Raw genomic sequence first — 57671 nt, 5'->3', positions numbered from 1 at the left:
ACCATCTGGGATCCAAGTTATAACTGGGTTGTCGTGTATAACAAAAAAATATATGAGAAGTTAAACCTAAAAGTACCGACTACGTATGCTGATTTTAAAGCGGTATCAGAGAAGATCAAGTCTGCAGGCACGACACCTATTTATGAACCCGTGTCCGATGGCTGGCATCATGTGCTTTGGTTTCCTGAGCTTGGGCCTAAATTCGAAGAAGCAAATCCTGGATTAACCGATAAGCTAAATAGTAATAAGGAGCAATTCGCAAACGTACCGATTATGGAGCAGGCACTTACGCAGCTCAATGAACTTGCAAAGTCGGGTTACATGGGAGATAACTACTTTTCAAATACATACGCCGATACAGAAAAGAACATGGCAAGCGGCAAATATGCGATGACGGTGTATAATCTTGGGTTGCCGGCGCAAATCGAAAAAGCGTTCCCAGAGGTTAAAGCGGATACATTTGGCTATTTCTTGATGCCGCTTGCTGACAATCAGATATTAAATGTGAATCCTGCTGCGCCAAGTAAATTTATATATTCAGGTTCCAAACATATTGATTTGGCAAAGAAATATTTCCAGTATCTGACGATGCCAGAAAACTTGCAATTCTTTTTGGATAACGAACCGAAGTTCTTAGCTTTGAATTTCAAAGACATTAAAAACCGTTATACAGCTGATCAAAAAGCATTCTTCGATACGTATGGCAAAAAACAAGGCACTGTGTATCAAACCTCCATTAGTTACCTAAATCCACAATGGATGGATATCGGAAAAGACATTTCAGCGATGTTTACAGGGAAGATGCAGCCGAAGGATATTTTGAAGAGCATTGACAAAAGAAGAAATGATGCTGCAAAAGCAGCCAAAGACCCTGCTTGGGCACAATAATTTTATACTAGTATAAATCAGAACAGCCCAGCGGATAGGATAATGACGCTTGCTGGGTTGTTACTGAAGATAATGTGGAGTGGAGCGTCCTACAATGAACAAAAGCATATATCCCTTTTATTTTTCAATTGGCGCATTGGTACTGTATCTGCTCTTCTTTGTAATTCCAGGATTTATGGGAATTTACTTTTCATTTACGGATTGGAATAGTTATAGCGAAGGAATTGAATTCATAGGACTTGATAATTTTCGAACGATTTTCTCAGGAAGTGAGAAATACCTATCCTATTTGAATCATACAGTTACGTTCACGATAGCAACAGCCATACTGAAAACGGGAATTGGGCTGTTTCTCGCGCTAATCTTAAATCAGGGGATTAAAGGTAAGAATTTTCATCGTGTGGTTATCTTTATGCCAGTTATCGTTCCTACATTAATTGTAGGATTAATTTTCAAGTCCGTAATGCATCCTGAAGTTGGATTGGTCAATGAGTTCCTAAGATCCATCGGTTTGGAATTTTTGGCTAAAAGTTGGCTGACGGATATCCATTTGGCCTTTAAATCCATTATTGCTGTCGATACCTGGAAAGGGGTCGGCTATATCATGGTCATTCTACTGGCAGGTCTTCAGGCTATTCCGGATATGTACTACGAGGCAGCGGAAATGGATGGCGCAAATTTTTGGAATAAATTCAAGCATATCATTGTTCCACTATTGATGCCGGCGCTTACAGTTACAACAGTTCTTAATTTTATCTATGGATTCAAAGTGTTTGATATTGTGTACGCGCTTACGAATGGAGGACCAGGCTACGAAACAGAAGTACTGTATACGGGCGTGTTTAAGGAATTCTCCCTCGGTCGTTACGGCGTAGGTACTGCCTTATCTACAGTTATGTTTCTCGTTATGATCGTGATTGGCTTTTGGGCAGTCAAATGGATGAGCAACGAAGATGAGGTGGGCAAATGAAGCTGAACATGGTGAAGAATGTTTTGAAAAATACGACTGCTTGGATCGTGAGCATTATCACGCTAGCGCCACTCCTGTTAATTGTGATTAATTCGTTAAAGGATAAAACGCAGGCCAGTTCAATGGGTTTTGATTTGCCTAAACAACTACATTTCGAAAACTTTCTGGTCGTCATTGAAAAAGGGAAATTACTTCGTTCACTTTGGAACAGTTTATTTTATACCGGAGCTTCTACAATTTTGTGTATTTTATTATCGGCTATGGCAGCCTACATCTATGCTAGAAATCGTTCAAGATTAAATCGTTTTTTTTACTTTTTCTTAATTCTAGGCATTGCCTTGCCCATCAATTATTTTACATTAACCAAGATGATGCAAATGACTCATTTGATGAATACGCAAATCGGAATTATTATTCTGTACGCAGTCGTGCAAATTCCATTTAGTGTATTTATTTTATATGGATTTGTAGGAACTGTTCCCAAAGAACTCGATGAATCCGGTATTATTGATGGTTGCGGCCCACTAAGGCTATTCTTCTCCATCATAATTCCCTTATTAATGCCTGCTGTAGTGACCACATTTATTCTAGCTTTCATTAATTCATGGAATGAATTCTTGCTTCCGCTCTACTTCCTCAATAATGCCAAACAGTGGCCTATGACATTATCTGTTTATAATTTCTTCGGCCAATATCAAATGGACTGGAATTTAGTGAGTGCTGATATTGTAATGACCTGTCTGCCTGCTGTTATTTTGTATTTATTAGGTCAGCGATACATTATTTCCGGTATGACATCTGGCTCTGTAAAAGGGTAGTGATTTCAAATTTCTTTGATAAGGAGAATCATGATGCAAATCATTCGACATCGTGTGGAGAAGGATCGTCTGTTGTTAGAAACGACAAACGGGCGAATCATGCTTGCCCCATATTCCAACAAGATCATTAGGATTCGATATACATTGGAAACTGAATTTAGTACACAAGAAAGTCTAATGATAACAGGTTTGCCTGATTCGAAAATTTCCTTCACCGTAGAAGATCTCCAAAGTCATCTATTATTTTCAACGAAAGAACTGACAATCCGAATCCTCAAGAAGACGGGAGCTTTTACTTATCTGGATGCATCAGGAGCCTTACTGACGAAAGAGCCGGATCGCAGAGGAAAAATGCTGGTTCCCATGGATGTTATGAAATCTGTATTCGATGAATCCGCCAATATTGAAGCTGGACAGGGAGCCGATGGCCTGCGTGTCCGAGCTGACAACGTGACAAAAGTGAGGGATCGAAAGGCATTTCATACAAAGCTTGCGTTTGAGTGGATGGAAGATGAGGCATTATACGGCTTGGGTTCACACGAAGAAGGCGTAATGAATTTGCGGGGAACGCATCAATACTTGTATCAACAAAATATGAAGGCGGTTGTTCCCGTCCTGGCATCTACGCGTGGATATGGCATTATAGTAGACAGCTATTCCATGATGACGTTTCGAGATGATGCTTTCGGTTCCTATATATGGACAGAAGTAGACGATGAAATGGATTATTATTTCATTCTTGGTCCGGAGATGGACAGTATTGTTCATGGGATCCGTGAATTAACTGGAAAAGCGCCGATGCTGCCCAAGTGGTCATTCGGTTATATCCAATCCAAGGAGCGTTATGCGTCACAAGAAGAATTGGTAGCCGTTGTTCGCGAGTATCGTCAGCGAGAACTGCCGCTTGATTGCATTGTGCTGGATTGGAAGTCCTGGACTGGGGAACTCTGGGGTCAGAAAACGCTTGATCCTCAGCGGTTTCCAGATCCGAAAGCTATGGTGGAAGAGCTTCACGGGATGAATACGCGATTGATGGTTTCTATCTGGCCCATTATGAATCCACAGAGCGATAACAATAAGGAAATGAATGAGAATGGGTGCTTGCTTGGAAATCAGGCAACTTATGACGCTTTTCAGGAGAAAGGCAGACAATTGTACTGGAAACAGGCGAACGAGGGCCTCTTTGCACACGGCATTGATGCTTGGTGGTGTGACTGCACTGAACCTTTCGAAGCCGACTGGAGTGGAGCTGTTAAGCTTGAGCCAGAACAACGGATGCTGATAAATACAGAAGAAGCCAAGCTTTATCTTGATCCCGAGTTCATTAATGCGTATTCCTTGCAGCATTCCAGAGGCATTTATGAAGGGCAACGCCGAACTACAGAGAGCAAACGGGTCGTAAACCTGACACGTTCAGCTTACGCAGGGCAGCATCGTTATGGAACGGTAACATGGTCGGGGGACATTGCGGCGAATTGGGAGACACTGCGAAAGCAAATTCCAGCTGGATTGAATTTCTGTGCAACGGGCTCCCCATATTGGACAGTGGATATTGGAGCATTCTTTGTTCAGAATAAGCCGGAACTATGGTTTTGGAACGGTGATTATCATTCAGGCATCCAGGATATGGGGTACCGGGAATTGTATGCTCGCTGGTTCCAGTATGGTTCGTTTCTTCCGATGTTTCGTTCTCATGGAACGGATACTCCTAGGGAGGTATGGCAATTTGGTGAGCCAGGTGAGCCTGTCTATGATGCCATTGTTATATGCCTCCGTCTTCGATATGAATTAATGCCATACATCTATTCCGTATCTGCCCACGTTCATCACTATGATTATACGTTAATGCGAGCGTTATCATTTGACTTCAGGCACGATCCGAATACATATAACATTGGAGATCAATTCATGTTTGGCCCAGCTTTCTTAGTAAATCCAGTCACCGAGCCTATGTATTACAATGCGGGTTCAGAATTGCTTGAAGGTGTGAAGAAAACCAGAGATGTTTATCTGCCAACAGGAACAGCGTGGTACGATTTCTGGACGAATCGCATCTTTGAGGGTGGGCAAACGATAGAAGCTGAGGCACCATTAGACCGTATCCCACTGTATGTAAAGGCAGGATCTATTGTGCCTCGGGGCGGGAGTATTCAGTTTGCTGAAGAACGTCCGAATAATAACATACACATCTGTATCTACTCCGGGCAAAATAGTTCTTTCGTTTACTATGAAGACGAAGGAGACAATTACAATTATGAAAGGGGTGTTTTTGCCCTAATTCCTATGGTGTGGGATGAGCATAATCGAACTTTCATTATCAAAGAGCGGGAAGGCTCTTATCCCGGGATGAGAGTAAATCAGTCATTTAACCTAACATTTCTGGGTGTTAATGATGGTGGTGGATCTCTCAAAGAGGCAGAGAAGACAACGCAAATTCACTACACAGGAAACTACATCGAAATCAAGCTAGAAGACTTGTAAGATTCCCCGTTCCCCTATAACCCATCAATGTTCCTACAAAATTCCTTCTGGCCGTATGATTGTCTCTGTACGAAAGAGTCGTGAAAAACTACAATGAACTCAGAAATGATATCGCTTACATATCGCTGTTAAGCTCGGAATGGAAGGGGGTGATTTGAACAAAACTCCTACTGTCTTGCTAACCAGAACAGTTTATAAATTGCAAATCCAAGGAGGTTTTATGAAAGTGAGAAGGAGAGCATTCGTTTGGCTTATGACTTTGGTAATGATCTTATCCATGATACCATATGCAGGATCGGTAGAAGCGGCTGCCAGTGCGCCAAGTGCAACGATTTATGTTGCTACAAATGGCAATGATAACACAGGTGACGGAACACAGGCAAAGCCATATAAAACGATTGCCAAAGCAAAAGCAGTAGTAAGAACTCTGCCTAAGACTGGCGGTGATATCGTCGTTCAAATTGCCGATGGCTTTTATCCGCTTGATGAAACTCTCGTTTTTGACAAGAATGATTCCGGAAGTGCAAGCAGCACAATTCGCTATGAGGCGGCGCCGGGTGCAAAGCCTGTAATCAGCGCGGGCGAAATGCTGCAAAAAGGCGTATGGACAGAAGCGGTTGGCCTTACTCAGACAGGCGGCTTAAAGGCGTATAAAACAACCCTTAACCGCAGCGATAAGCTGCGCGCACTCTATGTAAACGATAAGGGCGCCACCATGACGAAGAGCTCGGAGATAGCATCGGCCAACAGAACCGTCACGGGCACCCCCACAGCCAGCTTTACCGCTGCCAATAACCCTTGGGCGTGGCAGAATGGCACCAACATCCGGGCGGGTATCGTATTCGACGCCAGCGTAGGTCTGACGACAGCAACGAAAAACCCCCAAAACATCGAAGCCGAAAGCACGGGCGGCTCCACCGCCAGATGGGCGAGACCTTTTATCACTTTCGCGTCGATCGAAGAGGCGCCGGCAGCCAGCAGCAAGCCCGGCGGTATCATGTTCCGGTTCCAGATGCCGTATGGGTTCATTTCACAGTCTTTGGGTAATAACACGCAATACAATCCGGGTAATAATCAAGTAATCCGCAACGCTTTCGAGTTCTTCAACAAACGCGGAAATTTCTATTTCGACCAGGCGGAAAGCACGCTTTATTACATCCCGCTTGCAGGAGAGGATATTAATACCGCAGAGGTGGTCATTCCAAGACACGAGACGGTCCTCGACATAAGAGGGATCCCTGTAGGAGATCGGTTGAACCCTGTTGCGGGCTCCGATGATGGGCGTGTCAAAAACATAACCTTCAACGGGCTGAAGTTTGCTCATACCGACTACAAACTGACTGAACTGACGGGTACATATACACTAAGCGACGGATCCGGTCCGGTCACAACCAGTTCCCGAGGCTATGCATCTGTTCAGGGCTCTATTGTGAACAAAGTTTACTTCCCTAGCAGCATCAACTGGCATGAGACTTTCTACCGAGGGTATGACATACCGCCGGCAGCGGTAATGATCAATGCGGCGAGGAACATCAAAGTGCTGAACGGTGAGATTGGGCTTACCGGATTTAATGGCATCCATGTAGAAAACGATGCCAAGGATATTGAAATCTCAGGCAATTATATCGTAGATACGCTCGCTTCAGGCGTTGTAATTGGACATCCGCAGCATATCTATGAAAACGATGTGGCGGTTTCGCATGAATCCAGTGTTTCGCTCTCTGGCACGCCAATAAGGAACTGGGCGGGCGTTGGTAAGGAGAAATTTGCGGCGGGTACGGAAGCAGTGCCGGAGAATATTTATATTACAAATAACTTTTTGTTCAGGACCTGTTACGGATTCCCCGGCGCCAATGCACTGGCTTCTTTCTACACAACGAATATGCAAGTACTGCACAACTACATCTATGACACCACTTACGGCGCCATGAGCATCGGCTGGGGTTGGGATGAGTATGATGGCTTCGGCTTTACCTCCCAAGGTACCAACAAGACTGGCGGCCCGTACCAAGGTACGCATGAAACGAGTCTCGCGAGATCTCCAGTAATTTCCACGACCTCTAGGAATAACAAAATAAACTATAACCGGGTAGAAGAAATATGCACAGTAGTTAACGACTCCGGAGCCATTTATTCACTGGGCCGACAGGGGGATCCAGGTAATTTGCCGGGTGGCGGGACATGGGACACTGTCAATAATTTGACAAACAACCCTGTCACTGAAAAGAGTAGTAACTGGCATTCTGACAACTGGACGAATTTCACTGAGATGAACTACAACTTCCTTGACCCGAATCCAACTGGCAAACCCACGACCTCCAATAACTGGACGAACGGGTTTCATCCGGATGAAGGCAGCACGTTCATTAAGATGATAGGCAACGTCGTGCAGTCCAAGCTTTCCCATGCTGTTGGGCAGAGCCGTCTTTATGAGTTTAACAACTGGAAGCGCAAAAGCGATATGATTGCCGTCGATGGTTATGTGGATGGGAATAACGACCAGAATGGCGGCCCTAGGATTACTTACAACAATTACAAAAGCGAAGCCCGCATTTGGCCGGTTAAGGGCAACGAAATCGTTTTGAATTCCGGTCTTGCTAACGAATACACACATATGATCCCAAGAAGCCTCATTGCCGATACCGAGTTTGAGCTGGCTTCGAATGTCATCATGGGTAAAGGTGAAAAGCTGAACCGCAGGGGTCTGCTCCAAGCGCAAGACACGGTTTGGATCGCGCCCGCGAACACTACTGTCTTTAATGAAGGAACTACGATGACAAAAGCTGCCGGTGACGTAAAGTCAATCAACGCTCCGTCTTCCGCAGGCGAATACAAACTGTATATCAAATATGGAGACGGCAGAGCAACGGCCACTTCTAAGTATACGGTATATGTTGATGCAAGCGGTTCAGCAACTAATGTGGAAAATGGGAAGAGCTATGAAGTTTCAGCAGTAAGGCCGCTTAAACTGACTTTGAGTACGGATTACACCTTTACGCTTAACGGCAAGCCTGTGACGAATGGGTATGAAATCCGCACTGCAGGAAGCTGGACTTTGGTAGGCAGCACTTCGACGCCTGCCATAACCTTCAACTTCATCACCACAGTATCGGAGGCGAATAGGCTGCTCCCGGCTGACGTGTCAGTCGCCCCCGGCGGGAAAGTCAGGTTTGCATACGATTTGGAGGACGCTACTAAACAGATATGGATTTCTTCATCGAGCGACGGAAATTTCATTGAAAGCGACAAAGAAACAATGGCCTCCGGCAGCATGATAGAAATAACCGCGCCAAAGTTGGTCGGTCCATATATTATTTATGTACGTTCGAAAGAAGGCGATGTTCTCAGCCAGTCGCACGCTCGTGTCGTGGTGCGCGATATGACGCCTGCCGATATTCCTAGAGATGGTCTTGACTTATGGCTCAAGGCTGATGAAGGTGTGGAAAAAGATGGAAGCGGCAACGTAACTGGATGGACCAATATGGGAAGCGTCCCAGCGAAGCTTGTCCCAGCGAATGTCCCCGGCAGCGGCGGTGATAATCTTGGAACACCAACCGGCAATCCTACGCTGAAGAACGATGGATACGATTATGTAGATTTTGCAGCGATGTCAAGGCCGTTAAAAGCCGCAGGCTTTAAGAATTATAACGGCAGTACGCAGATGACGATTTACACACTTGTAAGACCAACAACCACAGCCAACAACTCTAGCGATCAAAGTGGTCTTGTTTATTTCGGATTAAACGAAGCTTACCAAACGTGGGCGGCCAACAGCGGTTGGAGCGGTATTAATCTGGGTGTAGGAACAAACCGAGTTAACGTCCGCTTTGGTAACACGGATGGCAACGTATCGGGTGGCGGGCAACAAATTGCAACAACCACCACGGACGGTCTAGTTAGTGTTCGGGCGCAGCTAAACGGAACTAATAGAGCCGTTTCTGTTAATAACAGTGTCATCGGCACTGGAACTAACGCTAAGGCGCTGTTAGGAAACAGCTCGGATCTGGGCGTAGGTTACACGATGGCGGCTGCAACCCCTTACCGCTTCCTGGGTAGGGTCTCGCAGGTTCTCATTTACAACAGAGTGCTTACAACTGACGAGATTACAAAAGTAGAAACATATTTTAACAATGTCAAAGCTGGCCGTGGTGGACCTGCGAATCCAATTGTTTCAGCAGTCGACAAAACCCTGCTGACCTCCTTGATTGAGTCCGTCAATAACAAGGAAGCTACCATTTATACAAGCAATTCATGGAACGTATTTGCTAGCGCATTAAGTGAGGCCAAGACTGCCGTCTCCAATGGTGATATCAGCCAGGCCACAGTGGATAATTCCTATTACGCGCTGCGTAATGCGACCAAAGCACTTCAACTGATACCGAGTGGAGTTACAACTGCCGTATACGGTACGCCTGTTCTCGGCGGGGCTGTACTCGATCCGCTCTGGGATACGACGGCCACGCTGCCAATCCTTAAGCATTTGACCATGGCGAACGGTCCGACGGATGGCTCTGCTAAAGTACTGTGGGACGATAATAACCTGTATGTTCTGGTGCGTGTAAAATCTCCTGAGCTGAACAACAGCAGCAGCAATGCGCATGAGCATGACTCCGTAGAGATCTTTGTGGATGAGAACAATAGCAAACAAACCTCCTACGGCACAGGTATGGGACAATACCGTATTAATTATCTGAATGCGAAAACCTTCAATCCAGGCAGTATCAGCGCGGGATTTGAGTCTTTTGCCAAAGTCGTGGATGGCGGTTATTACATTGAAACGAAGATCCCTTTTAAAGCTACACTGCCAACGGTTGATCGGGTAATTGGATTTGATTTGCAGATCAATGACGCGAAAGCAACGGGTGGCCGCCAGGACGTTATCATGTGGCACGACGTGACCGGACAGTCCTATGCTAACGGTTCACAATGGGGTGTGGTTACCCTTGTCGGCAAGCCGCCGGTAGTTTCCGGAGCAGCCGGAGCGACATCCATCACGACGAAAGCCGGCACGCTGCAAATGTTAGCGGGAGTACCTGTCGTATGGTCGGTAACCGCAGAAGATGGTTCGGAGACGAAAGCGGCGATCATCAGCGAGACGGGATTACTATCGGCCAAAAAGAATGGCGTCGTGAAAGTAACAGCGAAAGCCAGCGGGTCCAATTTGAGCAGCAGCGCGCTGATCACAATTAGCGGTCAAGAAGGCGCATTGTTGAGCGGAGCGACTTCCATCGCATCTGGGCAAACATTCAAATTGAACTTTGGTTTGAACAACGTGACGTCCAGCGTCTATGCAATCGATCTGACCGTTCAATACGACCCTGCGAAGGTGGAATATGTGTCAGGCATCTCGTTGGTCAACGGTTTCTCAATCGTGGTTGGTCATGAAGGGACTTCGGGCGGCGGTGAAGCCAACATCCGATTCCTTGCTGCAAGCGTGGGCCAGGCCATTTCCAATACGGACAATTTGTTGGGATTGAGCTTTAAGGCTAAAGAGGTTGGTGCGACTGTTGAACTTAACGCTATCACGGTCGATCATGTAATGATCTCGGACGGCGTTACCGAAACCCAGGTAGGCTCGGCCAGTCATAACGTGAAGATCGAGGTTATCAGCAAGACAGCTCTGAGCGCGGCAATTGGAGAGGCCAACAGCCGCTTGACAGGCGCGATAGAAGGTACGCTCCTCGGACAATATGCACCTGGTTCTAAAGCGCTGCTACAATCTAAACTGGCTTCCGCCAATGTCGCGCTGTCTAATTCAACCCTGTCTCAGGCAGGAATTCAAGAAGCAACAGCTCAGTTGACAGCAGCGACATCCGTATTCAACGGATCGTTAAAAACGTTGTCCGGATCAAGCGTGTTGACCATCGGGGATTTGGCGGTCATCGGAAAAAACTATGGGCAAAGCAACGTGGACATCAATTGGACGTTATACAAGGCGCTCGGCATTACTACGCCGCGTAAGATCGGCGTGCAAGATCTGGCGGCGGTTGCTTACCGCATCTTGGGAATCTCACAGTAATCGAGCTGGGTCCATCATTTAACGAATGGCTAAACGGTAGGGAGGAGGCGCTTTCGCGCCTTCCTCCCCCATCCATTTGGAAAGGAAGTTGAGGAATGAGACAAATGAAGAGGATGACTGCGCTGTTGCCTGTTTTTCACCGATCGAGAGACGTTCACAGTTATTACGCCGTGTTGAGAAAAATTCGACTCGCCTGCTTAAGTCTTTTGCTGGCAGGCTCGTTTCTGCTAAGCGTGTTTTCCTTGGCGACTGTGGTCGCCTACGCCGCTCCGACGTACACGCTTTCCGTTTCAAATAATCAGCCGATCACCGGCCGTGAAGTCAGAGTCCAGGTGATCGGTCAGGGTCTATCCGATGTGTACGCGACAGAGCTGCAAGCGACGTTCAACACCGAACATTTGCGATTCGTAAGCGCATCTAGTGCTCGATTCGGTTATGCCGTTACGCCTGTCGTAAACGGCAGCCAAATTGTATTGGCGTTTACGAAAGTCGGACCGATATCCGGAGAGACAGGGACAGTCGTGCTGGCGGAGATGGTTTTTGAGGCGACGGCCTTGGGAAGCGGAACGGTCGAGTTGAAAAAAATAATAACCGTGGACAGTGCAATGAACACTGTCGATTTCGACACGAACGTGATTGCGAGCTTGAGTGTGGTCGCGTCGAACAATTCGGGCCCGGGCAACCCCGGCAACCCCGGAGGGGGAGGTCCTTCTGTCTCGACTCCAGAACCAGAAGGCGTGGTTAAGGTGCCAAAAGACACAGGCGGCAAGGTCGAGAATCATGGAGCGGTAGTTAACTTGCCGGCAGGAGCAATTGGAAGTGACATCTCTGTGAGTATTAAAAAGTTGAGCAACACCTCACAGCTGAAGCTAGACCCAGGTTCGAAGCTAGCTGGAGATGTGTATGAGATTATCAAGGATGTAGCAGGACCTTTCCAAAAACCAGTCACGATCACTCTTCCGTTCAACACCAGTTTGTTGGATGATGAGCACGAGGTGGGACTGTACTGGTACAACGAAGTAACTAGCAAATGGGTTAAATTGGACGATATTAAGATCGACCTAGTGAAAGGCACCATTTCCGGCAGTGTGACGCACTTCACCAAGTTTGCCGTATTGGCGGTAGACAAGTCAGCATCGGTCAAACCTCCGGTCTTGACCGATATTAAAGGACATTGGGCGGAAGCGGATATCCAAAAACTTGTAAAAGCAGGTGTGATTGACGGTTACCAAGATGGCACATTCCAGCCTAATTCAACTGTAACAAGATCCGAGTTCGTATCCATAATCGTCAGAGCGTTCCACTTGACGGCAACAGGTGGAACTACATTCTCTGATACTGGCAGCCACTGGGCAAAGGATGCCATTGGAATAGCTTCCGCTTCAGGTATCGTGGACGGTTATGAAGATGGTACCTTCGGACCCAATGACAACATCACCCGGGAACAAATGGCCGTAATCCTTGCACGTGCCGCACAGTTGGCATCTGCCAACAGCGGCTTGGACTATAAGGATAGTGGAGATGTCTCCGCCTGGGCACAAGGGCCGCTTGCAGCTTTGACTGCTAAGGGTGTGCTGAACGGCTACGGAGACGGTACGCTGAAGCCGAAGGCTTTCAGCACCCGTGCAGAAGCGGTGGTTAGTATAATTCGGATTTTGGATGCTCAATAGGAACAATAGTGCTCGCGTTTAATGCCAAAATTTGCGCATGAATCATATGGCCTATCATGATGCGCTGACCGATCTCCCGAATTGCAGATTGTTCAAGGAACATCTAAACAAAGGGTTGGAGCAGGCAGAAAGGGGAGGACATCAACTAGCTGTTTTGTTTCTGGATCTAAATCGATTCAAATATATCAATGACTCCTTGGGGCATGCTTTCGGTGAATTCTTCACACCAGTCATGAGTATCCAATCTTCTGAACGGCTTATGATGGAACAGGAATTAACAATCAAACATGGTTCAGCTTGTGGCTGATATCTTGAAGGAAACAGGGCTTCATCCTGCCTACTTGGAACTTGATACGAAGGAGCAATTCGAGCTTCTTAAGAACGGAGGATGTAATGAAATGCAAGGATATGTCTTCAGCAAACTGCTTTACACAGAAGATATGACAGTGCGTCTAGCTAATACATTCAACGCAAGATAACTTAAATAAAAGAGCACCTACGACCACTTTTCATTTCGTGGGGAGGTGCTCTTTTGTTACCTAAGTTGGGTAGATACGAGAAGTTCAGGCAAGGGATGCCCAACAATCCAAGATGCCACTGTTTTGGAAAAGAGAGCTGGATTTTCTAAAGGCCAGTTATGCTTAGCTCTTCTAACGAAATAACTTTTGGAGCTGGGATATGCAGCGCACAGGTTAAGTAATGATTGTTGAATAGAAGCACCTTCATATTCGCCGGCCACTGCCAGCATAGGCGGAAGCTTGTGGTGCGAAGCGATGCGGGGCAGCTTAAATCCAAAATTTTCTTTTGAAATTCGTATAGATGAACTCCAATCCTGCATGATGATATCTTTCCGAACCTCTTCAAAATGTTTCATAGGTATGCCCCATTGCTTCATTTTAGCCCGAATGAGCCAGTCCTGATGTTTAATTGGCAATATGAATTTATGAAAGTAAGCCAGCCATTTTACCGATAGGGAGGGAGATGTACAGACACCACTGACAAGAACGCTATTTACTAATTCAGGTGCAATAACACTCAAATGAAGGGCAACTTGCCCTCCAAGATCGAGGCCAACGAGATGAGCGCGTCTCCCATGCGCCTTCTTACTAATGATTTCTGCCATGTGTTCAGCAACGTTAGGAATGGAGAAAATCCCTTTGTGAATACTTCCTCTGTGCTCAGGCAGATCTGGTATTATGCAATGGTATTTTGATAAATGATCGACATGAGGTCGCCACATCCAGCCGCCTAAACCACTTCCGTGTAGGAATAGGAGTGTTGTAGGATTCTGAGTTCCTGTTTCAAAATGATGTAAAAACATAGTCTAGATATTCCTCCTGAGGGCATTCGTTTGTTGGTTACGCTTAGAGACGTATATTACGCTTTTAAAAATGGCTTTGTAAAATGGAGCAAAGCTGATTTAGGTGCAAATATGAGTGAAACTAGCGTGAATTAGCCATTAAGCCTATAAAACACAACTCTTTAGAATCCGTTCATGGTAGTGAATCCAAACTTTTATGCTTTTTTATACAAAAGCTTTAGATTTTTTACGCATTTTTTATACGGTTCGGCGTTAGAATGTTTAAAGAAAGTGGTGGAGGTCATCATGCAAAGTGATTATTTGCTTATTGCTGTGCCAACCAAGGCAGGCGAGGAGTGAACCGAATTATTCAAGTGGACACGACAGAGTCCTATATATGTCATCACTCAAAGCGTTAATCTTAGATTAATATATAAAGGGCTCCGAGCGGATTATGTCATGTATTCTTTCTAATCTCAGCCCTTAAAGCAAATATAAACATAAGTTCTGTCTGAATGTATGAAGGGGTGTCATGTACAATGATGTAACGATGACCTTGAAATACTTGCCGAATTTTTCGATACTCTAAAGGTGGTTATAACAAGTTGGTTTAAGCATTTTTGTATGATTAGGATTTACGTTGTTTCGTGTCATTATTGGTGATTTTTCTATATGCTCTTTCAAGCTCTTTAATGTCTTATAAACCAGTTGATTCATTTAGACACCTTCTTTATTGTTTTAGTAGTTACTCCACCATCTAGTAAATTGAGGATGTTTATCAGCATATAGTGGGATCGAATTATTATACTGTTGTCGCCACCCCACTCAAGAGGTAGAATGTGATGAATTTCAATACCACTTTGCCAGTTTACGCGACCAAAGTTATAGTAAATAATAGAATTATTTCCTTATATTGCATTTAGTTTGCGAGTCCTGATTTAGTTTACCTCCGAATCCAGGGATTTAGGCGGTATCCACATTTCAGATGTTATTTTATGTATTTTTTATACGTATGCAGTAGAGTCTATACACTTTTTTATACAATTGAGAGTTACAATGATTCAGGAAAGAAAAATTATCATGAAAAGAGTTTTGTTGATCTTTCCGTAAGGCAGATGTGTTGTTAGGATAGTGAAGCTGATTCGCAAGGAACCACTCTCATTATTTGAGGGTGGTTTCTGTACATTGTACGTGTTGTATGGAACTTTCAAAAGGAGTGAAATTTCATTATGGTTATTATTTGTGTATTAACAGTAGCAATGTTGCTATATCTCGTCTATGTGCTGCTGCACATTGAACAATTGTAACAACGAAGTCTAGAAGAGATTTAGTTTATTGGAGGAATCTACAATCATGCGAAATCAAATGATAAGACCCATCATTTATAAAGCACTGCTTGAAGCCGTGTTGAAACTCAATCCGATTATCATGTTAAGAAGTCCTGTGATGTTTGTCGTAGAGGCAGGGGCCTTTTTGGTATTGTTAATGATTCTTTTTCCGGATACTTTTGGTGCTGATGGGAGGCACGCTTATAATTTTTTCATCTTCTTCATTTTGCTTTTTACAATTTTGTTTGCAAATTTTGCGGAAGCATTGGCGGAGGGGCGAGGAAAGGCGCACGCAGAACATTTAAAGAAAACTCAAACGGATACGAAAGCGAAGCGTATTCGAAGAAATGGAGAGGTGGAAATCGTCAACTCTACGGAATTACGACGAGGTGACGTGATCCTAATCGAAAAAGGAGATCTCGTACCAGGAGATGGCGAAATTATAGAGGGGGTGGCTGCCGTTGATGAATCGGCTATCACGGGAGAGTCTATCCCAGTTATAAAGCGGGCAAAGAGTGATTTTAGCTCAGTTACTGGGGGAACGACGGTCATAAGCGATTGGAGTAAAGTCAGTATTACAGCTGATCCAGGGGAAACATTTGTAGACCGAATGATTCTCTTGGTGGAGGGGGCCAAACGACAGAAATCGCCTAATGAAGTGGCATTGAACACCCTTCTGGTTGTGCTAACAATTATCTTTTTTATTGTTACGATCACAATGATTCCTATGGCTGGATATTTGGGAGTTGTCGTCGAAACCTCAACACTGGTCGCTTTACTCATATGTTTAATCCCTACGACGATCGGTGCTCTTCTGTCGGCTATTGGTATTGCTGGCATTGATCGCTTAACTCAGTTTAACGTCCTCGCGATGTCAGGAAAGGCGGTTGAAGCTGCTGGAGATGTCAGTACGATTATTTTGGATAAAACCGGCACAATTACATATGGCAATCGGAAGGCACATCGCTTTGTTCCTGTACAGGAGACACTGCTAACAGAGTTGATTCAGGCGGCGGTAGCAACATCAATTTACGATGAAACACCAGAAGGTCAATCGATTATGGAACTGGCTGCGAACATGAACTATACCTTGTGCGAGGATCACTATAGAGTAGGAAGAGTTATTCCATTTACAGCCGAAAGTCGAATGAGTGGTTTAATTCTGAGCGAAGAAACTTATTATAAGGGATCCGTAGATGCTATCGTCTCTCATATTGAACAACATGGAGGAATCCGATCTTCACAGGTAATCCTCATCAGTGAAGAAATTGCCAAGGAAGGCGGTACACCGCTAGCAGTTTGTAGGAACAACCAAGTGTTAGGGATTATTTATTTAAAGGATACGATTAAACCAGGATTAAGGGAGAAGTTTGAGGATTTGCGAAAAATGGGTATCAAAACGGTCATGTGTACAGGGGATAATCAGCTTACAGCCAAAACCATTGCACAAGAGGTTGGTGTTGATGACTATATTGCAGAATGTAAACCGGAGGATAAGATTCGCGTTGTGAAGGAAGAACAGGCTCAAGGCAAACTTGTCGCAATGACAGGAGATGGGACGAATGACGCGCCGGCGCTAGCGCAAGCTGATGTCGGGCTGGCTATGAACAGCGGTACCACTGCGGCTAAGGAAGCTGCGAATATGGTGGATTTGGACTCTGATCCGACGAAGCTGATTCAAGTAATCTTTATTGGCAAACAATTGTTAATCACGCGCGGTGCACTTACTACGTTTAGTATTGCCAATGATTTTGCTAAGTATTTTGCGATTATTCCAGCTATTCTGTCTACTGCAATTCCCCAAGTAGAAATATTGAATATCATGAGATTGCATTCACCGGAAACTGCAGTGTTATCATCGCTAATTTTTAATGCTTTTATTATTCCTATTTTAATTCCACTTGCAGTAAAGGGTGTAAAATATTCGCCAATGAGTGCAGAGAAGCTGTTGTTTCGTAATATTTGTTTGTTCGGTATCGGGGGGATTATAGTTCCATTTGTTGGGATCAAAATGATTGATATGTTTATGCAATTCTTTTATTAATTCCGCAGTATAGGTAAGTAATTGGGAGGCATAGCATGAGATATACAATTCAAATCAAGCTGATGATTAGTTTTTCATTGGCAGCCAGTCTGCTCGGTGTTAATGGACAAGTTTGGTACAATTTGGTACAAACTATTCGGCAGCAGGACATGGCAGCAGAAGTTTTTTCCTCTAGTGTAAATTCTGCTTTAGGAGTTACCGTGGCTTCATTTGCTTGCATTCTTGGAATTGGATTATGGACATCAAGTGTAATTTCACGTCCTGCTATCCGAATAGCTGAAAGAATGGAGAACATGGCTTCCGGTCATATTTTGGAAGAAGAAATCTCTTCACAGATTCGCCATCGGGATGAGTTAGGGGATGCGGCAAAAGCAATGAACCGTATGGCGCGTAATTTGCGCAGTTTGATTCGAAGAGTGTCAGTTTCCTCTCAACAAGTAACAACAAGAGTGGAAACATTGAACTTTACAGCCGAACAAAGCGTTAAGACAACCAAAGAGATTGGTGACTCTATGGATCAGGTAACGCTAGGTGCTGAGAGACAAGTTGACCGTGTCTCCATAACGATGAAAACCCTCGAAGAGATGAACAACGGTCTTCGACGTATTGCAGAGTTTTTCGAAACCGTCGATACATCCGCCCAAAATGCTGTGAAAGAAGCGGTCGCTGGCAATGCTGTAATATTTAAAAATAGGGCGCAAATCAAGTCTATTCAATCTGTATTTGACGACTCAGCTGAGAACGTCAGGAGCTTAAGTGAACATACGCAAGAAATTGGCAATTTTGTTCGAGTCATCACGACAATTTCAGAAACGACGCATTTACTTGCGCTCAATGCCTCCATTGAAGCTGCCCGTGCTGGTGAGCATGGACGAGGATTTTCGGTGGTTGCCAATGAAGTGAAAAAACTTGCCGTCGATTCCAAAAGGGCAGCAGATCACATCTCAAGCGTTGTGAAATCAATTCAAAATGAAACACTTCAAGCATTTCATACCATGCAGCAAAGCAGTAAAGAAGTAAGCACAGGGATGGAACTAATGTCAGAAGCCAGCATTGCGTTTAAACAAATATCCGAAGCGATAAATGAAGTAACTACACATAGTGGGCAAATTAGAGAAATTACCAATGATGCGTTCATCCGTGCTACACAAATCACCTCAGCTGTCGATGAGTTGGCTTCAATTGCTAAAGAGGCTGTGAGAAGTTCGCACTTGGTCGCATCTTCATCCCTTGATCAGACCGCATCCATGGAAGAAATATTTCAAGCCACGGAAGAACTGCAAAAGATGGGGCATGAGCTTAACGATTTGGTTAGAATGTTTAAAGTTTGATTGAAGATCATCATGACTCAATTTGGAACGTTTCGAGCTTTATATGGGGCCGTACTTATTTATTCGAACATTCTGGGGCCAATATTTCTTTCTAGGGTGGTTTCTCATGAATCAAAGGTTGAAGCATTTATTTCATTCAAAAGTGATCATTAGGGCCTTTTTGGAAAGCATACTGAAGCTAAATCCAAAATTATTGATCAAAAATCCTGTGCTTTTCGTGCTGGGAACAGCCAGCTTCATCATTTGTTTATTGATTGTGTTTCCGGTTTATTTCCATACAGAGGATCAGATCACTTATAACATTAACGTTTTCTTCGTTCTACTGTTTACGATTTTATTTGCAAATTTTGCTGAGGCACTGGCTGAGGGCAGAGGCAGAGTACACGCAGACAGCTTGATAAAAACAAGAAAGGAATTAAAGGCCAAGCGGTTATCGAATGATGGAAGCATAACGGTTGTTGCTGGAAGTGAACTACGTATAGGTGATCGTGTTCTAGTGGAAATGGGAGATTTGATTCCTGGTGACGGTAGGATTATAGAGGGCATTGCTGCTATCGATGAATCTTCTGTTAACGGGGAGTCAGCATTGGTCATTCGAGAAGCGAATAGCAAGAATAGTTCAGTAATTGGCGGGACCTTTGTCGCCAGCGATTGGATTCAAGTTGAGATAACCGTTAATCCCGGGCATACCTTCCTTGATCGAATGGTACAGATGGTGGAAAGTGCCACTCGACAGAAATCGCCGAATGAAATTGCGTTGACGACCCTGCTTGCCGTACTAACCCTCATATTTTTAATCGTCGTAATTACCTTATACCCATTGGCTGAATTTGTGGGGATTCATTTGGAGATATCCTCGTTAGTTGTACTTCTCGTATGCTTAATCCCAACAACGATTGGAGGATTGTTGTCTGCCATAGGAATTTCGGGAATTGACCGTGTCACACGGATCAACGTCTTAGCGAAATCAGGGAAAGCCGTTGAGACAGCAGGTGACATCAACACAGTCATTCTGGATAAGACCGGAACAATTACTTTCGGTAACCGAATGGCGGCGGCATTCTATCCCGTTAAAGGTGTATCACCGGAGCAGCTTGTGGATGCAGCTGTTCTCGCTTCCTTGTTTGATGAGACGCCGGAGGGACGATCTATTATTGAGCTTGGTAAACGGCATCATAACATAAGTGACCTCAAAGCTTATCAAGGGGAAGTGATTTCATTCACTGCAGAAGAGCGTATGAGTGGCTTAAACCTAAACGGCAGCTTTTTCCGAAAAGGGGCCGTTAGTGCTATTTGCAGCTACATCACTGTGAGGGGTGGGCATATTCCAGAAGAGCTAGGGGAACGAAGTGATTACATTGCTAGAAAAGGGGGAACACCTCTTGCCGTGAGCAAGGATAATCATATTCTAGGCATTATTTACTTGAAAGATACGATCAAGCCGGGCATTCGCGAACGCTTGTCATATCTGCATCAAATGGGAATTCGGACAATTATGTGCACGGGAGATAACCCCTTGACTGCAGCAACCATAGCACATGAAGTTGGGATTGATGCTTATTATGCAGAGAGCAAACCAGAGGACAAATTGCAATTAGTCCGGGCAGAGCAAAGCGAAGGCAAGCTTGTCGCTATGACAGGGGACGGGGTTAACGATGCGCCTGCGCTGGCTCAGGCTGATGTGGGCATCGCAATGAACAGCGGAACATCAGTGGCCAAAGAGGCAGCTAATATGGTCGATCTCGACTCAGATCCAATGAAAATCTTAGATGTGATTTCGATTGGTAAGCAGTTGCTTATCACGCGTGGAGCCGTTACAACATTCAGTATTGCAAACGATTTTTCAAAATATTTTGCCATACTGCCCGCAATGTTTGAGGCTAGTATGCCGCAGTTGCAAATTTTTAATATCATGCAATTGCAATCACCCACGACTGCTGTGCTTTCAGCTCTCATCTTTAATGCAGTCATTATTCCCCTCTTAATTCCGGTCGCATTGAGAGGGGTTACCTATAAACCTATGAGTGCTAATCAATTGCTTAGCAGAAATTTAGCTATATACGGTGTAGGAGGTCTGATTCTTCCTTTCCTAGGGATTAAAATTATTGATACTCTTCTAAATATTTTAAATTGAACATCTAAAGAACTGGGGTACATAAATATGGATAATCCTCTAGACATCAGAAAAAAAGCCGAAGGGAGAAAAATATCATTTCGCCTCGTATTGATCTATGTACTGCTCGCTTGCATGTTGCAAATTACTCTCAAGATGGGGCTTTCATATTTGCTATCAAGTGGAGTCTTGGCAATAACTTCCTATTTCGTTTATAACATGATTCAGCGCAGTATAGAAAAAGTTAATCAGATTGAGGCCACCCAGCTGGTACGTGAAGAACAGAAAATACGCTCTACTTTGGAAAGCATTCAAGACGGTTATTATGAAATAGATATGACAGGTAAATTCTTGTTTTACAATCATTCCTTATTGGAACTTCTCGGGGGAAAATCGGAAAGTGATCTACACGACTGTCAAATTACTGACTTCATGAGTGCAGGGGATGCCAAGAAATTGGAACAAACGTATCAATGGGTGGCTCACTCCGGAACAGCTGTCAAATGTGTGGAATGGGAGGTTATTCGAGAGGATGGCATAAGCAAGCGAGTGGAGGGTTCGATTGTCCTTATCTTAGATGGGGAGGAAACGTCCGCTACAGGTTTTAGAGGTATTATTCGAGACATTACAGATCGTATAGATTCTGAGAGAATGTTGGAGGAAAGCAGATTCCGCTATAAATCTTTAGTAGATCATAATCCAGATCTAGTTTGTTCTTTTGAATTGGAGGGTGTAGTTACAGCGATAAATCCAGCAACTGAGAAAATAACAGGTTATTCGGCTAATCAATTAGTTGGAACCACATGTGCACATCTGTTGAGTGGGATTCAGAGATTTATTTATTTAAGACCCTTCTTGCTTGCGAAAAAAGGAAGATCCTCAAGTTTTGAGATTTCAATTTCACATAAACGCGGATATATGGTTGATCTGCAAATTCGATTCGTTCCAATTATCGTCGACAGTCAAGTGGTCGGTGTTTTTGCTATTGGCAAAGATATTACAGAGCATAAACAAGCAGAGGAAACGATTAACCATATGGCATATCATGACGCGCTAACTGATCTCCCCAACCGCCGGTTATTCACGGATCATTTGACCAGAGGCTTAGAGCAGGCGGAGCGAGGTGGACATAAACTTGCTGTGTTGTTCCTCGATCTGAATCGATTCAAATATATTAATGACTCGCTAGGTCATGCTTTTGGCGATACCTTGCTGCAAAAAATTGCAGAACGTCTCTTAAGTTGTGTTGGTCAGCATGGCACGATAGCTCGCATGGGTGGGGATGAGTTTACAATTTTATTGCCTGTTCTCCAACAAGAAAGTTTTATCCTATTAATTGTGAATAATATCATAGAAGCTATTAATCGTCCTATTCGCATTGAAGGCCACGAATGTTCAGTTACTACTAGTATCGGAATTAGCCTTTTTCCTAATGATGGACAAGATGCCCAAACGTTAATGATGAATGCGGATGCGGCCATGTACAGGGCGAAGGAAAGTCATCGCAATCAGTACGAGTTCTTTACGCCTATCATGAGCGCTCAGGCTTCTGAGAGGCTTACTGTTGAGCTGGAACTGCGTAAAGCATTAGAACGTAATGAACTACTCTTAATGTACCAGCCTCAGCTGGAGTTTAAAACCGGTAGGGTTACAGGGGTGGAAGCGCTTGTCAGGTGGTTGCACCCGAAACGTGGTATGGTATCGCCGGCAGACTTTATTCCGCTTGCGGAGGAAACAGGTATCATTATTCCTCTAGGAGAATGGGTTTTACGGACGGCTTGTCTACAAAATAAAGCATGGCAAAATTCAGGGTTTGCACCTATGAGGATAGCCGTAAATCTCTCTGCATATCAATTCAAACAAGCAAATATTGTGCAGGTTGTAGCTGATATTTTGAAGGAAACTAAGCTCGATCCGGTCTATCTGGAGTTAGAAATCACTGAGAGTGTTGCCATGCAAAATGCAGAACAAGTCATTGTAACACTTGAAGGTTTGAAGAGTCTTGGTATACAAGTATCCATAGATGACTTCGGTACAGGCTATTCTTCGCTTAGCTATCTACGTAACTTTCCAATTGATCGACTGAAAATTGATCGTTCTTTTATCAATGACATTACTTCTGTACAGGGGGAATCTACAATTGCAGCGTCCATTATTGCAATGGCTCAAAGCTTAAAGCTTGAGGTCATTGCCGAAGGTGTGGAGACTGAAGTGCAGTTTGAATTCCTAAAAAGTAAAGGTTGCACTGAAATGCAAGGCTATTTCTTTAGTAAGCCGCTCCTTATGGAAGATATGACAGGGCGTCTAGTGAGTATGCGCGAATCTTAACGGCGCATGCAGGCCAGAGTAGGCTTAATGTGACCTTGTCACAGATTTTACCTCAACTATTAGATATTATCATTATTATGATAATAATTAAGGAGTTGAAATGGTTGATTCAGTCTGAACATGTATCGCGTATCAGATCATTATTCCCCAGCATGGCAGACTTTAATGAAGAGGATTGGAACCAAGAAGGATTACAAGTTGTACAGATGGAACCCAGGGATATCATTGAGGAAGGACAGTTTTTGGAGTTTGTAGTTTTGATTTTGGATGGCTCCGTTAGAATGTATAAAATAAGCACAACAGGTCGTGAAATCACTCTGTACAGAATCCATAGGGGGGAATGTTGTCCTTTAATGATTTCAAGTATTTTGGGCCACTCTGGACATGAAGCCTTGGCCTGCTTTGAAACAGTCGGTTTGGCGTTGAATATTCCTGTTAGAATTTTTCAAAGTTGGATCGATCGATATCCACTTTTTCGAGAGTTCATCTTTAAGGAATTCATCAAAAGAACTCTCGACTTGGCCTATTTACTAGATAGTATTAATTTTAAATCGATTCGTGGAAGAGTTTCAGAATTTCTTATTCAACTTGCGGATCAGACTGGCAATTCAGATACTCTTTTTATTACTCATAATTGCTTGTCCATGGAATTGGGGACGGCCCGTGAGGTGATCAGCAGAATCTTAAAGGTGCTTGAGAAAAGGGGAATCATTAAACTTTCGAGGGGGAAGATTACGATTAGGGATCGTGGCGCACTCGAACGTTATATCGAGTAAAGTGTTATTTGAGCTTTAAAATTATGTGACTAGGTTACGGTCTATTTACTCTAGACTTGATAAAATTGAATCTAATTTATAAGTAAATATGTATTAATAACGAAGTAAAACAATTCGCTCTAAGAATAGGAAGGAACAGTTATGGTTGACTTTGAATGGTACAGAAGCTTTATCGCTATCTATACTCACAATTCGGTTTCTGAAGCAGCGAAGATCCGGGTTATGACTCAACCAGCGATGAGCCGACACCTCGCAAGTTTGGAAGCAGAAGTTGGTGAACAACTGTTCATTCGAACTGCAAGAAAGATGGTACCAACGGAACGTGGCAAGCAGTTGTATTCTCATCTTGTACCTCATATTGAAGCATTAGAGGAAAATACTATGGGTCTGCAAGTGCACCTATCTCCAATGATGGAGACAATTAAAATCGGAACAACACAGGAGCTGTTTACTGAAAATGTGATATCTTACTTCTCTCGAATGAATTTAAAAACAATTACATACTTTGGTGACGCTGAACAATCGTTCGAGCATCTGAAAGAGGATCGTGTGGATGTCATTTTAACAACAGAGAAGTTTATGACACCCGGTATTGAATATGTGAGGTTAATGGAAGAACATTTTGTCGTTGTTGCGCCTATTGATACAGTTGTGCCAGATTTAACACATTTGAAGGATATGGAGAGTTGGCTTTCGGAACAACGATGGATTAGCTATGGCCTTGATCTCCCTATTATCAGGAAGTATTGGAGTAATCATTTCAAAAAAAGGCCAATTATTAAGCCAGTACATGTCATACCTGACATGTACTTAATTTTAAGGGCGGTTGCTGAAGGAGCTGGGGTAAGCTTACTTCCGACTTATATGCTGAAACATCATACCGTGAATAAGCCGAGATGGAAATTAGTTTTCGAACATATGATTGTTCGGAACATATTGGTATTAGGGTTTAAATCAAAACACAAGCATTTATTTGTTATCAATGAGTTCATAGAGGGGATAACCAGGCTAAAAAAATAAAACATACCATGGCTTTTCTAGTCAACGATACCAACGTGCCAGGCCAGCTATAAAACTGTTTACTATAGGGGGAGATCAATGAAGTTTCCTTAATAGGTAGCACCGCATAGTCCAGTGTCAATTATCAAGCTCTAATATTAATCTGAACCTCGAATTAAATACATTAAGAAAATCTGACATATCGGTTCCTAATCGGTGTCAGATTTTTTCTATTAGGGCTAGAAATGTCTTGATTATATCTTTATATGTAACTAAACATAACATTAAATTAAGTGGGAATTTCACTTTTCGATAAGTAGAACACACACCTCTTTCACAGTTTCCAGTTTCTTTTTTACGAGTGTAAGAGTCAAAGGGGAAAGTATTTCTTCTAAAAAATCTTGAATAACAAGGGATTTGGTGAAATTTTTTAAAAAAATACAAACAAGAACAATGTATGAAAAAAAGCATAGCATATAAAAAATTATTGCATAATGCATTACTTTAAGTTTAGAACTATATTTTTTATAGTGGTTTAATGTTAGTATACTTAACATGACGATTTACTAGTCATAGTTAAGTAAAATGAAGGGAATGATTTGTGCACGTACTAGCAGCCTTATCTGTTTCACACATTTTGATTTAAAAATTTCGTAAAGGAAGTGACATCTTGTATTTGAACCGTAAAAAGACCTTAACGCTCCTTGCCTCTTTCCTTATTGCCTCTTCGATGGTCACCCCTGCATTTGCAGAGGGAACCCTTTCGGATCATGGCACTGGTGCCAGCACGAGCTCACCGCTGCCCAAATTAAAAAAGAGTCAATGGCCCTCCGACCCGACAGCTGAAATCAGCGTACAGGCCGCCACGCAACCAGATGTAAGTACAGCATCTGAATCTTCACGCGCTGCCGAAGCCGAGAAAGCTGCCGCATACGCGACGGATCGTATCATTGTCAAATATAAAGCTGACGTTTTAAATGTCTCTGCTTTTTCAAGCACGATCGCCGCACAAGTCGAAGAGGTCAAGGAACTCCCTGCTCTGAATACTAAAATACTCCATGTCAATCAGAACGCCAACCTTCTTCACGTGATTGATGAGCTCCAAAAAGATCCGAATGTTCTTTACGCAGAACCCGACTTCAAGATAACCATTCCACAGCTCGACAAAGAACCGATTTTCCAAACTGAACAATCAAAAGCGGCACTTCAATCTAATAATGTCGATACTGCCCAAGTCGCACCACCTAACGATCCGCTTTTTCCCGATCAATGGTATTTACAAAACACAGGTAAAACCATTTATATAGACAAGACACCATATGTCAGTAAGCCCGGAATTGATATTCAAGCATTGAAAGCATGGGAAATTACGCAAGGGAGCAAAGATGTTACCGTTGCGGTAATGGGAACAGGTATGGAGATCATCAATAAGGATTTATTCGAAAATATTTGGGAGAATCCAGATGAAGACCCATATAACGACGATGACGATGATGATAACGATTATATCAACGATATAAACGGTTGGGATTTTGCCAATAATGACAACACACTCTTCGATCCCAAGGATGGCTACAGTGACCACTATGGTACATACTACGGAAAACTAATTGCGGCATCGATAAACAATAACATCGGTTTGGCCGGTGTTGCCCCTAACGTTAAATTAATGCCGTTGAAAGTTTATAGTCCTACGAAGGGTTATCTCTCTGAAGCGATGGAAGCCATTCACTACGCCGAAGCCAAACACGTCAAAATTGCGTATGTGGGCTGGAGCTTGAGCGTATACAGCCAAGCGTTATACGAGGTCATTTCTAATTCTAAGATGCTCTTTGTTACCTACGCTGCCGCCAGTGGCGACTACTTTAATCCCAATGTAGATGGTAATCCTATTTATCCAAAAGCTTTTCTTACAGACAATGTTTTGAGTGTCTCCGCTGTAGATAACAAAGGTGAATTGGGAGAAATATCAGGATTTGGCAAGACATACGTAGATGTTAGCGCCCCGGGTTATTTCATGCCCTTTACACCCGCCGATACTCCAGTTGGCTATGCAGCTGAGATTCATAAATTCCCCGGGCTCGGTAACGAGGAATACAAAGCCATTGTTAACGCTATAGGCTTTGAGGTAGTGCCGATTGAGGATGAAGGTTTCGACCCTAAGCAACGGCAGGATATGTTTGATAAAGCGATCAAATTCTTGGAAGACCAGCATCCGAATAAAGATGCTAAGATACTCCTCGTTCAAGACAATAAGTTTTTCACAGATATCGCCCCACCCGATGGCGGTGGAGTAGGAGTTCCGGGAGGGCCTTATCTTGATCCGTCCGTAGATTTAGAGATCTATCAGGAGCTATTGGATAAGGCAGGCTATCCGGAAAGCAGTATCGAGTTGTACACAACAGAAGATGTTGCCGAGGACGGCCCTGATCTCAGCGTGATGCAAAGCCATGATATTGTTCTCTGGTTTACAGGAAGATCATTCGGTTCGCCATTGAAATTACTCACTGATAATGACCAAAGCAATTTAACGGCTTACCTGAACGGCGGTGGTCGCTTGATGATTTCTGGTCAGGACGCCCTTGATGGCATCTATAGGTCGCCATTTGTCACCGACACGTTGCATCTAGAGATCTATGGGGAAGGTACGATGAACGGAGATGTCATCGGACAGCCAACTACAGCCTATACTAACAGTGCTTACAAACTTTATTATTACAATATAGCTGTAGATAACATGGCGAGTAACGATGTTTCCATTACAAAAATCAATCTTGGACCGCCTTCAACGCGTTTTTATCAAAGAGGCGAGGACTATTCAGCTGCCCTTGCCGCAGGAACCGCTGCGCTCGTGCTGTCCGAATATCCATCTATGGATGCCGCTTCCCTTAGACACCGAATTATGAATAGCGGTACACCGCTGGACTCGTTAGCCAAGGCGAGTGTAAGCGGTAAAATGATCAACGCCTTCCGGGCTTTGACGAGCAGGGATATTCCTGGTACACCGCTGGACGATATAAGGGTCACCAAGAAGCTGAAAGCCGATAGCAAAGAATCCGATGATGTGTATGCCATTACATTAGGCGCTGGGGAAAGCATGACAGCTACCTTAACCGCTGACGCAGGAACTGACTTCGATCTGTACTTGTATGATACAACGGCAACCACGGTAACAAGCAATTATGGTCTCATTGCCAAATCGGAGAATGATGGCTCGGCAGAAAGTATCACCTACACGGCTAAAGTAGCGGGTACATATTACATCAATGTCAGCGCCTTTAAAGGAGCCGGCTCCTATACGCTCGAACTAGGTTACACCAATCAAGCGGGTGTCTTCCAGGATACACATAGCGGGCTTGCTTATAGCGGCAACTGGACAACAGCATCGACAAAGAACGGTACTTTCCGACAAATTGATGGTGTTGGAAGCGTAGAGTTTAGCTTCTGGGGCAATCAGATCGAATGGATTGGCACCAAAAACCCGGATCAAGGCATTGCAGATGTTTACATTGATGGCACTAAAGCTGCTTCTCCTTCTCTGTACAGCAAGACGACTTTGCATGAGCAGTCCTTGTTCAAGCAATCGTTTGCGAACGGACACCACACAATTAAAATCGCTTGGACGGGTAAATTCGATCCTTCCGTCAAAAAAGGAGCGCACGCTTACATCAATGTCGATGCCTTTAAAGCTGCAACCTTAATGCGCTCTAATGATGTAACCGCTACTTTCAAAGGACTCTGGGGTGCAGCATTTGGCGATAGTTACAGTCGTGGTGTGCAGCGGTTTACGGAAACAAAGGATAGCTCGGCTGTGTATACCATCTCTGGCTCTGTGGTCACTCTGCTTGCCAATACGGGCAACAACCGCGGAAAAGCGGATATATATCTGGATGAGGTGCGGATCTCGACCGTTGACTTGTACAGCCCGACTACGGCCTATCAAGTTCCTGTGTTCACGACCGCTCTGACCAAAGGCAAACATACCCTTAAAGTCGTTCATACTGGCGAAAAGAATAACAAATCAACAGGCACGCTCATCTCGATTGATGCGTTGCATTTCGTCCAATAAACATACTTCAGCAATTTATCCTGTTCGAAATGGGGAAAACGAACTTGAACCTATTTATTCATAAAAAAACGGCAGCGCTCCTGACCATCACGGCATTGCTCAGCGGTCTGCTGAGTCCCAGCATCTATGCTTCCGAGCCGACCGCGCCTGCCATTCCGGTCATGACTCAGGCCAAACTGCATGCTCTTATTCAAGAAGCACAAAACAAACAAAGCTCTGCTACGATATCAGCGCCGTCTATCATCGCAGATGATATAAATACTGCCTCTACAGACCTGATTAATGTCATTATTCAGCTTAGCAATCAACCTGTCGCTGTAGGTCGCTATGCAGCCAAAATGGGCTACCAGAAAGTGGCCGCCGAAGCGACCGAAGTCAACGTTCAAACCGAACAATCGATTTTCCTTAACCTTGCTTCGCAGCAAGGTATCACCCTCCAAGTCCATTATCAGTACGAAACGGTACTGAACGGTATGGAGGTTACCGTACGAGCAAATGACATACCTAAGCTCGCGCAGTTGCCAGGTGTGACATCCATCCATAAGAATCAGGACTATTACGCTATTCCTGTGCCGGCGGACGTGGAAACGCAAGGACTGGACAATCCGATCTTTGATATCAATCCGTTAAAGCAGATTGGGGCAGATATTGCGTGGGATAAAGGTTTCACTGGTGCAGGTGTAAAAGTCGGTGTTATTGATACAGGTGGCGATTATTTGCACCCTGATCTTAAAGATGCCATGGATCCCTTGAACAAGGGCTATGATGCTTACTATCAGGATGATGATCCTTACGAAGATAGCGATCTAGACGGGGCCACCGAACACGGAACACATGTTTCGGGCACGATCGTCGGCAGATTCGCGAATCCAACTTCCGAGTTCGTACAGAAAGGCGTTGCTTATGGCGCCAAACTTTATCTGTACAAAGTACTTGGCGGCAAACATGGTACTGGTTCATCCGCTCAAATCATCGCCGGTATTGAGAGAGCCGTAAAAGATAAGATGGATGTCATTAACTTGTCCTTAGGATCAGCCGCTTATAAGGATCCGAACTCACCCGATTCAATTGCGCTGAACAATGCCGTATTGGCAGGTGTTGTGGCTGTTGCTGCAAACGGAAATGATGGAGCAGGTATCCCTTATTATTACTCCATGGGATCCCCCGCTTCTGCGCATCTCGCTATTTCCGTGGCTGCCGCCACAAGTCCAAGCAGGCACTACAACTCCTCGCTTGAGAGCACGGTCTCCGTGTCGAGCGTAACTTATGCAACTTATCAATCGAATCCTCGATTGGTTAGCTGGAAAAAAGACGAAACACAATTCGCAAGCTTGCTAGGCGACCAATCCTTAGAGGCTGTTTTTGTTAACTTTGGTAGAGATCAAGATTATAATTTATATGAAGGCGATCTGAGCGGAAAAATTGCCCTTATTTCACGCGGTGTGAACGCAATAGAAGAAAAAGTGGTGAACGCTGCTAAATATAATGCCTCTGCAGCTATCATTTTTAATGGAAACGCAGCGTTCGATGCTCAGGGTGAGGTTATTGGTATCGATCTTTCGGAAGACATTCCTGGCAGAGATGGTCCCATCGGTACCCTTGCCGGGCTAGGTGAAGACCGTAAATATTTGCCCACGTTCGATATGTCAGGGAAGGAGGGCCGTGCCTTAGCCAGAGCATTACTCACAAATCCGGGCTCGACCCTGAAGATCTCATTTGGCAGCACGTTCAATCCGGTAGATCTGATTGGTGATACGATTGCCGAATTCAGTTCCCGAGGTCCGAACTCGGATAACAATTACGGAATTAAGCCCGACATCAGTGCTCCTGGGGTCAATATTATGTCGACCCTGCCTGCTTACGCTAAAGAATTCCCTTGGAAAAGCTACGATGAAGCCTACGGACGCATGAGCGGCACGAGTATGGCGGCTCCGCACATCACAGGACTTGTTGCACTCCTGTTGGAAAAATATAAAGATGTGGATAAGAACAACGATGGCATTGCAGACTGGTCTCCGATGGACTACCGTGCCGCATTAGCGAATACATCCGAAATGATAAGCGATTTAGGCGGAACACTTTATGATGTCTATTCGCAAGGTGCCGGTCGGGCTAACGTAGCCAACGCGCTGGCAACACCAGCACTGCTTGAAGCCATGGATCCGCTGACGATTCATAACTTTAAGTTGGAACCCATCACCATGGAAAGCAACGCAAGCAGCGTGAGCTTTGGATTAATTGATCCTAAATTGAACAAAGCCGTCGATAAACCGCTTCAAATAAAAAATATGTCTGACGAAGCCCTGACTTATGCCGCCTCCGTTGTCATGCATCCCCATGTGACGTCGGATCCGAACAAACCGATTCCGACACCTGACATAGGAAGAATTCAGATGTTGATCAATGGGCAAGACGCCAATTCTGATCAGACGATCGCCGTAGGCCCGAACGCACGTCAGAGCTTCACCCTCTCTGCTCTGGCTACAGCCGATGCACCGAATGGCGTTTACGAAGGACACGTGTTATTGAAAAGTGCTGACCCTGATCATCCAGAGCTGCACCTTCCTTTTGTTATTCACATTGGAGAAGGTTCAGATAATAATCAATTCGTTCTTCAAGACATGACTTTGTCTGATCAAACGATTAATGCAGATGAAAAAATTGATCTATCTGTAACGATTAATTCCGATACGCAGCAATATATGGTTTTCTATGCTTTAGGCTTAGAAGCAATAGGTCCAAATGATCCTGTGCCGACCGTTGGTGAGATTTACGACCTTGATCAAGAAACGGGCGAGTTCAAACCTATACCTCGTGGCAAGCTTACTTTCCACGAAATTGGTAACAGTGTCGGATATACGATGGATTATCAGTTAAATGTAAATACGGTCAAGCTCCCTGATGGGTTATATAATTTTGTGGTCGTTAGCTATTCAGACCTTCGCGACCCCAATAGTTTCTCTATTGCATACAAACCGTTTTATGTGAGCAGCGAGCCTACGACCGAAACGCCACCACCATCACCACCTGTCTCGGGCGGCGGTGGCGGTGGCGGCGCACTGCCAGAGGCACCTAAAACGAATTTGGAACTGATTGAATCTATCGTTCCACAAGGACAAGCAAGTGTTTCTGTTACGGCTTCCACCACGATGCAGGGCAAACAATTGACAGCAACTGTTGCGGATAGCGACATTCAGAAAGCGTTGGATGCTGCAAAATCGGCTACGACTTCCATCGTTGTCAACGCAGGCAGCACGGATTCGTCAGAAGCTCAACTTAAGCTGACGAACGCGCAAGTGCTGAAGCTTCAGCAGGCCGCTGAAGGCAGCACGGTTGTGTTCGCCTGGAATGGCGCAACGATTGCAACACCTGTTTCCGCATTCACGAGTGTTCCTGCTGGCGCAGACTATGTGGTGCAAATTACAAAAGACGCAAGCAGCACATCCACTTTTGCGAAGCAGTACCCAGACGCTTCTGTTGTAGGTACACCTTACGCGTTTGAAGCAAGTACGGTTATTGGCGGAACAGCAACACCGCTGAGCTTAACAGCGAAGCAAGTGTTCAAGCGTGCCTTTATCGTGGATCAAGAAGTAAACGAAAGCAAGACCGGCGCATTGTACATCGAGAACGGTCAAGTCTACCCAGTACCAGCTCTCTTCACAGCTGCAGGTGCAGGCAAAACCATCGTGTCGATCAGCCGCCCTGGCTTCTCCACCTATGCGGTGGCACAGCATCAAACAACCTTTGCAGACATCGATTCATCTTGGGCGAAGAGCCATATCCAACTGCTTGCTGACAAATTCTTGCTCAACGGAACATCAGACAGCACATTCTCGCCGAAAAACAATGTAACACGCGCTGAATTTGCTTCACTGCTTGTTCGGTCGCTTGGTTTGCAAAAACCAACATCCGCAACACCGTTCAAAGATGTTCACAGCAGTGACTGGTATGCGCAGTCCGTGGCGATTGCATATGAAGCTGGGCTTGTCACAGGCTACGGTGATACGTTCGAGCCAAACGCCAGTATCAGTCGACAAGATCTAACGGTCATGCTGACGAGAGCATTGAAGTTGCTACAAGTCACTAAAACTGCTACATCAGCGCCTATCGCTTATGCAGATGCTGAGCAATTCAGTGACTATGCGAAAGACAGTATCCAATTCGTTACGTATGCTGGACTCATGGATGGTATTGACACGAATGAAGGCACCCACTTCCAGCCAACCGAGCCAACTACACGTGAAGCTGTAGCTAAAGTATTAAGCTCTCTATTGAAACTGTCCAAGCTTATTAACTAAACAACAACTCAACGCCCCTTGTACCTGCGCATCATTGCTACAAGGGGCGTTTTTTTGTTTTTACAAATAAAGTTGGGTGAAATTACATGGCTTCGTAAGTCAAAGATTTTTATTACTCTATTTTCATTCAGTTGTTGGAAGAAGGAACATTTGTAATGGACTCCGATGCAGCTGCTAAAGGTTTTTCTGCATTGCAAGTCTTTGCACGCGAACGTGCTTACTATCTGGCTTCATCTATGCAACGCGCATTTTATTATGAAGGTAAAAGTCTCAGTGACCCTGTAACTTACCGAGAAATTATGGAAGATTTAGTCAGAAGTAATGTAATAGATGAAGCGCTTTAAACCCAGAATTTCGGTTCATTTTAACTTTAAAACTCCTAAAGTCATCCTTGCCACATCTGGGTTTACAGGATTCTCTTTGGCATGTTTTGTGACTAAGTTACGGTTTGATTACTCAAAACTTGTTACTATTGAATTTATTATATAAGAAATTAAGGAAGGAGCAGGTCAATGATGAGAGTAAGCGAGCAGGGAGAATAAGCTGTCTGAGCGGCTATTTTTAATCATTGATTGAAAAGGAGGATAATTATGTCAAATAACTACGAACATGAGCAGATCAAGAGAAACTTCATTTACTCTATGGAAGAAATGAGCCGTGTCAGTCCCCATATTGTTATGGAACGAACGCCTCAAATGATCCGATACGAAAGCAATCTAGCGCATCCTCTGTTTAATCGAGTGATTACCTATCATGGAGCTTTGTCTGAGGACGGTATAGATGAAATAGGAAGGATCGCTAATGATTACATAGCACGTAAGACTCCTTTTACTTGGCTAACCTGGTCTCATGACGCAAATGTTGAAGTACTGGGACATGTCCTGCAAGCAAAGGGGCTTAATAAAGTGGATGAAATGTCGGGTATGTCACTTGAATTGAGGAATTGGAATTATGAGAAGAAAGTGATACCCGGTTTCGTAATTAAACCTATCCTATCTTCCTCAGAGATGGGGTGGTTTCGAGATATTGTGCCTTCTGTGTTTGAAGTGAATGGGGAGATAGGTGAGGTTTTCGGACAGATTAGTGAAGATGTCGCTTTAGGAGAGAATGCCGCTTATCGTCATTACATCGGCATCCTGGACGGCCAGCCCGTCGCTGCGTTGACCGCGGTTCATGTCGGTGAAACGATAGGCATCTATAACGTGGCTACGTTAGAGGCATACCGGCGAAGAGGATTAGGATGTGCATTGATCTTTCATGCTTTGCACGAAGGTCAAGCCGAAGGACGGCGTCTCGCTGTGCTTCTAGCGAGCACGATGGGTGAAGGCTTGTATAAGTCAATTGGTTTTAATGTCGATGTCACAATCGAAGTCTATCTAGGATAACTAGGATAAGAACGGAATTTACACGTCAGATTGTTCGATATGAATCCGATCTTCCCCATCCGGTATACAATCGCGTCATTGCTTGTCACGACGGCAAAAAACATCGTCATATTTGACGATGTTTTTTTTGAATCTTAAGTGTATCGATTCATGCTTAGATAATAGCATACGCCGGCTCATAACGGGGATTCGTATAGTATGGCGGTCTAATTGAAATGACAGGCATTGACCAAGAATGATTTAAGTATTCCATCGTGAGTTTCTCATTTGAATGGTTAATGAGTAAGACATTTATTTGGGGACTGAAAATAAACTTCATTGCGGTACTCCTCCTTTTTCTAGGGATGTGTGATGTGATACATTCTATTTAATATTGGCCAAAATGATTCATCTAAGTTCAAGAGAAGCATCGTTCTTACCAAGGAAGCATAGACTATTGTAAAATTGCAGACAGAGGAGGGATGTCAGCTTTGAGTAATGACAATGTTGAGAACGAAATGCGTGACTTGCAAAAATGGTTTGAGCTGAATAAAAAAATAAATCCATACCCCCTTTACCCGAGCTACGGGAAAATAACGAGATATGAAGAGATTCCGGTATCATTTCCAGAGCAACAACAGCTTCGCCAACCAGGCTTAGAAAGGCTCATGGTTCCTAGCCCAATCCTTGAAAATCCTCACTACAAGGGTAGTGAGAAATTAAAAGGGAAAGTGGCATTGATCACTGGCGGTGATAGCGGTATGGGAGCTGCAGTAGCCATTATTTTTGCTAAAGAAGGTGCTGACGTAGCGATCTCCTATTTGGATGAGCATGAAGATGCGCATCGTACTAAAGCTCGCGTTGAACAACTAGGGCAACGTTGTCTTCTTCTTCCGGGTGACTTGCGTAGCAAGCAGCAATGCATTGATATCGTGGAAAAAACAATGGCCTTTTACGGGAAGTTAGACACTCTTGTGAATCATGTAGGCGTCCAGTTTCAGCAAAATTCGCTGACCGATATATCAGATGAGCAAATGAACGACATCTTTACGGTAAATGTCTATTCTCATTTCTATACAACAAGAGCAGCACTTCCTCACTTGAAAGCAGGGAGTACGATTATTAATACAACATCAATAGTTGCTTATATCGGCCAAAAGCTATTGCTGGACTATACGGCAAGTAAATCTGCTATAGTTGGTTTCACGAGAGCACTTGCAAGTAGTGTAATCTCCCAAGGTATCCGGGTTAATGCCGTCGCACCGGGTAGAATATGGACACCTTTGATTCCGGCAAGTATGACCAGTGATGAAATAGCCCTGTGGGGGACGAACAACCTAATGAAGAGATCTGGACAGCCGTTTGAGTTAGCACCTACTTGGGTTTACTTAGCATCGGATGATTCCAGTTTTGTTACTGGTCAGGTGTTGCATGTAGACGGGGGGGAATGTACAAGTTCCTGATTTATGGGCTTCCCAAGCGTAGAATGGTATGATCCACGCTGCATGCTATTCATTTGTACATATACATATCTTGCACTAACCGATTTTTATTATTTTACACTTAGATCGACATAGAACGGTGCATTGGTGACGCCAAGCTGTCGAGCATAGATGAAGAGTTGACCCTTGTGATGAGCTTCGTGTGCAACTAGGCGATGGAACATTTCTTCTACAGGCTCGGTGACATCAACACCGTTAATATGAATAGTAACTACCTCTTGAAGCTCGGAATCGGTATATTCGTTCAGTTTTTGCTCCGTGACGCCAGTCAGATTCTTTACAAGCTCACGCGCTTCTATAATGGTTGAAGGTACGGGAGGTATGTTCATGTCGCGCTTTTCTATCTGAGCGAAAAAGAACTCTGGCGTCCAAGCCAAATGATGTATGAGCTCTAGTGTAGTCCAGCCGCCTTCCCAGGGGCGCCAATTGCCGCTGGAGTCAGGTAGTTGAGCTGCTAGTTCAATCAAACTATTGTGATGCATTTTCCAACCTTTTAAGATTTTTTGAGATGATGAAGTTTAAGTTGAGTTGTCATTATTTTATTCCTCCTCATATTTATATTCGTGATTTACTTTGCCACGTGCATTGCATAACATTCCTCTGCCGAAAGATGTGCTTCCACAATATTAGAGGGCGATAACGAAGCGGTATGAGGACCAGGATTAAGCTATTATTTGCTTCCATGCCTCAAATCACTCATAACAAATTTATTTCACACCATGGCTTCCTCGAAAAAATCTCTTACCGCCAATATGAGAGATATGCCGATTGTTAACAAAATGAAGACGCCAACGATGGTTGGCGTCTCTTTTCTGTTTATAACTTTATTTTAGAATTGACCAACACTGTGTGATTCATTCACAGTAACTCCTTCAAATCTTCTGCGATAGCCGAAGGTTTGTCCGTTGAACCATAACGTTTCAAAACACGTCCATCGCGGTCAACAAGAAACTTCGTGAAATTCCATTTAATAGACTCAGATCCAAGCACGCCTCTTGCTTCTTTTTTCAAGAATTTGTAGAGTTCATCAGCGTTAGGTCCATTTACATCAATTTTTCCGAAAAGCTCAAAGGTTACGCCGTAATTAATTTCGCAGAAGCTGTGAATTTCCTCATTGTTCCCTTTTTCACCACTGCCAAATTGGTTGCACGGGAAGCCGAGAATTTCAAGACCACTGCCTTTATATTGCTTGTAAATCTCTTGAAGCTCTTTGAACTGCGGCGTAAATGCGCATTTGCTCGCGGTGTTAACAATCAGCATCACTTTACCTTTGTATTCGGCAATTGATTTTACGGATCCTTTTGCAGTTGTAACATTGTAATTATAAATAGACATAAGTCACTTTCCTCTCAAGATAAATTTTATAAAATTAAATTGTGTCATCTGTATAATGTGATTATATATCGCGTTCATGATTTTTGTCAATTATATTGTGCTAAATATAATTATGGTAAATGTAGACTGGATATATCAAAGGGCCTTATTATATAGTCGAGCATTTGTAAGATAGAAGGGAGATTATTATGATGAAACTTAACGGAATTGGTGCAACTAACGAACACGCTAGAATTATCCTAGAGAGTTACAAGCGGGTAACTGGGAAGAAGCTTTTAGAAAAGGATCCTATGCAAGGGGACGAATTTGAAAAGCTGTATGATGCGCCATTCATAGTCCTTTCTCACGGGCTGGAGCTAGATCCGGTGCTCAATTTCGGCAACCGCGCAGCTCAGAAGCTGTGGGAAATGGACTGGACAACCTTTACAAGTACCCCTTCAAGATTGACTGCGGAAGCGATGGAAAGGGAGGAACGGGAGCAATTTCTTAGAGCGGTCGGTGCTAATGGCTTCATAGACAATTACAAGGGAATTCGGATTTCGAGTACTGGACGGAGATTTTACATTGTAGAAGTGACGGTGTGGAATCTGACCGATGAGAAGGGTAATAAGTATGGTCAAGCTGCCTCATTTCACGAATACCGATATATATAAGGGTATCAAAACTCTCTAATGAACACTGTTTAATCTCAGTGTTCATTTTTATTTACTGGCTTTAATGAATGAAAGAAATGATTTTTTTGAAAACTATAAAAAACGCCGAACGGATGTTCATGCGATCGTGTCAGAGGACCCCGTCTCGAAAGTGATCAGTACGTTCACCCTGTTCGTGAAATGGAGTTTTCTAGTTTTGTTGAACATCTGGAGTCCATTATTTCCATGGATGATTGATAAAGCGCTAGGTTTTATGTGACTTAATCACTGAATTTACTTCAGTTATTCGTTATTATCGACATTGTGGATAATAATTAAGGAGTTGAAACGGTTGATTCAGTCTGAACATGTATCGCGCATCCTTTCATTATTCCCCAGTATGGCAGACCTTTCAGAGGAGGATTGGTATCAAGACTCCTTACAAGTGATTCAAATGGAACCCCAAAATATCGTTGAGAAAACACAATTTCTGAAGTTTGTAGTCATGCTTTTGGATGGTAACCTTAGAACGTATAAAGTAAGTGCCTCTGGTCGTGAAATCACGTTGTACAGAGTGAATAGCGGAGAATGTTGTCCGTTTATGTCTTCTAGCATTTTGGGATCTTCCGAATATGAAGTAAATGCCTGCGTAGAAACAGCTGCATTGATGTTGATCGTTCCCGCTGAAGTTTTCCAAGACTGGATGGATCGGTATCCTGTTTTTCGACAGTTCATTTATACAGAGTCAGCCAGAAGGCTTCTCCATTTGGCCAGTTTATTGGATAATATTAATTTTAAAACGATTCGAGGTAGAATTTCAGAATTTCTTATTCAATTCGCTGAACAGAATGGTAATTCAGATACGCTTTATATTACTCATCAGAGCTTATCCATCGAATTAGGGACAGCCCGTGAGGTGATCAGCAGAACGCTGAAAGTACTTGAGCATAAAGAAGTGATCGAACTTTCGCGAGGGAAAATTACGATTAGAGATCGTAGCGCACTCGTACGTTTTATTGAGTAATCAGAGACGCGATAGAATGTTAAGTAAATACAACAGTGTCTTCCTTAATTTAATGAATGTATCAAATCTATATTAGTGTATACTATCAGACGAATGAATGGCTTAGTCCTAATATCATGTAAAGAGGAGATGTATCTAATGAGTAATGGAATTGCAAACAAAGTCGTACTAATCACAGGTGGCGGCACCGGTCTCGGAGCGGAGTCCGCGCGCCTCCTGGCTTCCAAGGGAGCGATCGTAGCGGTGGCTGCACGCCGAAAGGACAAGCTTGATGAGGTAGTTGCAGAAATCAAGAAGGCTGGTGGTAAGGCTGCTGCTTATCAGCTTGATGTAACCGACAAATTGCAGTTCAAGGCTGTAGTCGATGCGATCATTGCTGAATTTGGCAAAGTGGATGTGCTCGTCAATAATGCTGGCATTATGCCGATTCGTCCAATGTCAGAAGTGAACACAGACGAGTGGGACGCGATGATCGACATCAACATCAAAGGGGTTCTGTACGGAATCGCCTCCGTCTTGCCTACCTTCCTTGCTCAGGAGAACGGGCACATCATCAACATCAGCTCCGTTGCCGGAGTAAAAGTATTTTCGCCGGGGGGTACCGTCTATTCAGGCACCAAATTCGCGGTGCGCGCAATTTCCGAAGGTCTGCGTCATGAAGTGGGCAGCAAGGTCCGGGTAACGTCCATCGAACCGGGGGCTGTGGAAAGCGACCTGAAGTACAACACCACGGGCACGGCACAATCCAACGTATTGGATTTCTACAAATCCGCCATTCCCGCAAGCGCGGTGGCACGGACTATTGCTTTTGTTATCGAACAGCCGGTAGAGGTAGATGTCAACGAGATCGTTCTGCGTCCTACTTCGCAGGAGTTCTAATTAACCGAGCACTATTCTATTTCAAGTGCGTACCTTTAAACTGCACCCCGATTGTTAGTCACAAACTAACAATTGGTGGTGCAGTTTTTGTGTTTAGCTCCTTTAGAATACAATTTCTTATTAGGAAAGTGACAAAGTTACAGTATTAAAATTTTATTACTCGTATAATAAGCAAGCTGATGGCCGCAGTATACAAATACAAAGGGAGAGTTGAAATGATGTTAGAAAGAAAAAAACGCCTTCACTGGGCTCGCGCCTTAGTAGCCGTTTTATTAATGGTTGGTAGTGTGCCAGCTATGCCTGCTCTGAATGTACAGGCTGTCGCAGCTGACAATTATTTGTTGTCTATGAATCGGCCTATATACGCTTCCTCGTCACTTGGAGGCAGTACGCCAGATTTGGCCGTTGACGGCAGCATGAATAGCCGTTGGGAGAGTGTTTGGAAGAAGGATCCGCAATGGATATACGTAGATCTTGGAGCTACAGCAACTCTGAACAAAGTTGTTGTTAATTGGGAAAATGCATATTCCAACGCTTATACCATTCAAGTTTCCGATGATGAGCTTCATTGGCAGGATATAACCCCTGTTTTGCAAGGAAAACCAGGTGATGTTGCCATTGAAGTTGCAGGAAAGGGGCGTTATGTACGTCTTTTCAGTACGGAACGTGCTCAGCAACCTTACGGTATTTCTATTTTTGAATTCAGTGTTTATGGAACGGGTGGCTCGGGTACCCCTCCGAAGCCTGCTGCAGCGAACTTAGCGCTCAACCGCGATGTAACTGTCTCGTCCCTTGAAAAGGATGAGCCAAGTAAATCAGCTGAAGATAGAGATAAAATGGAAGAAAAAAATTATTTGGCTAAAAATGCAACAGACGGAAATAAGGACACTCGGTGGTCCTCCATCTACAAGGACAAAGAGTGGATCTACGTAGACTTGGGACAAGAATATGAAATCGGCAGTGTCGTATTGAACTGGGAAGCTGCTTTTGGGCGAGCATATGATATTCAGGTTTCGAATGATGCCAAACATTGGACAACCAGTTTCCGTCAGCTTAACGGCAATGGAGGCAAAGAAACGATTCCTCTTTACGCTAAGACCCGCTATGTAAAAATGTCAGCCATTGGGAGAGGTAGCACGAACGGTTATTCCCTGTTCGAGTTTGAGGTACGAGCCTACCGTGATGGTGATCCTAAACCAAATTACGAAATTCCTGAAGTGCCGACTCCTTCCGCTGTGAAAGTGGGGGCAGGAAGCTATGAGGTTCATGATATAACGCAATTAGAACCCAAGAATCCTATATATCGGACCTCTACGATTAAAACGCCAATCCCTTCAAATGATTGGTGGCAGTCTATTCTCGTCTCCAATCTGGGTGATAGTAATGGTCTCGTGACACTGCCGCTTAAGAATTGGTACACGAAACAAGGGCTTGCCGTTCTAAACCCAGGTGCAGGCTATTCAAATGGTAATTCAATTGATGCCGATGGCGAACCGGACTTATATTTTACTAGCAATACGATTAACCCCGCGAACATGGAAACAAAAATTTCTGGTTACGGTGACTTCTCTGCAACCGTGGTTCTCAGTGACGATGATACAGCCAAAATGAGCACCACTTTCGTGAAAGGCTCGCCTTTCCTGTATAACACATTCGAAAAACCGGATGCAATTATCTTGCAATCACCAGTCATGACTCGTTTATTTGATGATCACAATAATCCTGTGTTGTTGAATGACGGGGACGTGTATACGTCCGACCATATTGGCTTGCAAGTGACGAATCAAGACAAAGCGCAAACACCGCAAACCTTCGTTCGTAATTACGGCATCTTTGTACCTGAAGGAACAACCTTCATGAAGCTTGGTAATACGATCAAAATTAAGCTTGGCTCAAATGAAAATTATATGTCCTTAGCGGCGCTTCCTTCTGCGTCGGAGCTTGGATTATTTTATCAGCATGCCTATGCTTTTGTTACAGACACGAAAGTTGAGTACCATTTTGATGAGAAAACTTCTTTAGTAAAGACAAGCTATACGTCTTCTACGGAACTAAAACGACCGAATGTATCGAAAGATACGATCATGACGCAATTTCCGCACCAATGGAAAATAGCTGACAAACCACTTACCGACCTTAGTTATCCGTCAATCCGTGGTAAGCTGAAGGTTCATGTAGGCAATACGTTTACAACAACGGACCGCTTCAATGGCTTGATTCCTCAATTTGTGGAACCTAATGATCCATCTTACTCCAGAGCTCAGGTCGTTGCTTACCTGGATCAATTAGATGCTGATATGGCGAATGGGTTCATGGCTGCAGATCCGTACTGGCAGGGGAAAAAGCTTCATCCACTATCTTTAGCGGTGCTAATTAGCGACCAGCTTGGCGATACCGACCGGAAAAATCATTATCTAGGCTTACTTAAAACTATTTTGACCGACTGGTACACGTACTCGCCGGAAGAGGAACTTCATTCGCATTATTTCCATTATTCCGAGTATTGGGGTTCACTGATGGCCTATCATACAGGTTTTGGTCTTAATACAGGTTTGACAGATCACCATTTCACATATGGCTATTACATCTTTGCATCCGCGGTTTTGGCTACTTACGACAAAACGTTTCTTCACGATTATGGTGACATGGTGGAGACGCTGATCCGCGATTACGCAAATCCTTCCAGAACCGATAGTCAGTACCCATGGTTCCGGAACTTTGATCCTTATGAAGGTCATTCTTGGGCTGGAGGTTACGCTGATAACCGAAGCGGCAACAATCAGGAAGCAGCCGGAGAATCACTGTTTGGCTGGGTCGGAGAATACATGTGGGGACTCGTAACTGGTAACGATATGTACCGAGATGCGGGGATTTGGGGATTTACGACGGAAGAAAAAGCGACTGAGCAGTATTGGTTTAACTATGATGGGGACAATTGGGTGGATGGATACAACCATGCCACTGCAGGTCAGGTCTATGGTACGGCAACAGCTTTTACGACTTTCTTCAACGGGGATCCGGAGTATGTATATGGAATCCACTGGCTGCCGCCTGCTGAATGGATGACCTACTATGGTCGTCAGCCGGAAAAAGCTGCTGGTCTGTATAACAACTTAATTAAAGATATTGGCGGGCAAGAACGGGCTTGGTATCACATTATTTGGCCGTTTCAATCAATTAGTGATCCTAAAGCCGTATTGAGCAAGTGGAATACGTCAAACATGCAGCAAAATGAGGTATTTAATGCTTACTGGTTTGTGCACAGCATGGAATCGCTTGGCCATCGCAGCGCTAAAATTTGGGCGGATGACCCAGCTGTAACTGTGTATGAAAAAGACGGCGTGTTTACAGCGCAAATCTGGAATCCTTCAGAAAGTAACAAAACGATTCATTTCTTTAATCGAGACGGAGCACTGGGATCCGCAACTGTGTACGCTAATGCCCTGGTATCCGTTGATCCAATGAAAAATACCGTAAAAGTAAAACCAGATTCGTCCAATGATATTGCGTATTTAGATCGTTCTGCGTGGACGATTACAGCCTCCAAAGTGGGAGAATCCCTGAAGAATTTGACCGACAACGATTTATCGACGCGTTGGTCCTCAGGCAGTTCCCAGGCCGCAGGTGATTGGTTACAAATCGATTTGGGTACGGAACAGAATTTTGATACGCTATTTTTGAATTCAGGCACCAACTGGAACGATTATGCTCACGCTTATGAAGTGTATGTATCCAAGGATGGAGAAGAGTGGGGGGCGCCGGTTGCCACGGAGAAAGGAACTTCACCAAGCCTAGCGACATCGCTAGCGGCGCAAAAAGCCCGGTTTGTGAAAATCGTCCTTACGGATGCCAACGCCAGCTGGTGGTCTATCTCCGAAGTCAAAGTCGCAAAATTTGCAAAAGCAACCGAAATGCCAACCGTTGAAACCGGTGCGTTGGATCGCTCTGCCTGGGTAGCAACAGCTTCATCCACGCAAGGCAATGACGTTGCAGAAAATATGCTGGACGGGGATGGAAATTCGCTCTGGACGAATGGGCAACCCCAAACGAACGGCCAGTGGCTGCAGATTGATTTGGGCAGTAAACAAAGTTTTGACATGATTTCTATGAATCCCGGAAACTCCGCAAATGATTATACTCGCGCATATCAGCTGTTTGTTTCTGATGATGGCGAGAATTGGGGGACCGCGGTAACCACGGGTCAAGGTGAAGCGGGTACCTTGTTAATGACATTCCCTATTCAGCATGCCCGTTACATGAAGATCGTCCAAATTGGCGAGGCTGACAAGTGGTGGTCTATCGCTGAGTTGAATGTGTATCATTACGGAATTGGCAAACAAAAACCTCTGGAACCTAATGATTGGATCGCGACAGCTTCCTCCACTGCAGGCGGTGAAAGTACGCAAGCGATGATTGACGGTAACCCGGATACACGTTGGTCTACAGGCAGCGAGCAGAAGAACGGTGATAATATCGTACTCGAGCTTGGAGAGGAACAATCCTTTAATCAGGTAATCATGGAAAGCGGACGCAATCACAATGATTACGCGAGAGGTTATGAAGTGTACGTCTCGAACGACGGTGAGAACTGGGGAAACCCGGTGGCTTCTGGCGAGGGAAAAGGGACGACAGTTATCGCCGTCTTCAAACAGCAGAAAGCGCGGTTTATGAAGATCGTGCAAACAGGAACGGATTCGCATTGGTGGTCCATTTCTGAGCTGCGTCTTCTAACGGGGGATAAATAATAGGATTGAATAACGGAAATGACCGACAAGAGATAGATTTCTCTTGTCGGTTGTTTTTATGTAAGCATGGTTGCTTCCCCATCTCTACGAATAGAAAGGTTTAATTCAATTGTTAAAAATTTAATTTTGATAAATGAGAAAGATGAGTTACAATTTATTTATCCAAAAATAACAGGGGGGATTACGATGAAGGAAAGAGAGGAATATAAGGTCGAAGATATGCTCTGTTTTACGATCTATGCTACTTCCCGTGAGTTAACACGCATTTATCGGCCTACTCTGGAAAAATTCGGGCTTACTTATCCGCAGTATCTAGTTATGGTTGTGCTCTGGGAAACAAGGGAGAGCACCGTGACGGCGCTTGGAGATAGATTGCTATTAGACTCTGGAACGTTGACACCGCTGCTGAAGAGGCTTCAGGAAGCGGAGCTCATTGTTCGTAAGCGTTCTGTTGAGGATGAACGGAAAGTCGAGATCGGTTTAACAGAAAAAGGGGCAATACTGCAAGAACAGATGAAGCATGTATCCGTTGAAATTTTTGCTGAAATATGCGGGACTGCCGAAAAATATATGCAATCGTTAGAACAACTCAAAAATTTGCTGGAAAAAGCGAATGAAATTGCACGCCGGTCAGAATGATAAATAACAAATAAAAACGCCGGACTATGTCCGACGTTTTTATTTGTTATATCGTTTCTAGCTGCTATCCAAGTCCTTATTGCTCACCATCGAGCCCATGATTAATTGAGATCTCCTGGTATGCTGCAACCACTTTAGAAATTGTGAGCTAGATCCTTAGCACGAGCTATCGCATTTTCTTTAATATCTTGAGCTTTTTCTTTGTTTTTATTGTGGCCTTCAACGAACAGTCCTTCAAAAGAAGGGATGCCGAAGAATTTCATCATTACTTGAAGATGTCGGTGGCCCATTTCAAATTCTGCTGCAGGACTATCCGAATAATTTCCCCCACGTGCTTGAATATGAAGTGCCTTCTTATCCGTGAGCAATCCGATTGGCTGACCTTCTGCTGAATATTTAAACGATTTTCCCGCGACTGAGACGGAATCCAGATAGGCTTTCATCATAGGTGGGTAGGAAAAGTTCCAAAAAGGAGTGACAAATACATATTTGTCTGCCACGATAAATTGATCAGAAAGCTCAGCGAGACGTTTTACTTTTGTTTGTTCTTTTTCCGACAACTGTTCGAAGTTAATCCCTGAGCTGAGCTTTCCCCAGCCCTTGAAGACATCTGAATCAAGAAGTGGAATGTACTGTTCGTACAAATCAATTTCAATAATTTCATCAGTAGGGTTTACGACCTTGTACGATTCAATAAATTCTTTGCCTACAGCCATACTATATGAGTGTGAAGCATCATTCGGGTTCGCAGTAATATACAAAACTTTTGCCATGACTAGATCATCCTTTTCTTGTAGGTATTTTTTTAAAAAAAAGTTACCTGTAATTAATTTAGTTACATGTAATAATATACGTTACAGGAAAGCGCGTGTCAATACGCTAGACAAGACCAAAATTTTGCATATTATAAGAATAAGGGAATACTCTTGTAACTGTTGCAATTACGGGCGATTGTTGAAGCTTGTATACAAGAAAGAATGGAGATGGTAAGGAAAATGTCCATCAGTAGTCGTTTTTCTGTGGGAATTCATATTTTATCGCTGCTTGAAATCAACAAAGAAGGAACCAATTCTTCACAATTTATAGCAAATAGTGTGAATACGAATCCCGTAGTTATTAGGAAAATTATGGGGATGCTAAAAAAAGCAGGACTTGTTACGGTAAACCCTGGCATAGCTGGAGCCACGCCATCCCGAAGTTTAGCTGAAATTACCTTATTTGATGTTTATAAAGCAGTTGAAGCTGTAAATGAGAATGAACTTTTTAGTATTCATGAGAATCCTAATCCTGATTGTTTAGTTGGCAAGAGCTTGCAAGGAGCAATTGAACCTATTTTTAATATGGCTCAATTGGCATTAGAAAAAGTTTTACAAGGTATAACTATCAAAGACGTTGTGGATAGTCTGAAGTCAGGGAACAAGGTTTGCTAATAAAAGCAAATAAGAAAAGCAGCTTCTCCTACAACGTAGGATGAGCTGCTTTTCTTTGACTAATTATATGAACAATAACTAGAGAGTCAAGGTTTCCTTCGTCTCTAACCACTTCACCGTAATGTTTTTCTCAAGTGCACTTTGTGTAACGCGGTTTCTTATATCCTTAGCAGGTGTATAGAATGGCGGATTATTCACAAGATCAAAATGAATAGGAACTAACAACTTTGCCTCCAAAGCCATGGCCGCTGAAACCGCTTGTTCAGGCGTCATGACAATAGGTTCAATGCTTGCAGGCTGGATGAAGGGGAGATTGACTACTGGACCATTAACTGGTAAGAACGCTGCATCAAAGGGTCCGTGATCAGTTTTGATTTTCCACCAAAAACCATGCCACAGTGTATCCCCGCAATGAATGATTTTTTTGCCATCAGCAGAGACTACCCATGCTATTTGTGGATCTCCAAGACCATCTACTGAGAAGGTCGGATTAACTGTAAATGCTCCAATCGTTATCGCCTCATTTAACGAAACACCAACGACTGAAGTAAATCCATGTCCTTTCACATACTCAAGGGTTTCTATTGGTACGTAAATTGGAACGTTCTCACCGTAGAATTGCTTGATTGCTTCTGGATCGTAATGATCCGGATGAACGTGAGTTAGTAAGACAGCATCAGTTTTACCGAAATCATCCAACGGATACAACGTACCTGCAGGTGTTCCGAGATCAGATGGGAAATTATAAAACGGATCAATGACAACACGACTGTCATTATGTTCAATTTTAACGCTAGCCCACGGAAGTTTTACTATTTTCATTGGGAATATGGCTCCTCTCGTATTTAGCTAATATGTTTACAACACTTACTTTTCGATAGTATCATGTGTTATGCAAAAAAACTGTAACTATGTCACATAACGCTTCACGCCTTTGACTATCACGGTTGGTGCGATATGATCTTGTTCACTGCCATAGCTTTTCCACTGTATGATCATTTCATTAATAGGAATTGACAAATGCTTCTTGGTTATTTTGGAAAAGAGGCTATGTGACAAAGTTACAGTGTTATTCGTATTAGTCCTGATAGTATGAATATCCGTGAAAGTAATATATACAGATTGGAATGATAATTAATGAGAACGGTCGATAAGCTCTGGAAAAAAAATTTCATTCTACTGGCGCTCTCTAATTTGTTCTTATTTGTCTCCATTGAGATGTTGTTGCCGACACTTCCGATCTTTGCTGACGAGAGGGGTGGAAGCGGGTCACAGATTGGTATGATGCTTGGCATCTTTACATTTTCGGCGGTTCTGTCAAGGTTGCTAATTAGTTTTGGAGTGAAGAGATTAGGAAAGCGAAAACTGCTCCTCATTGGCGTGGCCATTAGTCTTGCGGGGATGGCGAGCCATTATGCGACTGATTCGATTTCTACCTTGCTGGTGCTTCGAGTTTTCCATGGTTTTGGCTTCGGAATTGCAACCGCGTTGTATGTCACTCTTGTATCCGACGTGATCCCTACAGCGCGGCGTGGGGAAGGGATGGGGTACTTTGCCATGGGCAATGCCGTTTCTTTCTCGCTAGGACCCTTACTAGGCTTATGGTTGTTGGAACATTACAATTATGCCGGTTTGTTTGGAGTTGGTGTAATCATCCTAGTGATTACTTTGGTAATGACTTTACTCGTTAGAAAGGCAGGTATTCAGGAGAAGGCTGCCTCTGAATCAGCGGCTTCTATAGAGATTCATTCAGTGGAGCAGAGAAAATCACAACCTGCTTGGACTGAAATTATTGAGCCAAAGGTGCTAGTACCTTCTATCCTAGGTTCATTTGTGGGATTCTCCTTTGGCGGATTGTTGAGCTTTGTTACTTTGTTTAGCAAGGAAATAGGCATAACGCAGACCGGCTACTTTTTCCTCGTTGTAGCCATCAGCGAGATATTGATCCGGTTCGTGAGCGGACCGTTGTTTGATCGGAAAGGACCTTTCTGGGTTCTATTCCCTACGGCGATCTTATGCATAATTGGCTGTGTCCTGTTGTATTTTACAGATTCACTAGCGATGCTTTTACTCGCAGGGGTGTTCAGTGGGGCAGGCTTTGGCGCGATGTTTCCAGCCTTGCAAGCTTGGGTCATCAACCTCGTGCAGCCTGAACGTCGTGGTGTTGCTTCAGCGACCTACTACAACTTTTTGGATATCGGGATTGGCTTTGGTTCGATTCTGCTTGGGGTAGTTGTATCAATGACAAGCTATGCGACAATGTTTCTGTTGTCTGGTATTTTGTACGTGTTATATTTGATCGTTTACTTCATGTACCTGCGTCACCAGCGCTTGCGGATGAAAGGGGAAAGCGAAAGGCGGTGACTTCGGACATCGTCTTTCTTTTCAAAATAAACGAAAATCAAATATGATATGATGACATATAGCTGGTATCACTTTAAGGATGAAGGGAGTTTGTCATGAGCGATAAAATAATGGTGATCGAAGATGAAAAGAAAATCGCTGAAGCCATCGCATATGCTTTGAAAAGAGAAGGCTATCTCGTCGAGATCATTCATCGTGGAGACACAGCCCTAGAGAGATTACCTATTTTCAAGCCTGACGCTTTAATCCTCGATGTTATGCTTCCTGGTATAGATGGCTATGAGATTCTGAAGAAACTTGGAGATAGAGGCCGGAGTATTGGTGTCATTATGCTGACGGCTAAGGAAGATATCGTTCACAAAGTATTAGGGTTGGAACTTGGTGCGGATGATTATATGACCAAGCCCTTCGACATGCGGGAGCTGCTTGCCCGGCTGAGGTCTTTGCTCAGGAGGATGCAAGCTGCTGGGGAAAAACAAGAAGCAACCGAGATCTCTTTGGGGGAGATCGTGCTGCAACTTAACAAGAGAACGGCCTACGTCGGTACGAGAGAGTTGGAATTGACTCCGAAAGAATACGATCTATTGACGTTGCTGCTGTCTAACCCAGCCCAGGTATTCACGCGAGAACAGCTGCTTGATCGAGTCTGGGGACTGGCGTATTTTGGCGGTACACGAACCGTTGATATTCATGTGGTGAGACTGAGGAAGAAGCTAGGGGAAGAATGCGGCAGAACGATACAAACCGTCCATGGCGTTGGTTATAAAACCTTGGGAGGATATCGTGAGAATTAGTATTAAGCTCAAATTCAGCATCTTTCTGGTCTGCCTTCTGCTTCTTACGGTTTTCATCCTCAGTCTGCTCGTGCTTGAAGGTATTAAGAAGAATCAGCAAGTCGAGCTGGAACAATATTTCTCCCAACAAGCCGCAACTGCGAATATTTATTTTCTCCAATCACTCATGGGGGAGTCTAACAAGGTTCCTCAAACCTATCTAGCTTCAAAAGGCCGGGATTTCGCCAAACACCTTGAGCTGATCACAGGACTAGTCGTTGTCCTGTACGATTCAGAGGGAACCGTTCTCAATACGAATTCGGGTCTCACAATGTCGGACGGTATTCGGCAGACATTAGATCTAGCGCTGCTTAATAAAACAGCCTATCTGGTTGAGGGCGAATCATTCTATTATTTTGTTCCCCTAACCATAGGCAGTGTACAGGTGGGAGTCATTCAATTTTATTATTCCTTAATAGATAACCTTGCATTCTACAAGCAGATCAAGCAATTGTTTATATATATTGGCGCGAGCGTTTTTATTATTAGTTTCATTCTTGCCTATTTTTACTTCAATTCGTTCGCTACTGGCATTATTAAGTTGAATGGGACGATAAACCAGATTCGCTCAGGTAACCTCATACCCACCGTACTCAGACGCAAAGACGAAATAGGAGAGCTGAGTGAAGGAATCAGCATAATGAGCCAGCAAATAAGGAAGACGATGCAAGATAAGGATGAGGAGCGTGAAAAGCTAGCTTTGGCTGTGAGTAAATTATCGCAGCTAGATCAGCAGCAGAAGGAGTTTATCGGCAACGTCACGCATGAGTTCAAAACCCCTCTAACTTCAATCAAATCCTATATTGATCTGCTGGATATGTATCCCGACGATGAGACGCTGCTAGACACTGCGAAAATAAACATTCTCGGCGATACGCAGCGACTTTATGAGATGGTGGAAAAGGTGTTGCAACTATCCGCTTTGGAGAAATACGAATTCGAATTCCATAGGGAGAAGTTGGAGGTGCGACAAGAGATACTAACCGTACTGGATAGCTTAATAGGAAAAATGGATAAGTTCGGCATTACGCTGGAGACCGACCTATATGAGGCTTATGTGGATGCTGATAAGGAACAGCTCTCCATTGTGCTAGTGAATTTGCTGGACAATGCCATCAAATACAATAAAATCAAAGGGCGTATTTTCGTGAAGACGGCGTTAGACGAGGGAAAAGTTATCATAGAGATTGCTGATACAGGCATCGGGATTCCGGAAGATGTCACTCACAAAATTTTTGAACCGTTCTACACGGTCGATAGAAATCGATCACGCGAAATCGGCGGTACGGGGCTTGGCCTATCACTTGCTAAGAAATATACGGAATCGCAAGGAGGCTCCATCGTGCTCCTAAATACCAGTTCGGAAGGCACACTGTTCCGTATCATGTTTCCAAGTGCGTACGTCTAAGCAATTTGAAACGAGAGCATATCTAATCTCGGTTTTCATCGGAAATAAATCGAAGAAGCCGGACCGTCCATTGCCATTAAGGCGACAGACGGTCCGGCTTCTTGCTTGTGTGACTATTTCTGCAAGGAATAGTTGATTTCCACAATGGCGCTCCTGTATGGTTTGGTATGCCATTCCGTATAGACAAGGCGCTCACTGGAGGGGCTCCATGAGGTGGTTATAGGTTCGACATCGACGGCAATCCGAGTGGATTTATCGGTAAGCATATCGTAGAGATAGAGACCTTTGACACTTGCACCGCTCACATCGCCTTTCAATCCATAGGCGATGATTCGCTGATCCGGTGACCAGGAAATACCGCTTAGCTCCGTACCTTTGGCAATCGTTTTATGGCTGTTTCCTTTTATGTCGTGCAGTAGAAGGTTTGTTCTAGAGCCTTCTGCTTGCAGGATTAGCATCTGGCGGCCGTCTGGCGAAGGAAGGACGTTAGTAACATTGTTAAGGTTCAAGCTCGTTTGTTCCTGAGTAACCAAATTCAGTGCTTTGAGCGACGCATTAGATTGGGTGTTATAGTACAACGTGTCGCCGACTTTCTCTACGATAAACAGGCCCCTTTCATCCAATTTATTGAGCGCTGTAATCTTGCCGTCCGTTGTAGCGGTATAAGCGCCACCGTTGTAGGAGGCTCCTATGATCGTCTCTGAATCTGCCCATTTGGCGCTGATTGCACCTCCGATCGACCCTCCAGTCAGGCGGAATGTAGTCATAGTTTGCATATTCATAACCGAATAGACAGGATCCCCTACGGAGTATTCGGAATATAGCAAGCTCTTTTTATCAGGAGACAGAACAGCCCCGCCGAAATGCGTGTTTTTACGTTGTTGCAATAGTTTATATTGACGGGTAGTAAGGTCATACAGGTAGAGACTTCGGGGATAAGAATCTGCTTGTTCCGCCAGAGCTATCTTACCTAAGGACTCATTTTCCTTAGAAACGATTATCGTATTATTGTCTACCCAATCCATGATTTCTGTATGATCGAGATGTAGCAGATTATCGATGGACACACTAGGCTCTCCCGCGGGGCTTTTTGCATCATTGACAACGGTTATATTCGGAATAGAAGAAGAACGCGGTCCCTTGTCTTCTGCTGTGCAAGCAGCAAGCATACAAGCGGCGGCGAGAATCGGGATCAATTTCATTGTTGTAGTAGTTCGAATCATGTTGTCTCTCCTTTTTATCTGTTGTTTCTTTCTCGTGTCAAACAGGCTCAATACCATCGTTTAATCACATTCAAAATATATCAAAATATTGTTCCAAACATACAAACAAATGTTTCGAAAATGTAAATAAAAGTATCGGGATTACATGTATCAAGTGGAACCAAAACGTAAATCTTAGAGCTAAAGCAGCTGATGACACAAACAAAAAAACGAGATAAAGGGAGAATAATATGAAGACAACCAGTGCATGGGTAGGAGCCATTGTTGGAACCGCGATCTTAATAAGCGGGACGACAGGATGTACGCAATCTGACGATAAGAATACTGTGAAGATCAAAAGTCAAAATCAAAATGGTGTGTCCTACACAAATGCAAATACGATTTCAGGACTTGCAGCAAATACGAATAAAGAAGATCCTTTAACATTTGTGCTTGTACATGGCTCATGGGCGGACGCTAATTTCTGGAGCAATACCGCTGCCGAGCTGAAAAAACAGGGGCATACCGTATATGTGCCAGAATATGCTGGTCACGGTACATTATATAATCCATCTGTGAAACATGAAGATATTGTCAAGTCAGTTGTAGATTATATTACATCGAAAAAATTAAAGAATTTCGTGCTAGTTGGACATAGCTTCGGAGGCACTGTTATTCAGAAAGTTGCTGAACAAGTTCCTGATCGGATAAACCGTTTGGTTTTCTTTGACGCTTTTGTACCGCTTGATGGCCAAAGTCTGAGTGACCAACTCCCCCCTGAACTTCAAAAGGTATTTGGACAACTGGCAGAAGCGTCTGGAAATGGCACAATAACGATGCCGTTCACATTCTTTCGAGAAGGCTTTGTAAACACAGCGAGTGAAAGCCTTGCGAAGTCGATATACAAAAACGCAAAACCCGAACCTGCCACACCACTTGTGCAAAAACTTGATTTGAAGAAATTTTATGGTTTGAATATTCCCAAAAGTTATCTGTTCTTAACTTCAGATACAGTTACGCCACAAGGAGACAAATATGGTTTCCATCCTGCGCAATCCAGCCATTTGGGCCAATTCCGACTTATTCTCGGGGAAGGTGATCATATGACTACGGCCTATGAGCAGCCTGGCTATTTGGCGCAAAAATTGTATCAAGCAGCTAGAAAGTAAGAGTTTTATTCATGATATAGAAGAAATACGAGTTGACTTCGTCATTATCCGAGGGCATTCTCTTAGGAGAGACCTCGGTTTTTGTTCTCCGCGAATGTTATTCTCTTATCGGGTAAAATATGTTAGATAAAATAACAGTGCTTTCAAGTATCCATGTAGGAAGAATGAAAAAGGAACTCTCAATTCATGTTTTATGTTATATTACATAACATGAAATACGAAATTTATTGACAGGATACAAATCTGCTGATAATATCTTATTAATAACACCGAAGGATTAATTGATGTTGATTTCCTCGGATATATTATCTATTACTAATGGAATCAGTCGTTATTTATATTTTTTTTGTTTAATTAATAACACCAGTGGAGTAATTAAAGGTGGTTAAAAATATGGATATTAGCAAGCACGATCAGGAATTTATAAAGAAGAAAAATAAGAATATGGTGCTCGACCTTATTAAGAGCAGCCGTCCGATATCTAGAGCGAAGATTGCAAAGCTCACTTCGATGAGCGCTACTTCTGTTGGTCGCATAGTCAACGATCTTTGTCAAATTGGTTTGGTCAAGGAAACAGAGCAATACTCTTCAGGTGTAGGAAGAAAAGCGACGATGCTAGATATTGATGCCAGTTCCGTGCTCACGATCGGTGTCGAAATGGATAAAGGATTAATTAAAATAGGGATCATCGACTTTGACGGTCACATTATTGTTGAGAAAAGTATCGCGAAGCTCTATCACTTAGAGGAACCGGTCAAGGTAGCGCATGAGCTTTCCGAATATATCAAAGAGCTAATTGATCACAATGGGATTGTACTTTCTAAAATCATCGGAATCGGAATAGGCGTTCCGGGAATCATCGATACAGATAAGGGCACGATTGTATTCTCTTCGCAATTAGGATGGGAGAATGTCAATTTCGCTGCTATGGTAGAGTCACATCTGCATATTCCGACGGTCATTGATAATGATCTGAAAGTCAAAGCGTTGGGTGAAACGTACTACGGCTTCGTCAAGGGATCCAAGAGAGCGGTATTGCTTGGTTTTGGCAGCGGAGTCGGTTCTGCGCTTGTTATTGATGGTACAGTTTACCGGGGAGAATCGAATATTGCGGGTGAGATTGGTCATTCAACCGTAGACCCGAATGGTATGCTGTGCGAGTGTGGGAAACGCGGATGTCTTCAAACATATATTGCTGATTTCACGATCATTCAAGAAGCCAATAAAGTTAAATCTATAACAAGTATTAAAGAAATATTTGACAGTGCACATAATAATGAGGCTTGGGCGGTGCAAATTATTGACCGTACCTGTACGTATATCGCAATTACAGTAAGCAATGTTGTGTGCATGTACAACCCAGATACGATCATTCTCGGTGGACATTTGATTGAGCAGCATGTAGAAATGCTTGAAACTGTGAAACAAAAAATAAATCAGTTTATATGGGGACCCTTTAACGGAACGTATAAACTGGTAAGTTCCAAACTTCAAAGCAACGCTGTTATGATCGGAGCGGCAACTCTTGCTTTGCAGCAGCGATTGGATCATGAAATGTAACCTGGGAGGAAGTCATATGGACCAAATATTGCTGGAAGAATATCGCGGAGAGACACTCGAATGCGTGCATCGGGGGCACATTTGTGGAGTCTCTTACACGGGGGAAGTGAAGTATGTTGTTGGTGATACGAACGCAGTCACGTTCCTAAGATCTGCTGGCAAGCCGTTTCAAGCTATTCCTGTGTTGCGCCATGGTGCTGATGTCCATTTCGGGCTAACCGGTAAGGAAACGGCAATCATGATGGGATCTCATCGTGCCGAGCCATTTCATGTTGATGCGCTCGAGTCGATGCTCAGGAAGATTGGCGTGGCGGAAGACGGGCTTGTATGCCACCCGACTTATCCGCTTAGCGTTTACGCGACGGAGGATTTGCTTCGCAATCAAGCGCCTAAGCGTTCGATTTATCATAATTGCTCTGGCAAACATCTAGGGATTTTAGCATTATGCAAAATGATGGGATATCCCTTGGAGACCTATTTTGAGCCTCAACACCCAGCGCAGCTAGAGATATTAGAAACGCTCTCGTACTTGTCGGAGTGCGTGATTAACCAGATTGAACTTGGCACTGATGGCTGTGGGTTCCCGGTGTTTGCCATTCCTTTGAGGAATTTGGCAATAGCTTTTCTCAAGCTGGCTTGCCCAGAACTTATTGAGGATGAAGCGATTCGGACGGCTGTTGAGAAGATGGTTGGTATTATGAATGAGCACTATGAAATGGTTGCTGGTTCTGATCGTATTTGTTCAGCTCTGCTTAGGGATACGAATATTGTAGCGAAGGGTGGAGCCAAAGGCGTCTATTGCTTCGGGCTAAAAAAAGAAAAGCTAGCTTTCGCCTTGAAAGTGCTAGATGGTTCCGAGGATGAATGGCCGTTAATCGTCGCTTCGATTTTGGAGCAAATCCATTATGACAATACCAAGACGATTCAAAGCATGTATGAGCTCGCACCCATAGAGATCAAGAATGATAACAAGAAAGTTATTGGCCGCAATACAACTGTCTTCGCGCTTCAAATCCACTCATAGTCGATATGAGCATTGTCGGATATGCACAAATAGCGGTCCGACAAGTTACATATATAATTTCGAGGAACAATCGGGAGGGGTTAATTTTGAAAAAAAGAATGTCAACAATGGTGATGAGCATGGCTCTTGTGCTGACAGTCGGACTTGTCGGCTGCTCCAGTGAACCTGTAGGGAAATCAAGTAATACAGCTCAAAGTTCAGGCAAAAAGGAGAAAATTACGTATTTAGATCCACTTCCAAGCGCAGAGCGAACAGCACTCATGCAAGATTTCATCAAACAATTCCAAACCAAAAACCCGAACATTGAAGTTGAATACACTTCCGTTCCTTGGGATGATGCGAATAAGAAATGGATGGCTCTCGGTGCTGCCAAACAGCTTCCGGATGTTATCAGCATCGACGATACATCTCTCGTAGCTATGTCTGCCGCCGGTTATATCGAAAATCTACAACCTTATTACGATAAATGGGATCAAGTAGGCAACCTGACCGAGGCGTTCAAGCAGGCAAGAAACAAGTATCAGGACAAGGTCTATGCCATTCCTGATGGATTTTTGCTACAAGGTCTTTTTATTCGTAGCGACTGGTTCAAAGAAAGCAACTTGCCGGAGAAAATCGATACATGGGACGACTACTTTAAGCTTTCCGGGCAGCTAACGGATGCATCCAAATCCAGATATGGTATTTCATTCCGTGGCGGCGCGAACGGTGTCCTTCGGGCGATGGAATACGTTATGGCGGCGACGCATAGCGAGAGCTGGTTCGACAAAGACGGTAAATCGATTCTTTACAAACCGGAAGCGCAAGCGGCATTCAAGAAGTTTTATGATATCTATTTAAATGGAAATTCTCCTAAAGAGTCGGTCAACTGGGGCTTTAATGAAATGGTGCAGGGCTTCTTGAACGGGCAGACGGCCATCCTGAATCAAACTCCTGAAGTCATTATTACGGCTCAAAAGAACATGAAAGAAGGCACTTGGAACGTTGTGCCGATGCCGAAATCCGATGATGGCAAACGTTATATTTTCTGGGGTTACACAGCGGCATATGCGATGGCGGCCAACTCGGAGCACAAAGATGCATCTTGGAAATTTATTCAGTTTTTAAGCTCCCCTGAGATCAATTTACA

Annotated in this window: 38 protein-coding genes and 1 pseudogene (2 of these 39 cut by a window edge); 32 read left to right on the top strand and 7 right to left on the bottom strand. The window is 43.8% G+C overall.

The window, feature by feature from the left end:
* From J2736_RS10920 to J2736_RS10885, 8 genes are all read left to right on the top strand, one after another.
* On the top strand, positions 1–888 hold the 3' portion of the coding sequence (locus J2736_RS10920) for an ABC transporter substrate-binding protein (protein WP_310226341.1). It extends 465 nt beyond the left edge of the window; only the last 888 of its 1353 coding nucleotides appear in the window; the start codon falls outside the window, past its left edge; its stop codon occupies positions 886–888.
* Positions 889–982: 94 nt separating this feature from the next.
* Positions 983–1858 carry a carbohydrate ABC transporter permease gene (locus tag J2736_RS10915; protein ID WP_310226339.1) on the top strand — a complete coding sequence of 292 codons (876 nt, stop codon included), beginning with the start codon at positions 983–985 and terminating at the stop codon, positions 1856–1858.
* Complete coding sequence (locus J2736_RS10910; RefSeq protein WP_310226337.1) at positions 1855–2676, top strand: carbohydrate ABC transporter permease; 822 nt, start codon at positions 1855–1857, stop codon at positions 2674–2676. Before J2736_RS10915 ends, J2736_RS10910 begins: the two co-directional genes overlap by 4 nt.
* Before the next feature lie 30 nt (positions 2677–2706).
* A complete protein-coding gene (locus tag J2736_RS10905; protein WP_310226335.1) occupies positions 2707–5157 on the top strand; it encodes a glycoside hydrolase family 31 protein in 2451 nt (816 codons plus the stop codon).
* A gap of 220 nt (positions 5158–5377) precedes the next feature.
* Positions 5378–11176, top strand: coding sequence for a sugar-binding protein (locus J2736_RS10900; RefSeq protein ID WP_310226333.1), 5799 nt, complete (start codon positions 5378–5380; stop codon positions 11174–11176).
* Positions 11177–11271: 95 nt separating this feature from the next.
* Complete coding sequence (locus J2736_RS10895) at positions 11272–12846, top strand: S-layer homology domain-containing protein (protein WP_310226331.1); 1575 nt, start codon at positions 11272–11274, stop codon at positions 12844–12846.
* A 37-nt stretch (positions 12847–12883) separates the two neighbouring features.
* A complete protein-coding gene (locus J2736_RS10890; protein ID WP_310226329.1) occupies positions 12884–13153 on the top strand; it encodes a diguanylate cyclase domain-containing protein in 270 nt (89 codons plus the stop codon).
* Positions 13134–13325 (top strand): hypothetical protein, encoded by a 192-nt coding sequence (locus J2736_RS10885; RefSeq protein WP_310226326.1) that lies wholly within the window; start codon positions 13134–13136, stop codon positions 13323–13325. The genes J2736_RS10890 and J2736_RS10885 overlap by 20 nt, the downstream gene beginning before the upstream one ends.
* Positions 13326–13381: 56 nt before the next feature.
* On the opposite strand, the gene J2736_RS10880 is transcribed toward J2736_RS10885, so the two are convergent.
* Positions 13382–14167 (bottom strand): alpha/beta fold hydrolase, encoded by a 786-nt coding sequence (locus J2736_RS10880; protein ID WP_310226324.1) that lies wholly within the window; start codon positions 14165–14167, stop codon positions 13382–13384.
* A 1332-nt stretch (positions 14168–15499) separates the two neighbouring features.
* Between J2736_RS10880 and kdpB (J2736_RS10875) the strand changes: the two genes are divergently transcribed.
* The 10 genes and pseudogenes from kdpB (J2736_RS10875) to J2736_RS10830 all read left to right on the top strand — a co-directional run bounded on the left by kdpB (J2736_RS10875) (position 15500) and on the right by J2736_RS10830 (position 34817).
* The gene (gene kdpB / locus J2736_RS10875; RefSeq protein ID WP_310226322.1) at positions 15500–17518 is read left to right on the top strand and encodes a potassium-transporting ATPase subunit KdpB; all 2019 of its coding nucleotides are present in this window, start codon (positions 15500–15502) and stop codon (positions 17516–17518) included.
* A 35-nt stretch (positions 17519–17553) separates the two neighbouring features.
* Positions 17554–18849 carry a methyl-accepting chemotaxis protein gene (locus J2736_RS10870; RefSeq protein WP_310226320.1) on the top strand — a complete coding sequence of 432 codons (1296 nt, stop codon included), beginning with the start codon at positions 17554–17556 and terminating at the stop codon, positions 18847–18849.
* A gap of 106 nt (positions 18850–18955) precedes the next feature.
* A complete protein-coding gene (gene kdpB, locus J2736_RS10865; RefSeq protein ID WP_310226318.1) occupies positions 18956–20983 on the top strand; it encodes a potassium-transporting ATPase subunit KdpB in 2028 nt (675 codons plus the stop codon).
* 198 nt (positions 20984–21181) lie between these two features.
* Positions 21182–23290 carry a sensor domain-containing protein gene (locus J2736_RS10860; RefSeq protein WP_310226316.1) on the top strand — a complete coding sequence of 703 codons (2109 nt, stop codon included), beginning with the start codon at positions 21182–21184 and terminating at the stop codon, positions 23288–23290.
* Between the two features lie 104 nt (positions 23291–23394).
* Positions 23395–24066 carry a Crp/Fnr family transcriptional regulator gene (locus J2736_RS10855; protein WP_310226315.1) on the top strand — a complete coding sequence of 224 codons (672 nt, stop codon included), beginning with the start codon at positions 23395–23397 and terminating at the stop codon, positions 24064–24066.
* A 141-nt stretch (positions 24067–24207) separates the two neighbouring features.
* The gene (locus tag J2736_RS10850) at positions 24208–25086 is read left to right on the top strand and encodes a LysR family transcriptional regulator (RefSeq protein WP_310226313.1); all 879 of its coding nucleotides are present in this window, start codon (positions 24208–24210) and stop codon (positions 25084–25086) included.
* A gap of 649 nt (positions 25087–25735) precedes the next feature.
* Positions 25736–29134, top strand: coding sequence for a S8 family serine peptidase (locus J2736_RS10845; protein WP_310226312.1), 3399 nt, complete (start codon positions 25736–25738; stop codon positions 29132–29134).
* 29 nt (positions 29135–29163) lie between these two features.
* Entirely contained in the window at positions 29164–33432 is a 4269-nt protein-coding gene (locus J2736_RS10840) for a S8 family serine peptidase (RefSeq protein WP_310226311.1), read from the top strand.
* A 128-nt stretch (positions 33433–33560) separates the two neighbouring features.
* Positions 33561–33731: pseudogene (locus tag J2736_RS10835) on the top strand (DsbA family protein); the annotation flags it as partial.
* 291 nt (positions 33732–34022) lie between these two features.
* Positions 34023–34817 (top strand): GNAT family N-acetyltransferase, encoded by a 795-nt coding sequence (locus J2736_RS10830; RefSeq protein WP_310226308.1) that lies wholly within the window; start codon positions 34023–34025, stop codon positions 34815–34817.
* A 154-nt stretch (positions 34818–34971) separates the two neighbouring features.
* Here J2736_RS10830 and J2736_RS10825 read toward each other — a convergent pair whose 3' ends face one another.
* Entirely contained in the window at positions 34972–35136 is a 165-nt protein-coding gene (locus J2736_RS10825; protein ID WP_310226306.1) for a hypothetical protein, read from the bottom strand.
* 142 nt (positions 35137–35278) lie between these two features.
* Here J2736_RS10825 and J2736_RS10820 point away from each other — a divergent pair, with 142 nt between their 5' ends.
* Positions 35279–36259, top strand: coding sequence for an SDR family oxidoreductase (locus J2736_RS10820; protein WP_310226304.1), 981 nt, complete (start codon positions 35279–35281; stop codon positions 36257–36259).
* An 89-nt stretch (positions 36260–36348) separates the two neighbouring features.
* On the opposite strand, the gene J2736_RS10815 is transcribed toward J2736_RS10820, so the two are convergent.
* Positions 36349–36798 carry a DinB family protein gene (locus J2736_RS10815; RefSeq protein WP_310226383.1) on the bottom strand — a complete coding sequence of 150 codons (450 nt, stop codon included), beginning with the start codon at positions 36796–36798 and terminating at the stop codon, positions 36349–36351.
* A gap of 358 nt (positions 36799–37156) precedes the next feature.
* Entirely contained in the window at positions 37157–37633 is a 477-nt protein-coding gene (locus J2736_RS10810) for a glutathione peroxidase (RefSeq protein ID WP_310226302.1), read from the bottom strand.
* Between the two features lie 188 nt (positions 37634–37821).
* Between J2736_RS10810 and J2736_RS10805 the strand changes: the two genes are divergently transcribed.
* From J2736_RS10805 to J2736_RS10785, 5 genes are all read left to right on the top strand, one after another.
* Positions 37822–38286 carry an MEKHLA domain-containing protein gene (locus J2736_RS10805; protein ID WP_310226300.1) on the top strand — a complete coding sequence of 155 codons (465 nt, stop codon included), beginning with the start codon at positions 37822–37824 and terminating at the stop codon, positions 38284–38286.
* Positions 38287–38617: 331 nt separating this feature from the next.
* Positions 38618–39289: a Crp/Fnr family transcriptional regulator gene (locus J2736_RS10800; protein ID WP_310226298.1), complete on the top strand. Its 672-nt coding sequence runs from the start codon at positions 38618–38620 to the stop codon at positions 39287–39289.
* Between the two features lie 138 nt (positions 39290–39427).
* Positions 39428–40168 (top strand): SDR family oxidoreductase, encoded by a 741-nt coding sequence (locus J2736_RS10795; RefSeq protein WP_310226296.1) that lies wholly within the window; start codon positions 39428–39430, stop codon positions 40166–40168.
* 215 nt (positions 40169–40383) lie between these two features.
* Positions 40384–44913: a discoidin domain-containing protein gene (locus tag J2736_RS10790; protein ID WP_310226294.1), complete on the top strand. Its 4530-nt coding sequence runs from the start codon at positions 40384–40386 to the stop codon at positions 44911–44913.
* Between the two features lie 186 nt (positions 44914–45099).
* On the top strand, positions 45100–45552 hold the full coding sequence (locus J2736_RS10785) for a MarR family winged helix-turn-helix transcriptional regulator (RefSeq protein ID WP_310226292.1): 453 nt from the start codon (positions 45100–45102) through the stop codon (positions 45550–45552).
* Positions 45553–45686: 134 nt separating this feature from the next.
* Here J2736_RS10785 and J2736_RS10780 read toward each other — a convergent pair whose 3' ends face one another.
* Entirely contained in the window at positions 45687–46325 is a 639-nt protein-coding gene (locus tag J2736_RS10780) for an FMN-dependent NADH-azoreductase (RefSeq protein WP_310226290.1), read from the bottom strand.
* Between the two features lie 222 nt (positions 46326–46547).
* On the opposite strand from J2736_RS10780, the gene J2736_RS10775 reads away from it, so the two are divergent.
* Positions 46548–46982, top strand: a complete 435-nt coding sequence (locus J2736_RS10775; protein ID WP_310226288.1) for an Rrf2 family transcriptional regulator — start codon at positions 46548–46550, stop codon at positions 46980–46982.
* A 78-nt stretch (positions 46983–47060) separates the two neighbouring features.
* Here the strand turns inward: J2736_RS10775 and J2736_RS10770 are convergent, their stop codons facing one another.
* Positions 47061–47804 (bottom strand): MBL fold metallo-hydrolase, encoded by a 744-nt coding sequence (locus J2736_RS10770; protein ID WP_310226286.1) that lies wholly within the window; start codon positions 47802–47804, stop codon positions 47061–47063.
* A 315-nt stretch (positions 47805–48119) separates the two neighbouring features.
* Between J2736_RS10770 and J2736_RS10765 the strand changes: the two genes are divergently transcribed.
* From J2736_RS10765 to J2736_RS10755, 3 genes are all read left to right on the top strand, one after another.
* Positions 48120–49346, top strand: a complete 1227-nt coding sequence (locus J2736_RS10765; protein WP_310226284.1) for an MFS transporter — start codon at positions 48120–48122, stop codon at positions 49344–49346.
* 95 nt (positions 49347–49441) lie between these two features.
* Entirely contained in the window at positions 49442–50140 is a 699-nt protein-coding gene (locus J2736_RS10760) for a response regulator transcription factor (RefSeq protein WP_310226282.1), read from the top strand.
* Complete coding sequence (locus tag J2736_RS10755; protein ID WP_310226281.1) at positions 50130–51587, top strand: sensor histidine kinase; 1458 nt, start codon at positions 50130–50132, stop codon at positions 51585–51587. The genes J2736_RS10760 and J2736_RS10755 overlap by 11 nt, the downstream gene beginning before the upstream one ends.
* A 113-nt stretch (positions 51588–51700) precedes the next feature.
* Here J2736_RS10755 and J2736_RS10750 read toward each other — a convergent pair whose 3' ends face one another.
* Positions 51701–52810: a TolB-like translocation protein gene (locus J2736_RS10750; protein WP_310226279.1), complete on the bottom strand. Its 1110-nt coding sequence runs from the start codon at positions 52808–52810 to the stop codon at positions 51701–51703.
* A gap of 230 nt (positions 52811–53040) precedes the next feature.
* On the opposite strand from J2736_RS10750, the gene J2736_RS10745 reads away from it, so the two are divergent.
* The 4 genes from J2736_RS10745 to J2736_RS10730 form a co-directional block, all read left to right on the top strand.
* Complete coding sequence (locus J2736_RS10745; RefSeq protein ID WP_310226277.1) at positions 53041–53958, top strand: alpha/beta fold hydrolase; 918 nt, start codon at positions 53041–53043, stop codon at positions 53956–53958.
* Positions 53959–54351: 393 nt separating this feature from the next.
* Entirely contained in the window at positions 54352–55518 is a 1167-nt protein-coding gene (locus tag J2736_RS10740) for an ROK family transcriptional regulator (RefSeq protein ID WP_310226275.1), read from the top strand.
* Positions 55519–55534: 16 nt separating this feature from the next.
* Entirely contained in the window at positions 55535–56542 is a 1008-nt protein-coding gene (locus tag J2736_RS10735) for an asparaginase (RefSeq protein ID WP_310226273.1), read from the top strand.
* Between the two features lie 86 nt (positions 56543–56628).
* Positions 56629–57671 carry the 5' portion of an ABC transporter substrate-binding protein gene (locus tag J2736_RS10730; protein WP_310226271.1) on the top strand. Its footprint extends 286 nt past the window's final position, so the window shows 1043 of its 1329 coding nt (coding positions 1–1043); the start codon lies at positions 56629–56631; its stop codon lies off the right edge, out of view.

It is taken from the genome of Paenibacillus qinlingensis (genome assembly GCF_031455095.1).
Taxonomy (GTDB): Bacteria; Bacillota; Bacilli; order Paenibacillales; family NBRC-103111; genus Paenibacillus_E; species Paenibacillus_E qinlingensis_A.
This window is presented reverse-complemented; position numbering and strand designations above follow the sequence as displayed.

Bases quoted from the DNA above. Each gene is read 5' to 3' on its own strand.
- J2736_RS10915 (WP_310226339.1), top strand. From the start codon at position 983: ATGAACAAAAGCATATATCCCTTTTATTTTTCAATTGGCGCATTGGTA.
- J2736_RS10910 (WP_310226337.1), top strand. From the start codon at position 1,855: ATGAAGCTGAACATGGTGAAGAATGTTTTGAAAAATACGACTGCTTGG.
- J2736_RS10905 (WP_310226335.1), top strand. From the start codon at position 2,707: ATGATGCAAATCATTCGACATCGTGTGGAGAAGGATCGTCTGTTGTTA.
- J2736_RS10900 (WP_310226333.1), top strand. From the start codon at position 5,378: ATGAAAGTGAGAAGGAGAGCATTCGTTTGGCTTATGACTTTGGTAATG.
- J2736_RS10895 (WP_310226331.1), top strand. From the start codon at position 11,272: ATGAGACAAATGAAGAGGATGACTGCGCTGTTGCCTGTTTTTCACCGA.
- J2736_RS10890 (WP_310226329.1), top strand. From the start codon at position 12,884: ATGAATCATATGGCCTATCATGATGCGCTGACCGATCTCCCGAATTGC.
- J2736_RS10885 (WP_310226326.1), top strand. From the start codon at position 13,134: ATGGTTCAGCTTGTGGCTGATATCTTGAAGGAAACAGGGCTTCATCCT.
- J2736_RS10880 (WP_310226324.1), bottom strand. From the start codon at position 14,167: ATGTTTTTACATCATTTTGAAACAGGAACTCAGAATCCTACAACACTC.
- kdpB (WP_310226322.1), top strand. From the start codon at position 15,500: ATGCGAAATCAAATGATAAGACCCATCATTTATAAAGCACTGCTTGAA.
- J2736_RS10870 (WP_310226320.1), top strand. From the start codon at position 17,554: ATGAGATATACAATTCAAATCAAGCTGATGATTAGTTTTTCATTGGCA.
- kdpB (WP_310226318.1), top strand. From the start codon at position 18,956: ATGAATCAAAGGTTGAAGCATTTATTTCATTCAAAAGTGATCATTAGG.
- J2736_RS10860 (WP_310226316.1), top strand. From the start codon at position 21,182: ATGATTCAGCGCAGTATAGAAAAAGTTAATCAGATTGAGGCCACCCAG.
- J2736_RS10850 (WP_310226313.1), top strand. From the start codon at position 24,208: ATGGTTGACTTTGAATGGTACAGAAGCTTTATCGCTATCTATACTCAC.
- J2736_RS10840 (WP_310226311.1), top strand. From the start codon at position 29,164: ATGGGGAAAACGAACTTGAACCTATTTATTCATAAAAAAACGGCAGCG.
- J2736_RS10830 (WP_310226308.1), top strand. From the start codon at position 34,023: ATGTCAAATAACTACGAACATGAGCAGATCAAGAGAAACTTCATTTAC.
- J2736_RS10825 (WP_310226306.1), bottom strand. From the start codon at position 35,136: ATGAAGTTTATTTTCAGTCCCCAAATAAATGTCTTACTCATTAACCAT.
- J2736_RS10820 (WP_310226304.1), top strand. From the start codon at position 35,279: ATGTCAGCTTTGAGTAATGACAATGTTGAGAACGAAATGCGTGACTTG.
- J2736_RS10810 (WP_310226302.1), bottom strand. From the start codon at position 37,633: ATGTCTATTTATAATTACAATGTTACAACTGCAAAAGGATCCGTAAAA.
- J2736_RS10805 (WP_310226300.1), top strand. From the start codon at position 37,822: ATGATGAAACTTAACGGAATTGGTGCAACTAACGAACACGCTAGAATT.
- J2736_RS10795 (WP_310226296.1), top strand. From the start codon at position 39,428: ATGAGTAATGGAATTGCAAACAAAGTCGTACTAATCACAGGTGGCGGC.
- J2736_RS10790 (WP_310226294.1), top strand. From the start codon at position 40,384: ATGATGTTAGAAAGAAAAAAACGCCTTCACTGGGCTCGCGCCTTAGTA.
- J2736_RS10785 (WP_310226292.1), top strand. From the start codon at position 45,100: ATGAAGGAAAGAGAGGAATATAAGGTCGAAGATATGCTCTGTTTTACG.
- J2736_RS10780 (WP_310226290.1), bottom strand. From the start codon at position 46,325: ATGGCAAAAGTTTTGTATATTACTGCGAACCCGAATGATGCTTCACAC.
- J2736_RS10775 (WP_310226288.1), top strand. From the start codon at position 46,548: ATGTCCATCAGTAGTCGTTTTTCTGTGGGAATTCATATTTTATCGCTG.
- J2736_RS10770 (WP_310226286.1), bottom strand. From the start codon at position 47,804: ATGAAAATAGTAAAACTTCCGTGGGCTAGCGTTAAAATTGAACATAAT.
- J2736_RS10765 (WP_310226284.1), top strand. From the start codon at position 48,120: ATGAGAACGGTCGATAAGCTCTGGAAAAAAAATTTCATTCTACTGGCG.
- J2736_RS10760 (WP_310226282.1), top strand. From the start codon at position 49,442: ATGAGCGATAAAATAATGGTGATCGAAGATGAAAAGAAAATCGCTGAA.
- J2736_RS10750 (WP_310226279.1), bottom strand. From the start codon at position 52,810: ATGATTCGAACTACTACAACAATGAAATTGATCCCGATTCTCGCCGCC.
- J2736_RS10745 (WP_310226277.1), top strand. From the start codon at position 53,041: ATGAAGACAACCAGTGCATGGGTAGGAGCCATTGTTGGAACCGCGATC.
- J2736_RS10740 (WP_310226275.1), top strand. From the start codon at position 54,352: ATGGATATTAGCAAGCACGATCAGGAATTTATAAAGAAGAAAAATAAG.
- J2736_RS10735 (WP_310226273.1), top strand. From the start codon at position 55,535: ATGGACCAAATATTGCTGGAAGAATATCGCGGAGAGACACTCGAATGC.